Source organism: Paenibacillus donghaensis (genome assembly GCF_002192415.1).
Classification (GTDB): Bacteria; Bacillota; Bacilli; order Paenibacillales; family Paenibacillaceae; genus Paenibacillus_AQ; species Paenibacillus_AQ donghaensis.
Genome location: NZ_CP021780.1, coordinates 6,916,158 through 6,973,828, shown reverse-complemented (window position 1 = coordinate 6,973,828; position 57,671 = coordinate 6,916,158). Strand labels below are relative to the sequence as shown.

Sequence of the window (57,671 nt, the reverse complement as noted above, 5' to 3'; positions counted from 1 at the left end):
AGGTCCTACCTCTTCTACATGCTACCGATAATGACACATTGGAGGTTATTCCAGCTATCACTAATAGTGTATCTCCATCAACAATGGATTTATCAATTCCAAGTATAATGAAGAAGACAAAGGTTCTCCCCATTTCTGGAATTAAATCAGCGCTTGCTAAAAGGTCACAAATAAAGAGTTCGCCATCTTTTGACGCCGCACTCCTATTTGAAAGTGACGAATCAGACGAATCAGAAAGTAACGAGGAATAAAAATATGGCGATTTTACGTCTCAGTCGAAACGATGGTGGCTATATTCCCGAAGGTATTTATCAAGCAGTTATACTCTATGTTTACATTGACTCTGCGGTGAAGGTTGGAGATAACCTATGCGATCAAATAGTTATCGTTTACCAGGCTGCTGTTGGCCAGTTCCTTCGGACGGTTAGGGAGAGATACTTTCTCCCGTACCGTGAAAACTGCCGCTTAGCATCTGTATTACAATCATTTCTTGGCTATGTACCGGACCAATTTGATAGTGATAATTTAATTGATATGGATTGCTATATTAGGATTCAGCACAAGGAATTAGCTTCAGGTCAAACTTGGTGCTATGTCGATGAGGTCTTTCCTATGGTAGAAGAATCATAGGGGACAAGCAGCAGTGTGGTATTCGTTGATGACCTGATTATTGCGGAAAGGGGCAACGTTAGTGTGTAAGCACTCTGTATTGTCCCTTCTAATATATAAGATAATAGGTTAATAATGTAAATAAATAGATTTTAAGCAGATATTATTCCTATAGAATCCTGATTCTTTCAGGAAAACTTCTATAGGAGATGAGTTCAATGCAAACCATTACGAGTGAAGAACATATTGGTAAACTGCTTGAAAGCGACCAATATCCTGCTGCTGTGAAAGGATACCTAAGAACCGAATATGAATCATTGCAAACAGCACTCCATCATGATGAAGAACAGCCCTACTTAATGGAGGCTCACGGATACATTATGGCTGTGTTTGAATTCAAAGATGGTAACGAAAGTCTGTTAGCTAGCTCCAACGGTCTGGATTTGCTGAATTCGACTCCAGAGTACGTAGAACTGGTAGAACTGCCCGATGGAATTCGTATGTATCGAGCCTGCCTGATGCCCGACAACGAGTGTTTTCTGCTGATTTACGCACTCAGGGGCGCTTTAAGGCCAGAATTGGAACAGTGGTTTACAGAGCAATCTGGATGCCTGGCTAAGGAGGACTTCTAATGAAAACCTCCAAGCAAATACCAGCAAAACGAATAGAGGTTGTTTCTCTACGAATGGTACGAGAGAAAACATCGCTGCTCTACCCTAATCGCGTGATTCGCTCGCCTCAGGATGCGGTTGATTTGTTCCGCCAATTCATCGGTGATTGTGATCGGGAATCATTCTGTATCCTTTGCCTCAACACTAAAAATGAACCGACCGCTATGCATCAAGTATCCTACGGGTCGCTGAATGCCTCAATTGTTCATCCCAGGGAGACGTTCAAGCTTGCGATTCTTGCCAACTCTGCTTCCATTATTGCCTGCCATAATCATCCGTCAGGCCAGCCAGATCCCAGCCCTGAGGACATTGAGATAACAGAGCGACTGCGGGATAGCGGCTGCCTGCTTGGCATCGATCTACTCGACCATCTTATTCTTGGAGAAGGCATTCAATTTACAAGCATGAAGGAAAGGGGATTGATGTAGATGTGTTATACATTTGATTCCCAGAGATACGTAACGCGAGGCGTAAATAATGAGCTCAACCCTGAACTGCAACTGCTTCTATGGGCGTTACTGGATGAACAAATCCAAAGCAACGTACAGATGGACTACCTTCAAGTATTTGATTTGACTACTGAGAACGAGGGAAGTCATATGGTTCAAAAGATCATCCACTCTCAAGAGCAACCGAAGCGGATTAAATCCATTAGTTATTCGGGTGTTAATACGCCGCTGCATGGCATTACCGTGTGGATAATTGATAGCGATGAGTATGTGACGATGCTCTTGCCACATCAGAATATTGAGAGGGTGGGACAGAGGAATCCAAGGGTTATTAATCTCATTATCGTAGCGCTTCAAATAACAATCGAAATCATTAAAAGCAGTAGAAATCACTAAATAGAGTAAACAAGTTTGCTTCTAAGGGCGGTGCTCTTGTTTTGACGACATACTTCAAAGGGGGAGCTGCTATGAGAGAGGGCTTTAATGTACAGTACGAGTTTGAATCCGCTATTGATTTGCTCTCGGACATGGTTATCAACTACATTTCCATGCAAGAGAGAAGGGCGTCATATCGTGCAGAAGTTATGCTCTGGCTGGAGCCAGTCGAATTGCTGGAAATGGAAGAACTGGCCAATCATGAACTGACCTCACAACTTCTTGGGACAGCAGACTACCAAATGGTCGCCTGAGAATAGGAGGTCAGCCTAATGGAATCAACAGTAGCCCTCTACATTCGGGTCTCCACAGATGAGCAGGTGGATGGTTACAGCATAGATGGTCAGATGGATATGCTTAAGGCATACTGCCGACGGCACAATCTAACTATATACAAATCATATATAGATGCAGGAAAATCAGCGAAGTCGATTCAGGGCAGACCCCTTTTGCAGCAGTTACTTTTGGATGCGCAGCAGGGATGTTTTCAAAACGTCTTAGTCTGGAAGCTAAATCGGCTTTCACGCAACCATAGTGACTTGCTGCATATGGTGAAAATACTTAATAAGAGCAATGTCGGAATAAAGAGCGTGACTGAAGACATTAATACAGATACGACGATGGGCAGCTTTGTCGTACAGGTGCTGAGTGCTATTGCTGAGCTAGAACGAGAACAGATTTGTGATAATGTCCGTTTAGCAGTACAAGAGCGTAATCGGCAGGGATGCTGGAATAGCGGGAACATGGTGCTCGGTTACCGGTGGCATAAGAATCCTGACCCTGGACAGCAACAGCTTGAAGTTGTGGAACCTGAGGCTGAGATAGTCCAAACTATTTTTACCATGTATGCAGATGGATTAGGGTACAAGGCAATCACCAATCGACTAAATGCTGCAGGCTATCGGACCAAGAAAGGTCTGGCTTTTGGCATCGCAACGGTGAGAGGTATCCTGACTAATCCCAACTATATCGGCAAAATACGCATTGGTACAAGCCAGCGCCATACAGGCGCTGAGGTACAACTGGTGGAGGGTGAACAAGAAGCAATCATTGCTTTGGAATTGTGGGAACAAGTCCAAGCCAAGCTACGCAGTCGATCGAACCCGCCATCTAAGACGATCAAACGGCATTTTCCATTGTCAGGATTGCTCAAATGTCCTGAGTGCGGGTGCGGCATGGTTGCAGCACACACGAAGAGCTATAACAAAAATGGGACGATTCGGAAGAACTACTACTATGTATGCTCGATCTATAGGAGTAAGGGCTCCGCTGCGTGTAGCTTAAACGCGATTCGTGCAGATGATATGGAGCACTGGTTCTCTCAACAAATTCAGGAGCTTGTGACTAAACCTCCTTTGCTGAATCAAATCATCGCGGCAGTGAACGATAAGCGGGATCTAAGCCGTAAACCTCTTGAGGATGAAAAGAGAGGTCTGATTAAGGAACTGGCTACATTTGATCAGCGGCAGCAGAGATGCTTTGAGTTATTTGAAGAGGAGCATATTCCTCAGGAGGTCTTAGTCACGCGGCTTAAGGAACTCGAAGAGCAGAAGGCTGTTAAGCAAGAGGCCCTGCGAGGTGTTGAAGAAAAACTAGCTAATCAACAGATACAACTGGTAGATAGCAATAAGATTCTTACCGCACTGAATAATTTGTGGGCTATGGTCCAAACCTCCTCGCATGAACAGCAAAAAAAGCTGTTTAAGAGCTTATTTGATAAAATCACGCTCCCCCCTGACAAGGATATATCAAAAGCTGTCTTACATGGGAGCGCATCGTTAAATCATATACTACTCACAAATGACACGGAGGAATTATAATGCAAAACCAACAGCCAATCCGTTTAAATCAAGGCCAAGTCGTGCTGGAACTAGAGCGAACATTCTCATGCTAATGACATCGGATAAGTTACGTCGTGTTGCTATATACGTTCGTGTAAGCACGGAGGAGCAAGCTGAGCATGGTTATTCCATCGATGCACAACTCAAAACGCTGACAGACTACTCTAAGCTCTATAACTATGAAATCTACCGCGAGTACGTGGATAGAGGTATCAGTGGTAAGAGCATGGATAACCGCTTCGAGCTGCAGCAGATGCTTCAGGATGCAAAAAATAATTTATTCGATACTGTGCTGGTTTGGAAGTTTAATAGATTGGCGAGAAATGCAGAGCATCTTTCACAAATCGTTAATATTCTGAATAAAAATAACGTCGCGTTTATGTCCATGACAGAACAGTTCGACACCTCAACGTCACACGGCAAATTCATGTTGCATATCATGGGGGCTGTAGGACAGCTTGAACGTGATACCATAGTTGACAATGTTAAGATGGGTCACAAACAACGTGCTAGGACAGGGAAGCACAACGGTAAGCTACCGCTAGGATATCGAAGTGTAGAGGACATCGTGAATGGCGTTCGGAGTCGGGAATCAAAGGTAGAGATTGTTCCTGAGGAAGAAGTCATTATTCTCAAGATATTTGAACGATTCGCTACCGGACGAGGCTTTAAGTCGATTGCGAACGAACTCAACCATGAGGGGTATGTTACCCGATCTGGTGGAGCCTTCTCCATCAGCGGTGTGAAGGAGATTTTGGACAATCCATTCTTCGTTGGAAGGATACGTTATGGAAGGTATGAAAACTGGAGTGAGAAAAGGCGTAAGGGCCTTAACACCAAACTAGAGACTTTTGATGGGATTCATCCCGCTATTGTTTCGGAAGAACTATGGAACAAAGTGCAGTATTTACGTAAGAAAAAATCAGTGGTCTCCCTAAAGCGGTTCGATGGAGAGTTCCTGCTAACGTGGCTGATCCGCTGTCCAAAGTGTGGAGCACCGATGGTAGCTAATCGGACTCAGAATCGTAAGAAGGACGGCAGTAAGGTCACGCGTCTATACTACTCTTGCAGCAACTTCCGTAACAAGGGGAGCAAGGTATGCAGCGCCAACAGCATTCGGAAGCTGGAGGCAGAGAATTATGTAATCGAACGGCTTAAAGAAGTACTAGCAAAGCCCCAAATTCTCAAAGCCATCGTGAAAAACATTAATGAAAGGAAAACGAAGCGTGTCAAACCTCTCCAGCAGGAACTTGAGCATATTCTGGTTAAGATAACAGAGCTGGAGGGGAAGCGGCGAAAGTACTTTGACATGTACGAAATGAACGGCTTAGATAAGACAATGTTCTCCAAGCGGCTTGATGATATTGGTGAAGAACTGGAACGATTACATGTCAAAAAGACAGAGCAGGCTGCTGAAATGAAAGACGACCATGCGGAGCCCGTCTCCTACGAAGTTGTCCGCGCTCTTCTGAACAAGTTTGATAAGCTGCTGGACTCGTCATCCTTTGACCAACGAAAGACCTTAATGCATTTGGTCATCAGGCAAATTACAATCAAGGATTCAAAAACCATCGACCAAATCGATATGAACTTCGATGAGAATACGGTACACCATTTTTTAAACGCTGACCCTTCTGTGAACTATGCAGAAGGGTCTTTTGCTGTCCAGATGAAGCGAGAGACCCTGGGTCGAAGCATTTCTATTGCAATTTAATTATCAGCTAATGTAACGTATGAGCTTAGCGATCATTTGTGTTATCAAGAGATATTAAGTGCTAAGGAAAAATTTCCCTTGACATTGTTCCTTGTTGTTCCTAAAATAAGATTTACGAACAACCGGAACAGTCAGGAACATTGAAAAGGGAGTGGGAGTATGTATTCAGCACGTTTAACAAAGGGTGGAGTTAATAGCTGGGCTGTTGAATTTAGGCATCCGGTATTAAAAGATCGTGAAGGCAAACAGGGGAGAAAAATCAGACGAGGTCTCGGTACTGATCAAGAAGACGCCCAAAGAATTGTAGATGATTTAAAACGCATACTTGCTGATGAGAATTACTGGTCTTTAAATGAGCAACAACAAGCGAAAACGATTTTCCACGGTAAGGCTGTTGATATATTTTATGATCAAATGGAGGAGGATTTAATAAGAGACCCTTGGGACCTTCGCAATGAGAAGATTGAACTTCCATCCAAAGATGATGGATATGCACGGGTAATGTTCCTGGGTACAACTGGAGCAGGTAAAACAACAGTAATCCGACAAATGATTGGTACAGAGCCAGATGAAATCAGCTTTCCTGCTATCTCATCAAGTCGTACGACAACATGTAATACGGAATACGTTTTTCTTGAAGGTGACTGGAGTGGAGTTGTTACATTTATTTCCCAAGCTCAGGCCATAAAACTTATAGAGGAATGTGTTTGGGAAGCCTTTAGAAGGGCGGTGATTGGTGAGGATGAAAAGACTATTGCAAAGGCCTTATTGTCTCATCCTGAACAGCGCTTTCGTTTAAGCTATCTGCTTGGTCAGTATCGTTCCTCAGGTAAACAAACTAGCATTACTAAACAATTGGATCAAGAAATAGATACTCCGTATCCAGATCAACTATCCCTTCAAACAGATATTAATTACATCATAAATGAGGTTAAAGTCCTTGCAGCTGAAGCTCGTGATGAATTTACACCGGATGAAGATAATGTCGACGAAGCTATTGACCTGCTTTACGAAACGTGGATAAGAGAAGACACAGAACGATTTAACGAACTTGTCCATTATATATTAAAGATTATTAAGTCGCGATTTGAATTAATTCGAACAGGGCAAATGCATCGTGATACTCGTGGGTGGCCCGTATTTTGGTATCATGAGTCCGAAGATAAGACTGAAGTAGTAAATATGATGAGATGGTTTGCAGGAAATGAAGGAAGAAGGTTTGGTCAGTTACTGGCTCCAGTTGTGAATGGTGTCCGCCTTCAAGGGCCATTTAAACCAAGCTGGTGGGAAGCAGAAATTCCCCCTCGTTTAGTGTTAGTTGATGGGGAAGGTATAGGTCATGACTCTAATATTACAACAAGTATTCCTATGGATGTTACAAACAAATTCAAAGAAATTGATGCTGTAATTCTTGTTGACAATGCAACTCAGCCGATGCTTGATATTCCTAAGGTGATTTTAAGGGAAGCTTCTTCTCGCGGTCAGCAGGATAAGCTAATGGTTGTATATACTCGCTTTGATCAAGTACAAGGGTCGAATATGATTGATGACGATGATCGCCGTGACCACGTCTTAGGTATTCAAACAGGAGCTATAGAAGCGATGCAAGAGGCGTACAATCTAAATCCTAAGATGATCCGCCAACTGAGGGATCACTTGGAAAGAAACGCTTACTTTTTTCCAAATACTCAAGAGTTGAAAAACCCGTCAGATGAGCTAATTACCGAAATGGAGAGTTTTATAGAGTCAGTGGTATTGAAAGCGGATAAGGCGGCTTCGCTACTACCAAACGGACTTATTCCTATACCACAGTATGACTTTGGACGGTTGGTCATCGCAATAACTGAAACGGAAGATTTATTCATGCAAAAGTGGCTTGGTTTATTAGGATTAAGAAACTCACAATTTCCTAAACAGCACTGGACGCGAATAAAAGCTTTATCCAATCGTGTTGCTAATTGGTCTAAAACTACAGAGTATAGTGACCTGAAACCCGCAAGTGATTTAGCAGGGTATTTAATGCAACGACTAAACGAATTTCTAAGTGTTCCAAGAGGATGGTCTATTCCGGCTCCTGATGACAAAAAGCAAAGTGTACTTCAGCGGTTATCTGAAAATACGTCCGACAAGATAAATCAACTTGTTGAAAGACGTCTCAAAGTGGATTTGCACTCTCAGTGGATTGTCGCTCATTCTTATAAGGACACAGGTTCAGCTGCTAAAAGGGCAAGTGAGATCCGGAGTATTTTTGAAAGAACTATACCACAACCCAAAATAACTTATGATAATGTATCAGGGGACTTCCTGGATGAATTAAAAGTTATCGTTGAAGAGTCACTAGTACAAATTAAAGAAGAGGAAAGTAAACAAGAATAGTTAAAATATGAAGGATGGGGAGTGCATATGAATAAGAAAGACACTGAGGTAATGGTACGTCTTGCCAAGGAAGGGAAACGTATTTCTAAAATTTGGACGGAAGATTTTCCTGAGTATGATTATTGGGACATATATTTTGAGGTCTACGGAGCGGGAGAACGAAGTTCAGTTGGAGTTAAGAGAATGATAACGGCGAGATTGGACAAGCTTACTGAGGCTGACGATAAGCAGGATCGTATCAATATTATTGAAGAGCTTAATGAGCTTGTAGTCCATTTGTACAGCAGGTACAAGTCTAGCCAGCAAAAGCTAAATGAAATCAGAACAATTATTAATCAATAGAGTTAGTATGGCCCTTTCTGTGACCCATGCAGAAGGGTCTTTTGCTGTCCAGATAATGCAGAAGCATTTCTATTGCAATTTGACTGTTCGGGTGACAGTTATCAACTGCCTGCCTAAAAATGCGTCACTTGGTTCAAAAGCTCCTTTTAGGCTGTTGCGGTCACTTCTTACAGCACTGACACTAAATGTAGGTCAAAAGAGTGGACTGAAAGAAAATGGGATTCTACGGGTGGTAGTGCGTACTTAGAGCACACAACGGATGACATTCCAAATGGCTTGTGGGAAACTGATTCTAAGAGAAATTGGAGGAACGGTATATGTCCGAATTGACGAAGAAAGAAATCGAGTCGATAGCCAAGACCATTTCAGAACATTTTGGAGAATACACAACCAAGTATGAGGTATTGAAATATCCAGAAGAGCCATACCTGAAGTGGAAAGAAAGCTTTTCCGATCCTAAAAGTGTTGAACATGATGAAATTAGTAAAGCGTTCGAATGGAAGTATGGTCATTGGGGTAAAACCAATTTTGTACCTGCACATAAGGTCATCATTGCCAAGTTACAAAGGCATTGGCCGGAGTTTGCAGAGAAAGGTAAACTTGAACTTGATGATATCTTTGCTTTTTGGGAAGAGCGACTGGCAGGTCATCAGTCCTTCATTACAATAGCATTTTTGTCACATCTAATATGCTCTAAGAAAGTTGAAATCATAGATCAGCATAATTTTCGAGCAATGAACTATCTCATGTCGACAGTAAGGGCCGATTGGGTTTGGAAGAGAGTGCCTGTAAGCCAAGAGGACATCACGGATTTTTCTGCCTTCGTACGATCCGTGCTTCCAGCGGTCAAAGAGGCCAAGGGGAATAAGCGGGAGCTAGACAAGTTCCTGATGATGTTTGGGAAGCATAAGGTGAAGGGCATTCCGGTGTCACGTTCTAAAGTGGCCCCTGCAGTTTCTAAAAAGTATGACTGGAGCTTATTCTCATCAGAGACCTTCGACATAGGGAAAATCACTTTACGATCCAATGCCGATCTGCTCTTTGCTCTACTACTCCAGTCATTGGATGCGGATGGGGATGGGGCTGGTGATGGGATCACATATACAATAGAAGAAATCCAGAGAAGAATACCGATGCAAAAGACAGGAATTGCAGTCAGCTCCAGCTATAACTACGCACTGGTTGCTCTTTTCGGAAATCAGAAGGGAAGAGATTACTTCATGTTTGAAAATGAAGACTTGGGTGTGTACTTCACTGATCAGGCTAACGATCCATCTAGGGATAATAATTGCTGGAAGAAATACCTTGATGAGAAGGCCAGGATCAATGTGAAGTATGTGAGAGCAGGTGGTTAGGGGGTGAACGTAAGCGCTTAGTCGACTTCAACCTAAAATAGCGGCAGGAGCGACGGTTGTGTCTGTGTATGGTTTTATGTCCATACCAAAATAAAAAAAGGCTAGTTCGAAGCAATTGTAAACTTTCCCCAAAAAAACTTTAGGTGTATAATTGCTATGCTGGATTATTGCATGAAACATCTCAATTAATCGACAATTTTCATATCGCTATAGGAGGTTAACTGTGCAAAATAATTTTTGTATCAATTGCGGGGCAGAATTCATACATATTGCAAAGTTTTGCTTTAATTGTGGAGCTCCCGTTACAGGTAATAACACCAATAAGATTGAAAATTCTACCGAAATAACTATGGAGTCTTTAGTAGAAAACAAAAGTTCTACTCCGTCCGTCGAGTTTCGAATACAGGGTCGAACGCTCTCCTTCTCAGCTGACATGGTTGAATACAATAAATTAAGAACATTGTTCTCTAGTCATGCGAGCAAAAGCAAAACTGACTTTGATGTCTACTATCATTCAAGTGTAAAATCGTTTGACGATCTGTTTGACAAAGCCTTTCCTGCTTTCATAGAGTCGGTCACTGCATCGTTGAAATTCGGGGTTTCAGTATTGATGAAATATGGTGTCGATGATGTTGATTTTGATAAATTGGCGGAGTTGGCAGCCAACGATATCGACATACCCAAATACATATCTCCATTTATGGAAGCTGCCGAAAAAATCGAAGAATACGCCGAGAACTTAAGCAACTACAAAAACCTATCGAGAGCTGGGCGGAGCAGATGGCAAGGCGGTGGGTTCGGTCTTGGTGGGGCAATCAAAGGGGCCTTAACCGCCGGTGCATTAAATATGGGGACAGGAATGGTTAGGGGGATTGGTGATTCCCTGAGCAATGCCGGAGACAGAGCGAAAATTGCCGGTATGAAAAAAAAGATTTTTACCGATCATCGAACGTTGGGCTTACTAGTGGAAGGGATTCATGAATGCTGTTTCGGCATATTTTATAGTGTTTGGAGTATACTGGAGGATGAAAATCGAATACCTCTGATTGAGTTCGATACCGAAAAGTTGAACGCTAGGGCCAACAACCTAATTACCCAATATGCAAGCGATAAGTCGCTATATGATAAAGTGATCGATGTGCTATGCGAATGTATCCGAAACTGTCCGTATTCGGTTTCCTATTATTCGAATCTTTATTCCATCGTCAAGGATTCTAGGCAGGAGATTTTAAAAGCAGTTGATTATTTTGGACTGCAAGCTGAATATCGGGAAGCGATTATCAGCCTTGATCGTTCCCGTTTGATCAGCATTAAAGAAATGCCGGACGACACGATGGCAAACATTGATAAAAAGATCAAGGAACTAGATCGGCTGCGGCAGGACAACCCAGAACTGGATGTCAGTACACTGAACTCTTCTCTGACGGAGAAGAAAAATTCCTTATCCCGGCAAATGCAGCAACAAGCGTCCATCAATACGAGTCTTGAACAGGTGGACCGTGTCCGTAATCCGATCGATGAGGCGTTCAGGAATCGCAATTTGGAGTATATTTGGACCCAAATCGGCAATGGAAACAGTTATGCGGAATACGCTATGGAAAAGTATTACAAAGATAGCATTTGTCATAACTGTATTGAGAAGTACGACGTTACTGAAATGACGAACCTTCTCGGTGATGTTCAGAAGCGCGCCAATAACGGGAATATCTATGCCAAATATCTATTAGCGGATATAGATTATGCCATGTATGGAAGGGATCGTCGCAACTCTTCCAAAGAAAAAGAGGCGGCAAGAGTTGTAATCGAAATGGCAGCTAAAGGAAATACTTCCGCAATCGCTATGCAGGGATTTTGGGGTAGTCATGGGTACAATAATGCCACCACAAGCAAAAGTAGCGCAATTACCTTGCTTGAGGAAGCAGTAAACCGTCAGCATCCTACTGCTTTAGCGTGGCTCGGCTCCTATTATAGAACCGGAGAGCATGGACTTACCCGAAATAAAGAAAAAGCAGAAATGATGTTAAAGCTGGCGGCTGCTTATGATCATCCTTATGGAAAAAAGGAGCTCGAAAAATTGAACAGCGGGTCTACAAGCTCAAGTTCCTGTTTTATTACGACTGCTGTATGCGATTCCCTAGGACGTGAAGATGATGGGTACGAACTGAACACTTTTCGCGCATTCAGAGACAACTGGCATACCAATCTGGCGGATGGTGAGAGCTTGATCAAGGAATACTATAGCGTTGCACCGATCCTTGTAGACCGTATAAATGCAATGTTGGACAAGGATGCAATTTACAAAGGATTATGGGATGTTTATCTGAAAGAATGTCTGCTGGCTATCGAAAATGGCTGGTATCAGCGCTGCAAAGAAATCTATATCGGGATGGTAGAAGATTTGAAGCTTCAATACCTTTAGGACATCTATTTATAAAGAGATTATCTACGACCAAGAAAGGAGCTGCTGCGGCAAGCTCCTTTCACTTTTTTATCCGTTACAGTGTGTAAGGTGAACCGTATCATAAGTAGGGTGAAGTTTATGGTGTGGTATCCTTACAAATTTTTTCTTATTGTTTTATAAAAGGGCATATCGGAAATTTCGATTATGTAATTGGAAAGCAGATGAGCATGAGAGGAAGAAGAACAGAAAAGGTCTCTATAAAAACTATACCCATCTCGGGAAGATAAGAAAAGAAGGATATGGGGACTTTATAAATTACGTTTCGAGAGCGCAAAAACATTTGATGTTAATGCTGCGACGCACAATCTAATGGAAACTCAGGTTGAAAATCATTGGAGGAACATAACAAAGCGATTAAACGGTACCCCAAAGAAACAAAAAAGAAAACCCACGTTTCGAAAAAACGTGGGTTTCTCTACAATCTTAGAAGAAGGATATTATCCTCCCTCCATTTATATCGCGCCCACTTTAGGCTATCATTTTCAAGCCTACAGCTGCGGTCAATACCATCGTTATAAACAAAATACGGTTCCAGTCTTTGGACTCGCCATAGAAGAACATACCAACGAGCGCTCCCCCTACTGTACCTATTCCTGTCCAAACTGCGTAAGCAGTCCCCATTGGCAGAGTTAGCATAGCTTGACTTAAGAGTAGAAAACTCATTGAAAAACCTATGGCAAATACGATATACGCCTTTGCATTCTTATTCTTAATGATGAGGTTCATACCTGTAACCCCAACAACCTCCGACAAGCCTGCTGTTAAAAGGAATAACCAGCCCATTGTTATGCAACTCCTTTTTCATCAGACTCTTTAGTGACAAATTTAAGTCCTAGCACACCTGTTAATAATAAAAGAACTAGAACGATTTTCAGTGTTTGAAAGGGCTCTCCAAATACAAACATCTCTACCAAAACGGTTCCTGTTGTTCCGAGGCCTGTAAAGACTGCATAGACCGTTCCCACCGGTAATTTAAGGCATGCCAGAACCGCAAATAGAAAAGATAAACCGATACCTACGATAGTACCTATCCATAGAAGCAACGAATCAGAATGTTTTAATCCGATCACCCATAATACTTCAATTATTGCTCCAATGAACACTAAAGCCCAGCTGCGTCTCATCTCAAACTCCCCTTACTCTATTTTTATTCCATACCAATATACAAACCATGAAGCACTAATCCTTTTCTGTGAACGTTCAGAACCTCCATACAGCATCTCAAAGGAGAGAGCATCAAGGACTGCTGTAAAAACGGCTGCTGCACGTTCTCCTGCAAGTCAGAGGTTAGGTTAAATTACGTACTCTTACGTTCACAATAAACCTGTAATTATTCCAGGTAAGGATTAAGTCGTGCCTTATCTCTAATGAGAATCGCATGGAGAAATTTCTTCTCTACCACCTGGAGAACAGAGGATTTGGTCCAGTATGTGTAGGAAAGAGCGGTAGCACTTCCTCCCCCAACTCTTGAATCACTTCCGCAGGAGGCCTGTTTCCAAATTGGATCCCAAGCGCCGCATGATTGACGCCCGATGCTTGCCACTCCTCCAAAAGCTGAATCAGTCCTGCTCGTCCAGTACGCAAAACATACCCGCCGCGGAGCGGCGTTCTAGGGTAATTGACATCTTCCACAAGATCAATCCACTCGTTGGTCATATGTGGCTTGAACACCCCGCCGGGTATTTTTTCACGCCAAGCACTTATCTTTTGCGCTAGCTTTCGAGGACCGGAGCTGTCTGCAGTCGACTCAGGATAAGTGAGCCAACCGTCACTATGCTCCGCAATCCAGTCGAGGGTTTGTCGGCTTGATCCTGTCACAACGAGCGGAATATCTCCTGTTGCAGGCTTAGGTAACAACTCTAACCCTTCAAGCTGTCCAAGAGAGGATTGAATGGATGGTGAATGATGTCGAATGAGGTTACGAAAGAATTCAATTGTTTCTCGGAAGCGTACATCACGATGGTCTGCATCAATTCCATAAGCCGGGAATTCTGCGGGCCGATCACCTGAGGCGATGCCCATGACAAGGCGCCCGCCAGAAAGTACGTCAATCGATGACGCCGATTCCGCCAAATCAATGGGATGACGAAGCGTGAAGATTGCGCTACCCGTTGCTAGGGATACATTTTTGGTCCTTGCAGCAAGATAGGCCAAGTAGGTGAATGGGTCGAAGAGTTGTCCAGCATCCCCAAAGTCGCGGTCAAACAGTGGCACATCTCGCACCCAGACAGCAGAGAAGTTCAGTTGATCGATCATCTCCACGATGTCAGCCTGTCCATGTAGGTCATTCATATGACCTACATAGAATTTTAGCGGTAAGAATATACCGATCGTCAATTTATCGGGGGCAAACATACGACGAAAACCGGGATGTTCAATGAACTTTTCCTTTGTTGAAGTTGGTATCTCTTGTTTCTCAAACCGTTCATTGTGTCTTAGATTCATGTCCAATTTATTCAGCTCCTAAATAATATGTAATCCAGTCTTCTGACGTTGCGAATCGATATTTTGCTGTCTCCTTACCCCTACTCTAAGAGAGAAAATTCATATTCAAGCATTCCTATGGAAGTGATATAATTGTAATCGCCAATTGACCCCGACGGTAGAGACAACTCTTGATTATATTATGGGGTCAGATTAGATAATGAGGAGGGCTATCATGATTGACATGACACTGCTACTGGATAAAAATTCTGATAAATCATTATATTTTCAGCTATATCAACATATCAAAAAAGATATTATTCGAGGCAAGCTGGCTGCTAGGACACGTTTACCTTCCATTCGTACGCTTTCATCCCATCTCCATATCAGCCGCAATACGATAGAATTAGCCTATCAACAGTTGATCGCCGAAGGCTATGTTGAAAGCAAGCCGAGGAGCGGAATATTTGTCATTGAATTGAAACTGGAAAAACTGCCTGTTCCATATTCAGGGAGTAAAAAGCCCATTGAAATAGTCAAGCAGGATCGTACTGTGGTTCAATATGATTTTCGATATGGCGACGTGGATGTCGAACACTTTCCGCTTACTACCTGGCGCAAGTTATCCAATCAATGCTTACAACCGAAACAAGCGGCGTTGTTCACTTATGGCGATCCTCAGGGGGAGTATGAGCTACGTATTGAAATTGCTAAGTATTTGTACGATTCGAGAGGGGTAAACTGCTCGCCTGATCAAATTATGATTGGAGCAGGCATTCAACATCTGCTTGGTGTGCTATCCGGGTTAGTGGATGCAAGAGGCAATAGCATTGGAATGGAGGAACCAGGCTATGATGGTGCTAGGACCATTTTCCAACATCATGGATTCAGCGTAATTCCCATTCAACTGGATAAAGATGGGCTTAACATTCACAAGTTGTATGAGAGTAAATCCAGAATTGTCTATATTACCCCCTCTCACCAGTTCCCATACGGGATGGTCATGCCGTTCGCCAAGAGAATGCAATTGTTGAAATGGGCAGAAGAGCAAGACGGCATTATTATCGAGGATGATTATGACAGCGAGTTCCGGTATGTCGGCAAACCAATCCCTTCTTTACAGAGTTTGGATACCGATCATCGTACCGTCTATCTAGGAACTTTCTCCAAATGTCTCCTCCCCTCTCTACGCATTGCCTATATGGTGCTTCCTCCACCATTGCTGGAGCTTCATAAGAAGCATAACTATCGATTATATGATCAAACAGTGTCTTGGTTTCATCAAAAGACGCTGGAGCTGTTTATGAAAAATGGGCATTGGGAAGCCCATATTCGTAAGATGCGCAATGTATATCATAAAAAGCAATCCGTGCTGATTGGGACAATCCGGGAGTTGATGGGTGAACAGACTATCATGATCGGCCAGGATGCTGGACTTCATATTTTATTGCGTGTACTTAACGGGATGGATGAGGCTGAACTAATTCAGGCTGCAGTGCAAGAAGGAGTGAGGGTTTACGCCGTGTCCCCCTTTTGGGCGCAGTCATCCCAAGTCGAAACATCGATGGTTCAAATCGGCTTTGGCGGGTTGAGCATTGAGGATATCGTAAAGGGGGTCCATGTCCTGCACCGCGCTTGGTTTAATTAGTATTACGTTGAGATTAGATCTTTCGTGAAGCGTAGTAAATATTATTAAAGGAATTTATTTAAAAAAATATGATGAAACGCTTATCATCTACAGGCAAATTCACCTGCGAAAGGCACCAAAACGGAAAACAAAGGCTGTCCCAAGCAGCCATTTCATGGCTTATGGGACAGCCCCATCTTTTTGCTTGCATACAAATCTACTGGAAAATAAAGATTAAGATCGCTTCTGTATTCCGGATGGGTTCAAAACGGCGGTGCGATATTCCGACGGACTTACTCCAAAATATTGCTTGAAAATACGGCTAAAGTGGGCGGTGATGAATGCCAGGGCGCCCGCACGGTGGATATTGGCTGCGGAGCTGATCTCATCCAGCTTGACATTGGAGATTGTGCTTAACGAGGTTGCCAGCAAATCCAGCGTGCTTTCGACTACACGCATCCGGGTTATAGAGTCAAGATAGAGATAGGAGGCAGCTACTGTTCTCATTAATGTGGATACCATAGCGCTAACCGGATGCTGCATTCCAGGAATACGGACTGATGTCATCTGTTCTGCCTGACGGCAGCGTGAAAGCAGCAGGGAGCGGGGGAACTGGAAAACAATTTGTTGAAACGGTTGCTCAAAATGCAGAATGTACGGTCTGGTACTGTCATATAGGACAAAGTCACCAGGCTGAAGGCTAGCCTCACGCTGATCCTGCTCAGTATAGCCTTTACCTGCAATTTGTAAATTGACGAGAAAAAAGTCTTCCCCGGAGTTGTCAATATGGTGCTTCGAGCGAACAATGTGCTGGGGATCCGCTGACACTTCAGAAATTTGAATGTCCTCCAGAGAACCGATTTCCATCCGTCCTGTGAAGGTCTGACGGGAGAGTCTGGATGCATCAAGCTGTACAAATACGTCACAGGCCATTTCCCGCCAATATGCAAAACGTTCCTGTTCCTCTACCTGATCCGCTGTCAAGATAGTTTGCACTCTAACTCCCCCAATCTATAAGCTATGAAAATTATATGAAAGGAGAGGAGTTGAGTCAACACAATTAATTACACGTATAGTAATTAAATGTAACATATATGGGGTGTCGTTTGATAATTATCGTTTCTGGCCATACGGAAAACGGTTTTTTATTAAATGAATGTCAGGTTTCTTGTGTTTTTTTCATTCGTTGTGCACTAATAGGCAAGGCGGCCTTCGCTTATGGACAAGAATATGACATGTGTTAGAAATATAATGTAACCAGAAGAACCGATAAAGATAAAATTTGAGGAGGAAGAATAATGATGGATTACCCTAAATATAAGGCGGCAGCAGTACAGGCAGCTCCAGTATGGCTGGATCTGGAGGCTTCTACTGAGAAGGCATGTAGACTCATTGAGGAAGCAGCGGGTAATGGTGCGAAAATCATTGCATTTCCGGAAGCCTTCCTGCCAGGCTATCCATGGTGGATTTTACATGGTGACCCCATTATGTATGGTATGAAATATTGGGAACGTTTCTATAAAAACAGTGTGGAAATTCCAGGTTCGACTGTATCTAAGCTGAGTGCCGCCGCCAAAAACAATGATATCTATGTTTCTATCTCCGTGACCGAAAAAGATGGAGGTTCGCTCTACTTAACGCAACTATGGTTTGACAATAAGGGGAATTTGATGGGTAAGCATAGAAAAGTCAAGCCTACGATAGGTGAACGAACCATCTGGGGCGAGGGAGACAGCTCCATGATGCCTGTATTTGCTACTGCTGAACTCGGAAGAGTTGGAGGTCTGCAATGCTGGGAGGCGTACCACAGACTATCGGCGAAGGCCATGCCGGTATTATCAGTCCTAATGGTCTCATTGTCTCAGAGCCGATACCAAGAGAACTGGAAGGAATCGCTTATGCCGAAATTGATTTGAATAATATTATTACAAGTAAATACTATATAGATCCGACAGGCCACTATTCCAAGCCGAGCGTATGCAGGGTTATTTTTAACCAAAGTCCGCAAGATGCCGTTACAGCAACGGGAAGTCAGAAGGGATTCTATATTTCCAGCGAGGAATTACAAGAGCAACTGGAACAGATATAAAATACGTTTTTTACAGTAAATAAAAAACGTGGGGAAAGTATCATTCCTATTATGGAATATAGCTAAGCAATTCTCCCCTCGCTTGCCTAAGCCGGGTAAGTTGGCCCCTATTAAGACGGAGCATATTTATTGTGTACTTCCCCATTACGAGAGGAGGTTCATTTGAAAGAGGATTTTGTCTAAATTTGTAGAATTAATAAATTGAAGTAACTATAGCTGAATATCTAAGCAGAGTCCATTCTGCCAATCAAGGCTATAGCTATACCAACTCAGATTTATCAAAGGTGAAACGGAGGTTGACAAGTTTGCTAAGGAAATTTAAAAGTACCGCATCAGTAGTTCTCGTCTTAAGCCTATTATTAAGTTTGTTTCCACAGACTATTTTTGCGAGTACTGCAAGTTCATCAAAGGAATTCCTTTCTTTTTCAGTAGAAGGTAATCTCGGTATCGTTGATAACGAGAATCATACAATCCAGGTTGTCGTTCCTTATCGTTCGGCCGTTAATAACATGTTTGAAGTCTTTTCAGTTTCTGACGGTGCATCAGTTCTTAATCATACTAGTTCTGTTACGCGTACGAATTATTCTAGTCCTGTAGCGTTAACTGTTGTTGCTGAGGATAACAGTAGTCAGGTTTACACGGTAACGGTAACCATCGGACCAAGTAACTTAAAGTCCATACTTTCTTTTAATTTATCTAATCCTGCAGCTACGGGTTTTATCGACGACGAAGCCTTTGCGATCTTTCTTACCGTTCCGCAAGGTACAGATGTAACTAACTTAATGCCTACGTTTACTACAGATGAAGGTGCAGCTAAAGTAAAAGTAAATGACGTTGTTCAAACAAGTGGTGGCACCCCTCAGGATTTCACACAACCTTTGACGTATACAGTTGTAGCGTTGGATGGTAGCACACGCAACTATGTGGTTACTGTTAATATACAAAGAGTGCTTAGTACTGCCAAAGAAATTACTTATTTCGGGTTGGCTTCACATTCTTCAATCGGGGTTATTGATGAGATGAATCATACGATATCTCTTACGGTTCCCTACGGAACAGACCGGGCATCATTAGTGCCTGTTTTTATGTCCACTGGTAGTGGAGTCTATGTTAATGGAATACAGCAAATTAGTGGAGAGGAAGTCTCTAATTTCTCATCGCAAACTACCTATACCGTTTATGATGAAGCAGGTGGGTCTCAAACCTATACAGTTACTGTACAAGTTGCGCCTCAAGATGCAAGTATAACCAAAGAAATGCTGACTTTTAGCATTGCTGGTGTAGAGGGTACCGTGGATGAAGCTTCTCATACCATATCTGTTGTGTTACCTGCGGGAGTTGCACGCCATAATCAAATTGCATCGTTTACAACAAATGGTAATAAAGTAAGAATTGGAGAAGATATTCAAAGTTCGGGGTATACGGTAAACGATTTTACTAACCCGTTAACGTATACTGTTTCTGCAGAGAATGGGTTAACACAAAGTTATTTGGTGACAGTGGTCATGGCCAATCAACTGCTTTCATACGATCTAATTTACCCCATTCATGCGACTGGAGTGATCAATTCGGTTAATAAAACAATCTCATTTGATATTCCCTATGGAACTGATCTAGGTTTAACAAAGGCTGTACACGTTACAACGGGAGACCGCCTTGAAATCAATGGAATTGTCCAACAATCAGGTGTTACGGAATCTAATTTAAGTCTATCTCCAATTATCAATGCTATAGACTCCGAGAATTCAATTATCCCTTATACACTGATCATAAATAGGGCTTTGAATCCTGCGAAAGATATAACCTCATTCTCCATCAATGGGGTGGCTGGTACTTATGCCAATATCGATGGTGATACTTATAGTATTGAATTACCTTACGGGACAGATGTAACTACACTTGTGCCAACCTTCATCACAACTGGAACTACTGTTAAAGTTGGCGGTGTCACCCAAACATCAGGTGTATCGGCTCAGAACTTTACTAACAGTGTAATATATACTGTTACTGCGGCAGATGTCTCTACTAAAAATTACGCAGTTTTTGTAACCTTGGAGGCCGCACCAACACCAACACCAACAATAGCACCAACACCAACACCAACACCAACACCAACGCCAACAATAGCACCAACAACAACAGCACCAACAACAGCGCCAACAATAGCACCAACAACAACAGCACCAACAACAGCACCAACAACAGCGCCAACAATAGCACCAACAACAGCGCCAACAATAGCACCAACAACAACAGCACCAACAACAGCACCAACAACAACAGCACCAACAATAGCACCAACAACAGCGCCAACAATAGCACCAACAACAGCAGCACCAACAACAGCACCACCAACAACAACAGCACCATTCTACAACGAAAAGGTTGATCTTGATGTTGTTAAGGCTATTGCAGAAAAGGCAAAATCTGCACCTGTGCTAGAATTCAAGGATGTAACTAAGGGCGATCCAAACGCTAAAGCAGTCGAAGTAGCGACTAAGCTTGGAATTATTACGGGGTATGATGATGGTTCATTCCATGCGGATGCCGCGGTAACAAGAGCAGAATTTGCGACTATGCTATTAAAAGCGCTTGGTCTAGAAGTTACAGACAAGTCCAATTTCAAAGATGTTAAGGATCACTGGGCATCAGATGCAATATCTAGATTAAAAGCTAGTGGTATTACCATCGGTTACTTGGATGGAACATTCAAACCGAATAAGACTATTACTAGAGCAGAAATAGCGGCTATGCTTTCCGCAGTAATTAACCCCAATTTAGCAAAAGAAGCTAAGTTCAAGGATATTTCTGGTAATTGGGCAGAGGCGGAGATAAATATATTATCTGATATGGGTATCGTAAAGGGGACCGATGATGGTTTGTTTAAACCGAATGCTAATGCTACGAGATCTGAGTCGTTACTCATGATCTTGCGCATGCTAAACATCAGTCTTGATTTTTCGTTAGACATAGAGTAACGAGTCAACAAATACGATACCGGTATGGAAGTTAAAGTTGACGACAATCTAATTTATACCACAAGAAAAACTCACTGGAATAAACAAAAGGCACCCAAATGGGTGCCTTTTGATTTCGCTCTTTAGATGTTACGGCGTTCTCCGGGTGATCTCTGCAATCTGCTGCACACTCATCCCTTTGAGCCCATGCAGAACAATGGTTTGATAGCGTTCATACATTCGTCTATCTTGTTTCTGCTTCATCCGTTTTTCTAATTACTTCGATATGGAGAGCATGAAATCATTCCAATTCTGAAAAAACTCTAGTTTAATCTATTAGAATAAATGTTAACTTGTTTTTAAATACACATACCTTTTACTTATCTCCCCAAGTAGTCACAGTCTTCAACAAACTCAACGCCATTCTCTGATCCTCCACCGGCCGATCAACCAGCAACTCCACAATTTCGCTCAGAGCATCTTTCTTTTCCATTGGACCAACATATCGAAATAACTCCTCCAAAGAAATACCCAACCCTAAAACAACCTTCTCCAATGTTTCAAGAGTCACGTTCTTCTCTCCGCGCTCTACTTGTCCAACATAATTTGTATGTAACCCAGATAGCTCTGTGAGCTGTTCTTGGGATAACTGCTTTTCTTTACGCATACGCCGAATTCTTTCACCAATTCGTTTTACAAGATCTGATTTGGACTCTTCTGGCATCTTGACTCACCTCATGACAAGCTTAACTGAGTGAACACGCCATATTAACACACTATAGATGTTAATTAACTTTAAAATAACACTAATAGACGGGGGAGCAGGTGCGGGAGGTTCAGGAGATTTTGAGGGGATGTTTGGAGGAGGTTTCAGACTCTTATCAGCGTATGGTTGATGGCCAAGTATATGATTCTCATCCTATCCAAGTTTAGGAAACATTGATATAATCACAGAGCAATAGAATAGGCTTAAAGGGTCGGTCGGCTACCTCTCTATAGAAGGGAGGGATGCCTTGTGACAGTGTTCGAAGCAATGATGCTCATGCTAACCTTTGGTTTGCTAATCGTAGCGCTGCTGTCCAATAAACGCAAATAGACCGCCCTCATAGCAAAGGTGTGCGGTCTATTCGGTCGTTGTCCTCTTGTGAAGCCAACCGCCCTTAAAAGCGGCTATTGTGCACTGGGAGTCGTGTTAGAGCACGGCTCTCTTTGCATTGTACGTCATTTGTATCTTTACTATACCACAAAGTGTAATTTGAAGTAAAAGTGTATTGATGAGCAGGTTTACCACGCAGTGAAGATTACTCAGGGTGAGCCGTATCACAAATAGGGTGAATGCAAACGAAAGAGTAAACTGAATAATTGTATGGTGCTATCTCAAATGCATATCAGTGAACGTAAGAGATAGCTCATTTTATCAAAAATCATGTTAATACTGAAAAAATGGCGGTCTAGGAGCTTATTCCTTAACCGCATTTTTCGATTTGGGTCAATTACTGCTTTGTAATGCTGCGATAGGATGGACTTTGTGTGCTCTCTTAATCGTTTGAGAAGAAGCCTCTGAAAGTCCTATATATCTAATTCCCCCCTCTTCCACTAACTCTTTCAAAGCACCAATAGTTCTCCTCAATTGGAATAGAAGGATCAACACGATGCAGATAATAAAGGTCAATGTAGTCGGTACCTAAACGCTTTAAGCTTGATTCACATGCCATTTTTACATATTCACGACTTCCGTTAATACCTCGAACGATTGTTTCATCTTCTGGAGTACCGATTCATTATAAGTAAGGGATTTTGTTGTAAATACAACAAAAATGATGTATTATTTTCTTGCCATATATAAAAAATAAAATATTAGTGGAGTTGCAAATATGAAGGAAGTTCTACGTGAGGTTGGAATGATTGCTAGGTCATTGGATTCAATAAGTAATATAGAATTTAAAAAACATGACCTTACAAAAGGACAGTACTTGTACCTCGTGCGAATATGTGAAAATCCAGGAATTATTCAAGAAAAGTTAGCTGAAATGATAAAGGTAGACCGTACAACAGCTGCTCGTGCTATAAAGAAACTTGAGATGAATGGATTTATTGAAAAGAATAATGATCAATATAACAAAAAAATAAAAAAACTATTTCCTACAGAGAAAGGAAATACTGTCTACCCTTTTTTAAAAAGGGAAAACGATTATTCTAATAGGGCCGCATTATCTGGATTCTCCGAAACTGAAGTAGAAACCATGTTCAACCTGCTGCAAAGAGTCAGAAAAAATGTAGAAAAAGACTGGGAGTATGTAAAAAAGGGAAACAAGAGAAATTATTGATTTATTAAAAGGAGGATAAATAAAATGACTATAAATATAAACAAGTGCACGTTTGAAGATATAGGCTTACTTCAAGAAATTAGTATTGAAACATTTAATGAGACATTTAAGAATCAAAATTCACCTGAAAATATGAAAGCCTACTTGAACAGAGCATTTAACTTAAAACAATTAGAAAAAGAACTATCAAATATTTCCTCGGATTTCTATTTTATTTATTCTAATGAGGAAGTTGCCGGGTATTTAAAGGTAAACACCAATGATGCTCAATCTGAAATAATGGACAATGATTCGCTTGAAATCGAGAGGATTTATATAAGGAATAAATTTCATAAACAGGGGCTTGGTAAATATCTAATTAATAAAGCTATAGAAATAGCAATAGAACGGAATAAAGAGAAGATCTGGCTAGGGGTTTGGGAAAAAAATGAAAGCGCAATTACCTTTTATAAAAAAATGGAGTTTGTTCAAACAGAAGCCCACTCTTTCTATATGGGTGATGAAGAGCAAATAGATTTTATAATGACCAAAACACTATAAGAGCAAACGAGAGAAGAATTGAGGAGAAAACCATGTATATTCCTTCACACTTTCACATTGATGAAATAAAAGTCGCTTACGACATTATCAAAGAACATAGCTTTAGGGTGAACATTTTTGCAATGAAATCCGATAAAGGTAAGGGATGGAACCCATTCAATATGATTAACAAGGAGAGTCTATATGCCTACTAAACTAGTTAAAAATATCATCGTGATTTGTTTGGTTCTCGTATTCATACCGGCAACCGTCATTTGGGCCGCATCCGTCATTACGGACCCGGCTTTGGCGAAAGTCATTCGAGCGGAATTAAAGCTGCCGGCTACTAAAGAGCTGAAGGTGGTTGATTTGCAGAAGTTGAAATCTTTGTATGCCACGGAATCCAAGTCTAAAATCACCAGCTTACAAGGCCTTGAATATGCCGTTAACATGCAGAGCTTATTTCTGCCGAGTCAAAAGATAAGGAATATTACACCGCTAAACAAGTTGAAAAAGTTAACGTTTTTAGCTGTTGAGGGGAATCAAATTACTGATCTTTCACCGGTTTCCGGGTTAAGTTCTCTGCAGAATTTGGTTGTTGACGATAACAAGATAAGAAGTCTGGTGCCGTTAAAAAATCTAAATAAGCTGACCGATCTTCTTGCCAGCAACAATCAGGTGGAAGATCTAAGTCCCATTCAGAAATTGAAGTTAGAATGGCTCTTACTGAGCGGAAATAAAATTCAAGATCTGACGCCTTTAAAAAATCATCCAACATTGGAGTATCTCTATCTGGACAATAACCTCATCCGGGATATTGAAGTGTTAGAAACGATGCCGCAATTAAAAGAAGTATCTTTAGCAAACAACCCGCTGAATGAGCAAGCGGAGCAGGTTATTCAACAGCTGGAGAACAATGGCGTCATAGTAAATTTGGAAAAACAATGATACTCAGCTAGAGTAGATTCAATTTTCTCTCGGGTGGGAGGAAAGCATATCATAAGTAGGGGCAAGTTTGTTGGAATGGACCGCGCTTGCTGAAAAGTCGAAGCTAACATGCTTCATTACGAGCATTAAGCCGATTCAGGTTAATCCATTCGCTGAACTTTCACTGCTTTTGGTTGGTCAGAATACAGGTTATTGAACGTGATGGTGTATCTACCATGAACTGTCTTTCGTCGTTGTATTGAGTAAGGACTTCTCTGATTGGCTTGAACAAAGTCCAGAGGAATGCGTCCCTTATGACTTCACATGGCAACTGATCTTTTTCTTGAGGTCTATTGACGGATCCGACTGCAAGCACCTGGTTGGGAGTGAATACAGAGAGGACAGCGGCGAGAAGAACAGTCACTAATCTTTTTTGTAGCATGTTTTTTGCCTCCTTTGACGGAGTTATTTTACTCTCGTGGTCTTAAGACGCTTGGTGAGAAAGGCGGATTTTATTTTTCATACATAGGGCAGATTGAACGCGGTGAGAAGAACGTATCTTTGTTGAATTTACATAAGATTGCGGAATCCCTTGAAGTTAATTTAATTCAGCTGTTTGCATATCTGGATGAAGATTTTGTCGTTACATCAGTAGAGAGCGATATTCAAGACATTGTGGGTTTGCTTCGTGGTGCTAATGATGAGAAGATACGGCTGGCTAAAAACGTGCTGAGGGAATTATTATGAAGCAAATAACAAGGCCAAGGCATGGCTGTCACCTAACCATTCAGAGGCGTATATCCGGCACAGGGGATAACTGCCTCTTTCTTGCGTTGTATGAGTGTCGATGGGAGCAGTTTCATAACCCGAAGGATTTGGCCATTTCCTTAAGTATTGAGGCCTCTGAGCTGCTGGAGAATTTCGAGTGGAAATCATCGCCGGAAGCGGTTCAGCTCAAAAAAGATCAGATTGCTGATGAGCTGATATATGCGGTTTACTTAAGGTAGAAATGAGTTCAAGACCTTGAGGGTAAACCCTCAAGGTCTTATATTTCCAACATTGAAATAAATTAAAATCATTATTTTGGTGGGGGTGTGTCAAAGGATAAATCAGGATCGGCTGAGTTGTCCGATGCTTGCCTTGTCATCCATGGTCTGGGTAAAATGCCCAAGCAACTGACTATTAAACGCATCATAGTCAACCGTCAATATAAGGATGCCGATTGGTCCTTTGTAATTCCGCAGACCGGGACGAAAGGCGTTATTCCGGAATAAGAAAATGAAGATCCATAAGAATGGGGGCCCCAATGGTCCCTTTTTCATATTGTGTTAATCAACAAGGGAATTACAGAGATACCCGTATCACTCTTTATTTGAACGCCCCTCTAACCTCCTTGACAATCCGCTTTATTCTCTCAATCTCGTCTACATTAAGCCCGCTCATAGCAACAGTATACTCATCAACTGCTCCTCGCTTAGCTGCTTCGACCGCATTTTGTTTATCATAACTTTGCAGAAGCTCACTTGGATTAATTTTTAAGGCTATCACAATTTTCTCAAGAGAATCTATAGAAAAATTCCGCTCTCCTCGCTCTACTGATCCTATGTATGCATCATCCAGGTTGGATAACTCTGCTAGTTGCTGCTGGGTTAAACCTTTTGCTTTCCGAATATCCCTGATTCTGTCTCCGACCATATTACGTAATTTTGTCATTATTAATCACCTCTCCTAAAGGTTAGGAGAGTCTAGGTATAAATAGCAGGGTTATATAGGCGGTAAAATACATTGCATTAGCTACTTATAAGGAGTATATTTTATTTATTCTACTACCTCTTAGTGAATAGATAAAGAAGCTTTTTTCTGAAAATTACTCTTTATAAGGAGGTTTCACCCATCCACCTCTCCATCCTTAAAGCCTTCAACCCGGATATACTTGTCGAAATGCTGGAATCCGCACTTTTTTTTGAGCAATGGAACAAACTGATTTATACCGCCGATATTCTGCATAATTATGCTCAGCGTATTTATGAAGAAAGGCAGTATTACAAGGCAAAGGGACTAGCAATACCCCTAATTAAGATGGAACATCCGCTTGTTTATTATTTCGGGTTCAGTCAACAGATGCGGGGAATTGCATATCAGAAGCTCGAAAGATATGAGCAGGCCAAAGATAGCATTTACAGATACGCAGAACTTGGCTGGATAGAGGATTTGGGGGAGGAAGGTATAGAAATCGCCCGAAATTTTCGGTTTTTGGCAAAAGTGAATTTATATGCCGTGGAGATTCTATCAGGGAGGACGGAACTTCTGAATGACTATGTGCGCTTTCTTCAAACCTATCCTAAGGGGATGCTGGATGGTCTGGATGTAATTATACAAACTGCTCTGTGCTATAAATTGAATGTGGATGAGCAACTTTGCCTTTTAAGTGATCAAATAGCAGGAATCAAAACTGAAAAGGATGCAGAAGTGCAGTCGAAGTATAGCAAATTCACTAGTCTTGTAGATTTATATAACAAGCAGAAGGCTCAATACACCGGTTATTTAGTTTGACTATTCTCCCATCCCATTTCCACACGCCTTAGAAGGCTGTCTAGGCGTTATGATGATGGAATAGATGCAAATATTGTTACTACTTAGGACCCTGCGAGACTCCAAGCCCTTGAACTAGGTAACCTGCATTCTAGCGGACCGTATAGCCCCTATTTCCTCCTATCTGCGATCTTTTGACGTCTTACGGACCGTATAGCCCCTAAGTCGTCAAAACAGGCTCAAAAGCGAGGGTTTTCTGTGATATAGAGGCTCCTGAGTCCGCAACCGTCTGAAATCGAAGCGAGGGTTACGAGCGAAGAGGGTTAGGGGACCTAAGTAGTAACCAAAACTGCAACTAATTTCAGCTCAAACGTGACCAATCAGGCGATTAAGTGCATTTCTGCAACTAATCTCCAGTAAATCAGGATTATTACGCTCAAACGCCAAAATTATTTTTGGGCTCCTTTAACTGTCTCACTAATTCTCGAAATGAGGGGATCTCAGGACGGGTGAAGTACAAATAATGCATCCGAAAGCAGACTCTTTGATCCACGGGAGGACGACCGCCGTCCTTGTAGAGTGGAGCAATCTTCTCAAGCACAATGGCGTCATCCACATGATCGATATAATCGATGAGTTCAGGGTCAAAGCCGAGTGTGGTATAGTAGTGGTAGGGTAGCAGTTCTAACTGCAACTCCATGAAAATGCACCTCGCGTATTGGTTTGATGGTTGTAGTGGTACTTCCATTTTACTATTTTTCGCTTCGGTGCATTTTTGTTTTCATCTGAAATTGCGGGCTTTTTGAACAGGCTCTGATAACGTTCTACAAGAATTGAAATCTAATGATATTAGAAAGTTCTTGGGGGCTAATTGCGAACTCTTTTTAAAGAGCTCTTCTAAGTATGATTGAAAGTGAGTTTTTCTGATAAAGAACGAATTGAAATAGCGCCCTATGACAACAAACAATATAATGAAGTGAATTACGTTTTTTCTTCTCAACTTACAAGTTTGTTACATTAAGTGGATTCCTGATTTTTGGTGCTAATCAACAACATCGGCTAGAGATTGATGAGTTGAATATTGAGAAATAAAAGGGATGGAGATGGACGGGCTTGTTCCTTTTTGGGAAAATTTTCTGTATGTTTAATCATGCAAGGCCGGGAATAACTTACCAAAAAGGGCCCGACAAGTTGGTATGAGGAGGGGAACAGAATTGTCCGTCCTGGAGGAACCCTTTTGTTGTTTCATCCTGGCGATGGCAATGGTGAAGGTGGAGAAATGGGACTATGTTTTCCGGGTCTATTTCCTCCGCCTTCATTAGGTACCCCAATCTTAGATAAAATTCAGGAAAGGTTGGAGACAAGTGGTCTGACCGACATCCAATTGTCTATCTTAAAGGAAACAACATGGATCCCAACACCTGAAGATGTAATTGCTTTGGTGTTCAAGCTAAAGCATCAGAGTATATCAGTAAGTGAAACAACTTTTTTTATTGGCGCTATAAAATAGGACCAGATGTTGGAAGGAGGAGTTATGAGCATGAGAGTAAAATTAGAAGGAATCACTGTTTTGGCGCTTGATGTTTCTAGATTGACTAGCTTTTATCGTGATGTCCTAGGATTTAAGGCTATTATTGAAGATAATCATTACGCTGAATTTGAGAATAACGGCGTTCGTCTAGCCATCTTCTCGGCACCCTTAATGGCAGATAACACGAACGGTCATCATTCTTTTGTAGAAGAGCGTAAAGGGCAAGCCTTTGAGCTTAACTTCGAATGTGATTCTCCTGAGGATGTGCATGTTATGTATGATGATTTTGTTTCAAAAGGGGCTACGGGGATAACAGCGCCGAAGGCGATGTCCTGGGGGCACACCACGGGCTTCTTTGCAGATCCAGAAGGTAACATTCATTCCCTCTTTGCGGTTAACCCCGTAACGCCGGAGAATACTTAAGGATCAAACTCCAATGAATTGTGAGAGTTAAAAAGCAGCGGTTCACCGCTCTGTTCAAACTATGAAGGGCACCTGATGGGTGCCCTTTAATTTCGCAGTGTAGATGATACGCTGAACCGTATCATAAGTAAGGGCAAGTTTTTTTGGAGAATTCCTTGCGGTGCAAATTATGAAGTATAAAAGGATTTACCTGCAGTTCGTGGAATATTATTACTATGCTCCTGAAAGGAGGATTTAATATGTACTTTCACTGTTATAGAAAGCCGATAAGAATCCGCCAACTTCCTCAATATTAAAATTTGAGGAGGGTAAATATGAAAATAAATGATACTTATCTGAAAGAACAATTAAAGCATGTTTATTGGTTAAATGGTGGTTGTTGCGCGGGCAAGACCACAATGACAAAGAAATTTGTTGAGGAGTTAGGATTTCAAACACTAGAAGATGATGTCCTAAAATATAGACCATTCACTAGCCCTGTTGAATACCCTGCCCTTCAATATCCTCATCCCGATTTAGACTGGAATGAGTGGTTTAATAAACCCATAGATGAACATTGTCAATGGCTTTTTCAAATTGTCGAAGAGATGATGGAATTTTTTGTTATTGATTTGTTGAAAATGCCTACTGATACACCAATCATTATAGATTTAGGAATAATGCCCGAACAAATATTACCCTTTATTCCTAAAGAAAGAATGATATGTCTCTATACGTCTGATGAAGAAATTGAAAGGCTATATTTCTTTAGGGAAGACCATAAGATGATTTTGGATGTCATTAACCTTACATTAAATCCAGCGGAAACAATCAAACACGGCAACAAGAATATGGCTAAGTTTTCTCGTGAAATAAGAAATGCCTGTGTTGAAAATGGTATCGAGACGATTGAAAGAACACCTAGTTTGCGTGTTGAAGAACAATTTAGATTAGTTCGTGAACATTTTGGATTGTGATATAGTAAAATCCATAGGTTGATAATTTTTAAAGAAAGGGCCATCCGACAAAGGATGGCCCTAAAACTTGCCGTTACAGACAACACGGAGAACCGTATCATAAATAAAGGTAAGCTTTTTGAAGAGAAAACTGCAGAAGCTTGCAAAAGCAGGTTGATTGGCGTGGGTTTAGAATGGGCCGCGCTTGCTGAAAAGTCGCGGTAAACGTGCTATGAGAGAATCAAGCCGATTCGGGTTATTCCATTCGCTGAACTTTTACAGATTTTGGCGGGTCTAAACACAGGTTATTGAACGGGATGGTGTAGTAGTAGTAAGTTTGGCATTCCAAATGGCGCTCGATCCGCAATACCCTGGGGATGAGCACCATCAAGCTGGTGTTGGGCTTTCTGACAATGCTTTTTTTGTCTTGGTGAAGCTATAAGAATTTAGTCAGGCGCCTAGTGTTTGATTAATCTGTACATTTTGTTTTATCCTTGTTTTTAATCTCCATAGCAGCAATTACTTCATTATTAACCCTAGTGAGTACTGCTATTTCCTCTGTACTCCTACCACTAATCAACACCATATGTTCATCCATCGCCTTACGACGATTAGTATCTTCTTCAAAACGAAAAATCTCAACAGCTGGAACCTGAAATGCCGCAATGATTTTCTCCAGTGTCTCCAAAGAAATATTGCGATCCCCGCGCTCAACACCACCCACATAACTGTAATGAAGCGATGCAGCTTCCGCTAGTTGTTCTTGGGTCCATCCTTTTGCTTTTCTAAGCTCGCGTATCCGATTCCCTACACTTTCTGGTAAATTCATGAATATCACCTCTATTTAAGGTTAGAAGAGGTAGGGCTTGCATTACAGACTATTATGACCAAAACAAAAATTATAATAATTGTACTTAAAAGTACTATTTATATTGACCAACTTAATAAATATCTATACAATTATTTACAAATACATATAAAGGAGGCTCCACCCATGCGCCCATCCATTCTAAAATCACTCAAACCAGATGTTATTGTGGAGATGTTGGAGATGGCTTTTCGCCTGGAGAATTGGGACAAGATGATTAAGACGGCGGATATTTTGTACGATTGTGTTCAGTGTATTTATCAGGAACAGCAGTATAGGAAGGCAAAGGAATTGCTGCTGCTGCCCTTAGAGCTGGAGCATCCACTGGTTTACTATTACGGTTCCAGTCATCTGATGCGTGGGATTGCTCACCAGGAGCAGGGACAGTATGTGGAGTCCAGGGTGTGCATCGATAAGTATGCCGAGCTGGGTTGGTTGGAGGGTCTGGGTGAGGAAGGGCTGGAGGTTGTGGAGGAGTTTAGATTTGTGGCACAAGCGAATGGGCATGCGCTGGATCTGATCTCGGGCCGAGTGGAGGGGCTGGATGCCTATGCGGAGTTTCTGCGGGAGAATCCCGAAGAAGTACTGCCGGGGCTGGATACGATTGTACGGACGGCGCTGCGGCATGGGCTGAATGTAGATGATCTGATTGCTACCTTCGCAGAGCAAACAGCGGAATTCGGGACGTATGAGGATGAAGGGAATCTCGCGCATTACTACCACTATAGTTACCATATAGCGCTATATCATAAGCGGACGGAGAGACGAGGGGAGGCGCTGAAACAGGTGCTGCAAGCGTTGAGTCTGGCTCACCAGTCGGGAAACGATGGTCATTTTAAAAGAAGTCTGGCGCTCTTCGAATCGCTGCGCGAGGGGGCGACGGGGGAGCAGGTGCGGGAGGTTCAGGAGATTTTGAGGGGATGTTTGGGCGGGGAATCAATAGAATAGGCTGGAAAGGGTTGGTCGGCTACCTCTCGAAAGAGGGAGGGAGATAGAACTGATTGATAATGATCTGGAGGGGTTCTTTTGTTCCTCTGGGGACCAAGCGGTTCAGAAATAAAAAATTTGCATCATAATATATGGAGATTTTCTTTATTTTCATTAATTTCAGGCTTGTTCCTGTTCGTCGAACTTAATTTCTCTCAGTTCCCATGGTTTTTCCACCTGCAACGCCACTTTAAATAACTCCGCAATCACATGATCTTCTCGGCTATTGGATATCTTCATTTTTCTTCCCGCCCCTATTAGTCTTCTTAGGAACAGTCTGCTCTACTTCTCTATGGTTTAGACCTCACCCATCAAATATAGCGACGAAGCTTAATTTCTTTACCTGAGACGTTTAACTATACATATGTGGAAGGAGACACAGGATATTTTTATGAGAAGTCTTCTGTAAGTAGTAAAGAGTTTGTAGTAACCAGTAACCTACCCTGTAGATAGTGTAGAACAACCTCAGCTCGTATCTAATTCGGGTAATCTTTTGACTGCTGCCGCCGATGCTATCCCCGGTGGTATTGACGGACGAGCCACTGTTCAAAAGAATGGAAGTATTGGCACATTTGTTATTCATACTCCAACTTCAACAAACGGCCCTACATCACGGACTTATATTTATAGCGGTTTCTCTGGCACAGGGAAAAACAAGGCAGGTACGAGTGCCAGAGCTATCGAAGCCGATATGGGATTGGTGTACTCCAATGCCTATGGAGTTAACAAATGGCAACCAATTATTAACTACTACTGGGGAAGTGAAGCGGACGGACATACAACTCCAGGAGATCGTATAAGTCCATATAATATTTAGTTGCAATTGCCGATACAGTAGTCAATAAAGTGCCGCAAGGGGATGCAGGTGGGACAGTCACAGGCTCATTCGCAAACATTCTCATTGATAGTGCCGCCTCAACACCTGTTCTCAACTCAACCGATTTTGCTAATGTATCAATTAGCGGCAATAATACAACAATAACCGTTTCAAAATAATCCAACGTATGTGTATACTAAAGGTCAGGGTACGCGGATTGAAGACACCTTATATAATGAGCCGTTGAGTAATTTGCAGTGTTATCACTAAGGTGTCTTCGTTCACTATATTACCGAAAGGTGGCTTTCTTTGATTATGAAACGAATGCTGATGATCCTTGGTCTGACGCTCACCCTTTGTTTATCTGTACCTGTGGCAGATATGGCGGCGGCCAAAACCGCAACGGTAAACTCACCCGTCCTTTTACAAATCAACCAGTATTACGTGACCTACACCGCACCGCGATCTCCATACCTCGATCAGAACAATCGTCTGATGGTTCCGCTGCGGAGTCTATCTGATTTATTGGCTGCGGAAGTGACCTATGATGCCGTGAACAAAAGCGCGGTGATCTCTAGAAAGAACCTGTTCAATCAAAAAGAGAACAGATACAGCCTAAAAATGACCATTGGAGTAAAAGATATTGAACTTAATGGTGTAGCCTCGGAAATGGATACCATTCCTGTCTTGATTCAAGGAAGTATGTACATTCCGCTCAGTGTAGTTGCCAAAGCCCTTCATCTGGATACACAGTGGGATTCAAACCAAAGAATAACTCGTATATCCGAAGATCCCGCTTATCTTCCTTCTGGAATCGTAAGCGATGAGGAGCATGTTCTGGGTCAGCATTCCGATCCTTCTGTTAGACCCATCCAATCCATCATTCAAACCATAGCAAATAAGGATGGAGTCCCTCTTATTAAGATGCAGCTAACTTCACAAAACACAGGGAAATCGACATTTGGTGATAATCATTATTTGCGTTTTTATGTTCAGGATTCAAACTTTAGTCATTTTGACCTCTACAACCAAGCTCAAACGAAACCCGGCGCTACCTTCTCCGTGGAAACTACAAATACTATTCTGGCAAAATCGCTTCGGTATATTCTAGTTGAGCCATGTGTGGACTAGAGCCCATATGATTCAACGCTCAAGATGTCCTAACCCAGTATCGCAGCGCTGCTGCCCAATACAAGCAAATAGACCGCCCTCATAGCAAGGAATGCGGTCTATTCGTCGTAGCCTATTCGCTGAAGCCAAGCACCCTTAAAAGCGGCTTCACGGTTGAAACCGGTATCCTGCACCCCATACGGTTTGAATGAACTTCGGATCGCCGGGGTCCTGCTCAATCTTGTCGCGGAGTCTGTTGATATGAACAGCTACAGTGGCATTATCTCCTATGGCGTCAAAGCCCCAAATCCGCTCGTATAAGGAATCTTTGCTGAATACGATATCCGCGTTAACAACCAGAAAATGCAACAGATCGAATTCCTTTTTTTTCAGATCCAGCTCCCGGCCATGAAGGTAGGCTCTGTGCGATCGAGTATTGATTACGAAGGGACCGATCTCGATGCTGCTGCTCTAGACTATCGTTCCGTTTCCGCCTTTGAGGCGCGTATATTGTGCTAAATTTGACTTGACCGCTTGAATACAAAGCGGGTAAGAAAGCGGTTTGTTATAAAAATAGCAGCGATTATTCCCAAGGCTGCCAGTACGGCGAACATAATCATAACTGTAAAGAAGAGCAAAGTATTTGTAGATAGTATACATAAATGAACTGACTTCGGCCTTGCCGTGTGTTTAGTCAGATCGTACGTGACTTGGCGGCCTCATGTTGAGCCTTCGAAGCCTCCACCCGATTGATCTGGTTTGTAGCATAGCTTGGGGGGAAGAGTTTTATCAACCTGCGTTATCCGACAATACATGGCCATTCCTTCTTTGGTTAGATGAGGCAGTATAAGGCTCCATAGGATAGACAAGATATTTTTTTGCTTTGGAAGAAATTTTTGGAGAAGAATTATTTCCTGTGTGCCATACATATTTATCGATAGTACAGAAATAGACAAATCTTCATATTGCCCGGTATATAATTCTTCTTTCATAATTCCTTTATTAACAAACCCCTTAAATATGTTGGTAAAAAGCGTATAGAAATCATTAACAACCTTAATTTGCATTTCAGCTATCTCCGAATACAACTTAGGCAATTCTGTAAAACTGGAGAAATAAAAGAAATATTTTTCACGGAATGCATTAAGAATTAAAAACTGCTGATTCAGCCCTTCGATAGAAACCTCCGCTGAGAAATTTAAATTTTGGTATTCTTCATACTGCATTGCCATAACACCGATCATAAGATCATATTTTTTTTTGAAATAGTATGTCAAATTACCAGGACTTATATTTAACGCATCGGAAATATCCCTCAATGTTACATAGGCATATCCTTTTTTATTAAATAATTCAATTGAAGTCTCAAGGATCTTATCTCTTAAATTAATATCCATGTCTATCTCCTTTATAGCGTTTGTGCTATGCACTTGAAATCAAAAGCATTATATCATAAATTGTTTCTTCAAGCTGAAATAAGTAGTTTGATTAAGAATACGGAAGAATTCGAGAGATAATTTGCGAAAATCCTCAGCCAAGAATGCCATTCAATAAAGACCAGAGTTGAATTACTGCATTTGCAGGAATATACTACTTTTAGTACATGTGTACTAAAACTTTTCTGAATAATTATTGGAGGGAGTGAATCCACTTGCAAGAAATCAGAAAGAGATCTATTGAACAGCCTTTGATAGGGATGATCGGGCATGGTGTTAATTATGTCGATTATCATATGATGTTAATGGAATTAAACAGTTCTATGACGAGGTTTCCAGCAAGGATAAGAGCCTAGTAGTATATCCAGGGAAAGTTCACAATGCGATTGAACAGGATACAGAAGCACGCTGCTTATGGATTGACTGGTTTGAAGAAAAACTATCAAATAGAGGCAAGCTATGAATCCATTACCTATCGACATTAACGAAAGAAGTAATCACTTTTATGAACTTACTTGGAAAGAAGTACAGATTCCTATGAGAGACGGGAATTATCTCGCCGCAAATCTTTATCAGCCTAATGTAGATGGGAGTTTTCCAGTAATCTTGACGATGTGTCCGTATGGAAAGGATCTGCATTTCTCGCAATTTGCTCCTGCTAATCCAACGATCGCAATAGAATATACACACTCGCAGGATAAAGGGCCCTTAATTAGTTGGGAAACACCAAATCCTGAATTTTGGGTGCCACAAGGCTATACTGTCTTGCGAGTAGATGAACGTGGTATCGGTAATTCTCCAGGAAAGCTGGATATATTATCAAATGCTTTGAAGAAAGATTATTATGATGCAATCGAATGGGCTGGAACGCAACCATGGAGCAATGGAAAGATAGGGCTGCTGGGCATCTCCTATTTGGCTATGAGTCAATGGGCCGTGGCATCCGAACAACCTCCTCATTTAGCTTGTATCATACCTTGGGAAGGTACAGTAGATTATTATGCAGAATTCTGTTATCCGGGCGGAATCCAGGCGAACGGTTTTCTTTCATTCTGGTGGAAGAACGGAGTTTTGGCGCATCAATACAATCCAGATGGAAGATTCTCGGAAGAACAATTGCAAGCCAATCGCGCTGATTTCCCGGAGATGGTAAAAAACAATCCATTACGTGATCAATCGTGGACGAATCGATTCTCTGATTTGAGTAAAGTAGAGGTGCCTTTATTATCCGCAAGCAACTGGTTTAGCGCCGGAATGCATACCCGTGGAAATTTTCTGGGTTTTCAGAATGCGGTATCAGAGCACAAGTGGCTTGAAGTACATATCGGGAGCCATGTTGGCGCATTTTACAGCGCTCAGGGTCGGGAACTGCAGAAAAAATTTCTGGATTATTGGCTTAAAGGTCTCGATACTGGCATAATGAGGGAACCGAAAGTGAAGCTTGCCATTCCTCGCGGAGGCAATAACTACACATGGCGCTACGAGAACGAGTATCCGCTTAAGCGCACCCAATGGATCCGCTTTTACCTTGATGCAAGCTCGAATCTGCTTTCGCAAGAGCCTCCGCAAGCCAAGGCCCAGCTTTGCTATGAAGGCGATAAGGAGTGCGAGTCAAAGCACTGGGCAAAGCCTTTTATGGTGAAAGAATTCTCGAGAGAGGAAAACAATTCAAAGCGTGTTCTGTTTGAAACCGATCCGTTTGATAACGAAACAGAAATTCTCGGGCCTATCAAACTCCGTTTGTGGGCATCGTCAACTACAGATGATATGGACATTTTCGTATCTTTGCGAAATATTGACTCACTAGGCAATGAGGTCGTTAACTCAGGAGCACTAACAGAGAAATTCCCAATTAGCCAGGGTTGGCTGCGCGCTTCCTTACGTAAAACTGATGATGAATTATCCACGGAGTATAAGCCTTATTACACCTTCGATGAGGTTCAAAAGCTGGTTCCAGGAGAAGTCTATTGCTTGGATATTGAGATATGGGATAGCGCAATTATTGTAGCTAAAGGAAACCGGTTGCTCCTGGAAATTGGAAGCCAGAATCAGAGTGGCTGCGCACTGCTGACTCAGACGGGGGATGACAGGGTTTGGGATGCAGACATTACTCTATATACAGGGGATAAATTTGATTCTTATTTGTTGCTGCCGATCATACCCTAACTGAGTTCAAGTTGACATTTCATGTTTCTCATAGTTTGAACACAGGTCCTAAAACAATAAAAAATAAAAAAAGTCAAAGAGAGACTCTAATTTTATTTGAACAAATGCGTTTCCATGGTTTCGAGCAAAATTGTGTTTTTGCTGAAAAAAATACTGTATTGCTGCTAAAATCTATATTGGTAATGAATACACTTATGATAATTTAATTAAAAAAAGTTATGGATTCAATCGGCAAATTTATTTAGATAGAACAACCCTCCATTATGCGCTTTTCGCCTGGAGAATTGGAACAAGATGATAGAGGCGGCCGATATTTTGTACGATTATGTGCAGAGTATTCATCAGGAACGGCAGTATCGGAAGGCAAAGGAATTGCCGCTGCTGTCGGTAGAGCTAGAGGCTGAGATTTTGAGGGATGCCTTGTGACAGTATTCGAAGCAATGATGCTTATGCTAACCTTTGGGTTGCTAATCGTAGCGCTACTGTCTAATAAACGCAAATAGACCGCCCCCTGCAAAGGCATGCGGTCTATTCGTCGTAGCTCCCGCTGGTGGGAAAGTTGAATGTATTTCTTATATGGTATATATTTATATCAAATGATATGAATAACTATCAAATTATAATAAATTACCACGAAAGAAGGGCTAACGATGGCAAATGCCAGATCAACGACGAAAGAGGCCAAGCATAATGCGATTCTGGATGCGGCAACGGAGCTTTTGGTAGAGAAGCCTGCGGCTTCGCTGAATGAAATTGCCAATTATGCCGGCATTGGCATTGCTACCCTCCATCGATATGTGGAGAGCAGGGAGCAGTTAATGCTGCAGCTCGGGTTAAGGGCTGTGCAGGTCGTAGGAGAGGTAATGAGCCGAATCCCTGTGGATGAGGAAGGCAACGAAACCTATATTCCAGAATTAGTTGAAGCGCTGATCCCGCTAGGGGATAAAATCTATTATCTAGCTCACGATACTTCGCTGAATTACAGCCAAGAGATGCTGGCAGCCGAGGCCAAGCTTAAGGAACCGGTACAGCAGATGATCGAGTCGTTGCAGCGCAAAGGTTATTTTCGCCAGGATATGAGCAGCCAGTGGATTCTGAATGTGCTGTATTCCCTGCTCTTTGTCACCTGGCAGCAGATACAAGAAGGTCATATTGCCAAGAAATCCGCTGCGGGGCTTGTCTTGGAGACATTATACAACGGTTTTAAAGGAGGACATTCATGATAAAAGAAGCAGGGTATATCCCGCAGCCCAAAACGTTTGGCCCCCTTGGCAACCTTCCTTTAATAGACAAAGATCAACCGACTCTTTCGCTATGCAAGCTGGCTGAGGAGTACGGCCCTATTTACCGCCTAAAGCTCCCCGGCTATTCCGGCCTGGTCGTTTCCGGACATGAACTGGTGGCTGATGTTTGTGATATCTCCCGCTTCGATAAACAAATTTACAGTGAATTAGAGAATGTACGAGCTTTTGGCGGTGATGGTCTATTTACAAGCAGAACGAACGAGCCCAATTGGCAAAAAGCCCATAACATCCTACTCCCTACTTTTAGCAAGCAAGCCATGAAAGGGTACCATTCCATGATGGTAGACATTGCCTTGCAGTTGATTCAAAAATGGGCACGTCTTAACCCGAATGAGAGTATTGATGTGCCAGATGACATGACCCGGCTTACGCTGGACACGATTGGATTATGCGGATTCAATTACCGTTTTAACAGTTACTATAGAGAAACGCATAGCCCCTTTATCAATAGTATGGTTCGCGCTCTAAATGAAGCCATGCATAAAAGTGCACGGCTGGAGATTCAGAACAAACTTATGGTACGAACAAGACGCCAATTTAATCAGGATGTTCAGACGATGTTTTCATTAGTGGACACCATTATTGAAGAACGCAAGGCGAACGGGGACCGGGGGGAAACGGACTTGCTCGCCCGCATGCTTAACGGGAAGGACCCGGAGACTGGAGAGTCGCTGGATGACGAGAATATCCGGTATCAAATGATCACGTTCTTAATCGCGGGGCATGAGACGACAAGCGGTTTATTGTCTTTTGCGCTCTATTTTCTAATAAAAAATCCGGATTCCCTTAAGAAAGCCTATCTGGAAGTGGATCAGGTACTGACAAGTCCGTCTCCAGAGTATTCACAGGTTCTACAGCTCCATTACATTCGCATGATTCTAAACGAATCGTTGCGTCTATGGCCCACCGCCCCGGGCTTTGAACTATATGCCAAAGAAGATACGGTAATTGGAGGAAAGTATCCCGTTAAGAAAGGCGAGAATGTTGGAGTTCTCCTGCCACAGCTTCATCGGGACAAAGAGGCCTGGGGAGAAGACGCCGATGAATTCCGACCCGAGCGCTTCGAAGATCCCGATAAAGTTCCTAATCATGCCTACAAGCCATTCGGTAATGGTCAACGAGCTTGTATTGGGATGCAGTTTGCACTTCACGAAGCAACGCTAGTCCTTGGGATGATTCTTCAGCATTTCGAATTAATTGATCATACGAGCTATCAGCTTAACGTAAAGCAGACCTTAACGCTGAAGCCGGGAGACTTCACTATGCGGGTGCAGCCCCGAAATAAACTCCAGACAAGTGCTCTTGCTCAAGAATTGGAAGCGAAGGATTCAGATAACAATGGAGATAAGCGGAACCTCGGCCGGGTTCAGAGCTCCATCATAGGGGCAGAACATATACCTTTGCTCGTGCTGTATGGATCAGATTTAGGAACGGCAGAGCGGATTGCCCGGGAGCTCTCTGATATTGCACAAATATATGGTTTCAAGAGTGAGGTTGCGCCGCTAAATGATTGGAAAGGGAAGTTACCGAAGGAAGGGGCTGTACTGATCGTTACCGCTTCTTATAATGGACAGCCTCCGAGAAATGCGCGTGAGTTCGTGCAATGGCTGGAAGGGGTAGAACCGGGTGAGCTTGAAGGCGTTCATTATGCGGTATTCGGTTGTGGAGACCGCAGTTGGTCGAGTACGTATCAGAATGTGCCAAAATTAATTGATGAGCAGCTCGCTCTAAAAGGAGCCCGGAGGCTCTCCCCGCGTGGTGAAGCAGATGCCGGCGGAGACTTCGAGAAGCAGGTTGAAGAATGGCAGGAACGCATGTGGTCTGATGTTATGATGGCTTTCAATCTGAAATTAAATGAGGATGCGGAGAACAAAAGAAGTGCCCTTAACGTTCAGTTCGTCAGTGGAATGGAGGCGATGCCTCTGGCCCAAACCTACGAAGCTGTTTACGCTTCGGTGACGGAAAACCGTGAACTTCAGAAGACTGATAGCGGAAGGAGCACCCGGTATATTGAGATCGCACTGCCAGAAGGAGTCAGGTATCAGGAGGGCGATCACCTTGGGGTGCTGCCATGCAACAGCAGAGAGAATGTGGAGCGGATTGTACGGCGGTACGGATTGAATAGGAAGGATCAATTGATTCTGACGGCAAATGGACGAAACGCTGTACATCTTCCCTTGGACCGCCCCGTTAATCTCCAGGATCTGCTCAGTCACTGTGTAGAGGTGCAGGAAGCTGCTACCCGTGCGCAGCTGCGTGAGCTTGCGGCTTACACCGTTTGCCCTCCGCACAAGCGAGAACTTACGGCTTTGTTGGAGGAGGAAGCCTACAAGGATCAGATCTTGAAGAAACGGCTCACGATGCTGGACCTGCTTGAGAAGTACGAAGCCTGCGAAATGCCGTTTGAACGGTTTCTGGAGTTATTGCCGCCCCTTAAACCTAGATACTATTCGATCTCAAGCTCTCCGCGAGCCAACCCGGAACGTGCCAGTATTACTGTAGCTGTGGTGCAGGGTTCTGCCTGGAGCGGACGCGGCGACTATCACGGAGTTGCCTCTAATTACTTAGCCGAATGCAAGGCGGCCGAAGAGATTCTCATGTTCGTTCGTACACCCGATTCTGGATTCCAACTCCCGGAAGATCCAAGAACACCGGTTATCATGGTGGGGCCCGGGACAGGAGTAGCACCTTTTAGGGGATTTTTACAGGCGCGTGCTGCAATCAGGCAAGTAGGGGCGGATTTGGGTGAAGCCCGGCTTTATTTTGGATGCAGGAATGAATGGGATTATATATATCGGGAAGAGCTTGAACAATATGAAAGAGACGGTATCGTTACTCTTCGTACTGCTTTTTCTCGAATGGAAGGCAAATCCAAAACATATGTACAGCATTTGATGGAACAGGATGCAGCCGAGATAGTGAGCTTGCTTTCCACAGGAGGGCGGATTTATGTATGCGGGGATGGCAGTGAAATGGCCCCGGATGTCGAGTCAGCCTTACAGCAAGCCTACCTTGCGATACATGGAGTAGGACAACAAGAAGCAAGAGCTTGGCTTAACAACCTGGAAGCCGAGGGGCGTTACGCCAAAGATGTATGGGCAAAGACATAAAGAATGTGGTAAATGATTCGGTGCTGGGTGTGAAGGAATCTATGCTGACGAAGGACCCTGAAACGGTACAAAAGGCAGTAAACGCCTTGGTCACGGGTTGGTGGATATGCAAGCGTAATAAGAGCGGTCAGCCTACCAAAATAAAGAGGTGATGATGATGGAGCTATCTGCCGATTTGATTATGCCGGAGCGAACGGCGTTGATCATAGTGGATGTGCAGAATGATTACTGCCACCCGGAGGGTTCATAACCTTGGGCTGTTCACTTTTGCGGCAGGCGCATTGGGGTGTGCGCTGGCTCCGAATGCTGCGCTGCTGCTGGGATTCCGGGTCATTCAAGGGATTGGCGCCTCAATGTATCAAGCTACCAATATGGCGCTGATTGTCGAGGTCTTTCCGAAGGAGCAGCGGGGGCGGGCGCTCGGGCTGATGAGTACGTTTGTGGCCGCAGGTTCGATGGCCGGTCCGGCGCTGGGCGGGTTTCCTGGTGCAGTGGTTCTCCTGGGAGAGCAACTTCTGGCTGCTGGCCGGGGTGTCGGTCGCCGTAAGAGTAAATTGACTCTAAGTATTTAAGCAACAGTTTCTATATTGAAATCAATACGTCCCTTTCGGAGTGAACTGGCCGAGGTCCCTTAAGGTAGAGTCAAAAAATTTAAGAATAAGTTCATTCTCAGTTTCAATACAATAATACTCATTTATATCTGCTTTTCCGCTCTGCAATATATTCGCAAGTATAGGAGAGAACAGCGCTAAATCGGTCAGGCTTAAATGTTTGCCACAAAATCATCAATATCACGCTTCGATAACCGCCCAAAGTGTGAGTATTACAAATGCTATAAACACAGTAATCCTAATCCTGTTTCAGATGCTGGTACTTGAGTATATTCTACTGTGTCGGAGGGAGGGAGAGCTAATCGCGATGAGAAGAATGCCTGGGTCAAGGCCAAAGAAGGTTGACGCCCACTGGCCCAATCGTTCAGTATATAGGATGAACAAACGCAATCAAATCAGAGGACCCATTGAACTCGGTTGAGGTCCGATCCTGTACCCTTGCACCTTGGCGTGGGGAAGCGGGTTGTTGCAGACTGGAAGCGCGGTTAGAGCCGGAGGATGAGATGTGATGAACAACAGGCGGCGTCCATTTAAGAAAATATTCAAATTCAGCACCAAGCTGATTATCGCGTTATCGACGGCCAATATACTGATCTCCTGCATCACAGGTTTGATTACGTACCGCATTCATTTATCGCTGTTTAACGAAGAAATCAGCCGGCAATATTACATGACGACAGATCAGATTCTCGCCCAGCTGGATTCAAGAGTCAATGACATGTACCGAATCACAGACTACATCACCTTAAATCCGTCGGTCAGTCAGGCCGTCATGGAGCAGAATGAACAGTCCAATTCCTACGAACGGATGAAGCTCGAACAGCTGCTGGACAAGGAGATGTATCAGGTCCGTCTGGATGCGCCAGAGATCATGGGCATCCGTATTTATGATTTGAAAGAGAACATCTTTAATCTTGGTTCGTTTTCTGGTCGTTTCTATAATTTGGAAAGTGCATATCTCGACGATATGGTTCTTAGGCTGAAAGAAACCGGAGGCGAATATGTCTGGAGCAGGACGGCCGAAGGCGATTTCCAGCAGCGGGATGATGCCAATGTGGTGTTAGCCGGGCGTCTTATGCGCTCGATTAATCTGGACACCTATGGGAGGATGCTCATTCTATTCAACACCTCGCTGTTTGAATCTCATTTGAAGGACCTGCGCATTCATGAGGATACCGAAGCCTATTTGTTTGATGAGGAGGGCAGGCTGTTGTACTCCTTAAACGGCTTGGACGGCCAGGAAGTACCCGAGTTGGCGAATATGCCCGGTATGGGTAATCTGGTCCGCGAAGAGCAAGGGGTCTCCTACATGTACACGAGACAACAGTCTGAGAAGGTCGGCTTCACGCTGGTAAGCAAAGTTTCGCTCGCGCAAATACAAAGTAAAAGCACGGTCATTCTACAGGTAGCCGTTGCTTCGGCACTTGTCAGTCTCGTTAGTCTGGGCATCATTATCGCTCTCATTAGCCGTATGCTGCTGCGTCCGCTTGGAAACCTCGTTCGGGGGATGAAGCATGTGCGGGAAGGCAAGTTCGACACCCGGGTTCAAATTCGGAGTAAAGATGAGCTGGGTTATTTGGGAGAGAGCTTCAACAACATGACAGCCCATATCGAAACCTTGATCTATGAAATGTATGAACGTAAAATTAATGAAAAAGAAGCCGAGTTAAAGGCAATCCAGGCGCAGCTGAACCCTCATTTTCTATATAACACGCTGGGCATGTTCTTCTGGAAATTCTATATGCTTGGAGATGAGAAATCTGCCCGTCTGATTACCAGCCTGTCGGAAATGTTGCAATATACGCTGGAGCCCGTCCAGCAGATGACTACGCTGCGAGATGAAATCAGGCAGATTCATAATTATTTGGAGATTCAGAAGGCACGTTATCCAGATTCGCTTACCGCCGAAATTGACATTCCCGAAGAGATGCTGGATTGCCGCGTGTTCCGGCTGCTTATTCAGCCGATTGTGGAGAACGCCTTCATCCATGCCTTCCGCAATAAAAAAACAGACCGCCGCCTGCAAATTACCGGCTATGTTCAGTCTGCCGGAGAAGGCAGCGCTCCGTTTCTTGTGCTGGAGATCAGCGATAACGGCAGCGGTATGACGCAGGAAATGATTGACCGTATTCTGAACCCGCCATACGAACCGTTAAACGACAAACGCAAGTCCATCGGGACGATAAGCGTTATCCGCCGGATTGAACTGGTGTACGGCGCCACGTACGGGGTCGAATTCGAGTCGGAGCCCGGCGAAGGAACGCTGGTGCGGCTGAAGCTGCCTTGCCGGCTGCAGGAGAGTGAGGACATATGATTGGTAAATTGCTTGTAGTGGACGATGAAATCTGGTTTCGCGAAGGGCTTGTGCAATTAATCAGCAGCAACCAGTTGGGCTGGGAAGTGGTCGGCGAAGCGGCTGACGGAGAAGAGGCCGTGCAGGCGGTGGAGCTGTACAAGCCGGATTTAATCATAACGGATATTAATATGCCGGTGATGGACGGGCTTCAGTTAATGGAATGGTTGTCCCGCGCTCATCCAGAGATCAGAGTCATTATTCTGACCGGTTATCGTGATTTCGAATATGCCCAGCGCGCGCTGCGCTACGGGGCGGTGGAGTTTCTGCTTAAGCCCTTTTCGCTGGACGAGGCTTATCGCGTCTTGCGCAAGGCGTATGAAGAGCTTCGGTTGAAGCAGCTGAAACTACGGGTGACGAAGCAGGAAAGGCAGACAGAGGTGTTCCGCGCAGCGTTGTTCGGCTTGCCCTGCGAACGGGCGCTCCGGGAGAATTGGGAGCAGAAATGGCGGGCAGCGGATTTTTGTATACTTCAGGTTCACAGCTATGAGTTGCCGGGCAAGAATTACACTCAGAGCGATATCAACCTTCTTCATTATGCGGTAACGAATATTTTGCAGGAGCTGCTGCAGGGGCATCAGGCGGAAGGCCTGTATTTCCCATTGCGCAAGGAGGCGTTCGCTTTCTTGCTGGAGCCTGGCCCCGCGGGAGTGACGTACCGCAATGCCGTGAAGGAAGCTATGAGCCGCTTCATCGGATTAGAGACAAGCTGGCTGGAATTAGGCGCTGTACAGCGGTTCGAGGAGCTGGCGGAGCAATACAACGAGGTTCATTCCGGACATGGGGACGGCAGGGCGGGGGATTTGGCGGCTGTGGACGGCTTTCCGCTGCTCAAGGAGGAGCTGCTGTCCCTGCTTGTAACCAGTAACTTGCCGGCGGCGGAACAGCGGCTGGCAGAATATGTGGATCAGGCGGCGTCCCTTGGACTGCAGTCCTGCAAAACGAGGATTTACACGCTGGTCACTGTTTTTTCAAGTATTCTGCTGACAGACTTCAAGCATGTGAACGCGGCGGCTGCTGGGGAGGGGCTCAATCCTGCCCACATCCTCGAGATACAGTCTGTTCAGGAGCTGCTGTCTTGGGCCAAAGAAAAATGCGCGGAATTTCTGGATATCTTCGATCATTGGCTGAATCAGCAACAGGACAATGTAGTGGTTCAGGCCAAGCAATACATTGATGGTCACTATCAAACGGACTGTTCGCTGCAGATGGTTGCCGCACATGTACACGTAACGCCTAATTATCTCAGCAATTTGTTTAAGAAAGAGTCCGGCATCGGCCTTACAAATTACGTCAGCCAGTTGCGAATCGAGGAAGCGAAAGCGCTGCTGCAATTCACCCGGCTGAGGATGATGGAAATTGCGGAGCGGGTAGGCTTCGATAATTCCAGTTATTTTACGGTGGTCTTTAAGCAACTGACCGGGGAATCGCCGCGGGCGTTTCGCCGACGGTATGAGGAACGAACGGACTGATAGCAGAACAACCGAATCCAGTTCGGTTGTTTTTTTGTGTAGAATTTCAAAAAAACATCGTAGTATTTTAAATGTTCTGGGTGCCTTTGATCGGTAGAATAAGTGTATACCAATAAACAAAGAGCAGCATGACGGGGAGAGGAGTACGATATGGAGATTATGAATGCGGCTGCTACCGCAGAACCGGACGGTCCGCAAGTGAAGAGCAGAAGAAACGGACCGCAGTGGAAGCGCTTTAAAACAAACTTGCCTTTATTGCTTATGTTCGTGCCAGTCCTATTGTTTTATCTCATTTTCCGCTACGCCCCCATTGGCGGGCTGGTGATTGCGTTTAAGGATTACAACTTTTATGACGGCATACTAAACAGCCCCTGGGTTGGCTTTCATTACTTTGATGTTCTGTTTCAGGACGCCCGGACCTTGGAAATTATCCGCAACACACTGGTGCTCAGCTTGCTGAGCCTGTTGGTAGGGTTTCCTATTCCGATCATTTTGGCCATTATGCTTAATGAAGTACGCAACATGGCCTTTAAACGGACGGTCCAGACTATTGTTTATATGCCACATTTCTTATCTTGGGTAATCATCGCAATGCTGGTATCCACGGCGTTTGCTATGGAGAACGGTATGGTTAACCGGATTGTTGAAGGAATCACCGGCCAGGCTTATCCCTTTATGTATGAGAAAATGTCATGGGTCGCTATTTTTATCGGGTCAGGCGTTTGGAAGGATATGGGCTTCAATGCAATTATTTATTTAGCGGCTCTGGCTGGCATCAATCCCAGCTTGTATGAAGCGGCGGGGATGGATGGAGCCAGCAAGATGCGCCAAATTTGGCATATTACACTGCCGGGCATCCGCCCTACGATTATCCTGCTGATGATTTTGTCGATGGGCCGGGTGATGGAGGTTGGCTTTGATCAGGTATTTATGCTGCAGAATTCCAATGTAAACCAAATTGCTGATGTAATCAGCACCTACATTTACCGGATTGGTCTGCAAGGCGCACAGTTCAGTCTGACGACGGCAATGGGATTGTTTGAATCATTAGTGGCGTTTATCCTGGTATTCAGTGCCAACTATATCGCCCGCAAATTTGGAGAAGGACTATGGTAAGGAGGGACATCGATGCGGGATAGCAGAGGCGAGAAGCTGTTTTATATCTTTAATTACGTATTGTTGGCACTAATCTCCCTGAGTTGTATACTGCCGCTGCTTAACGTAGTCGCTTTATCGCTCAGCGGAGCGGATGCGGTAGTAAGCGGCCGGGTAACCTTATGGCCAGTGGACTTCAGTTTCTCATCATTTAAAAGTTTATTTACAGGTACGCCGATCATGCGTTCCTTCTGGAATAGCCTGCAGATCACTCTGATTGGGACAGGGCTAAGTATGCTGGTCACTATTATGGCTGCCTATCCCTTATCCAGAAGACAGTTTTACAGCCGCCGTTTTTTTACAATGGCGATGGTGTTTACGATGATTTTTAATGGCGGGCTTATCCCCACCTATCTGGTTGTGCAGAATCTGGGTCTGGTTAACAGCTACGGAGCGTTATGGTTGCCTGGTTTGGTCAGTACATACAACATGCTGCTGATGCGTTCTGCCTTCGAGCAACTGCCTGGCGAAGTGGATGAAGCGGCTAAAATTGATGGCTGCGGCGAAGTAGGTATCCTGATGCGGATTGTTCTGCCGCTGTCTAAGCCGATGCTTGCCACGTTAGCGCTGTTCTACGGAGTCGGCTATTGGAACTCCTTCATGAGTGTCATGATCTATATTAACGATACGGCCAAATACAATATGACGGTACTGGTGCAGAATATGATTAAATCCACCTCTGTGATTCAGGATTTCGCTGATCCTACGATGATGGCCAGTATGACACCTGAAGGTATACGTTCCGCTGCCGTCATCGTCATGATTGTTCCAATTCTGGCTGTCTATCCGCTATTGCAAAAGTATTTCGTGAAAGGTGTTATGCTCGGCTCTATTAAAGGTTAACCAGCCGAACATTCTCCATATCCTTATCTAAAAAAGAAAGAGGGGTTTTCATCATGAGTATGTTCAATAAGCTGCCCAAAGTGATGCTGATTGCAGGTTTGGGGGGGACTTTGCTTGCCGGATGTTCAGACGGCAAAGAGCCGGCCGCCGAAGGCGAAGGCGCCGAGGCGCGCGGCAGTATTTCATCCACCATTTATGATCGGGGATCGGTCCCCAATGGAATGGGAACGATCGAAGACAACATGTGGAGCAAGTGGATTAACGAGAATGGCCCGGCCGATGTGAAATTTGTGGCCATCCCGCGCTGGGAGTCGCAGTCCAAATTGAATGTGCTTCTGGCTTCGGGCAGTGCGCCTGATCTAATTTTTGAATTCGGGACGAACATCCGCAACCAGCTGTTCAACCAGAAGCAGCTGATGCCGCTCGACGACCTGATCGAACAGCATAGTGTAGAGTATAAGGCGCTCATGGAGAAATATCCGCAGTTGAAGCAGGCAGGCTTGAAATCGGACGGTAAGCTGTATGAAGTAGGCCGTATGAATGAGGTCTATCCGTTAACGAGCTTGTTCATCCGTGAGGACTGGCTGGAGAAGCTTGGTCTGGACGTGCCTACAACAGAGGAAGAAATGATCGCAGTCGCCAAAGCGTTTACCGAGCAAGATCCGGACGGCAACGGCGTTGATGATACGTACGGCTTGGGAGGAATGAAGTTTGGAGACACCTCCGGCGTGTACAAATATATGTTCAACGCCAACTGGGTTAACCTCGGAGACGATGGAGAAGTTCAGGTAGGTCCCAACAACATGAAGGAGGCGACAGAATTCAAACGTACGCTTTTCCAGGCGGGCGTTGTGGACAAGGATTTCCTGAGTGATAAAGACGGCTCCAAGTCGAGACAGGATTTCCTGAACGGTAAAATTGGGATGTACGCCTATATGACGGCTGATTATTTGAGCTTCTCGTCGCGGGAACTGGATACGCTGATGAACAATGTGCCGGAAGCCAGACTGAAGGTCATGCCGCTGCCGAAGACATCCGTAGGCCAATTCAACACGGTATGGAACAATCCGGTACAGATGACGGCCGTTGTGAACGCCCGGGCCAAGAATCCCGAAGCTATCATGAAGTACATCGACTACCTGGTCAAACCGGAAACCGGACGCACGTTCCGCAACGGGATTGAAGGCGTGCATTACAAGCTGGAAGAGAACGGCAAGCCGGTCATTATCGACCCGGATAAGTACAAGAATGAAGTGAACTGGGCGGCTGATTACTCCATGCTTTATAGTCGGCTGGAGGAGGGCAAGTATGGTTATTCCGAAACCCAATTTAATGAAGAGATTCCTGTACAGAAAGAGGCATTGCGTCTATTCCGCGAAGCCATGGAAGCTTATATGGTTGATCTGCCAGTGGGAGAGGGCTTGACCCACTCCGAACATATGCCGCAGCTGCCGAAGGAGCTGCAGGTGAAATTCACTAATGTGACTACCGCTGTAGATGATATCTATACAAGAGCGATTATCGGTGGCAGCAATTATACAGTTGAACAGGCGGTTGTCGACGCGGAGAAGCAATGGGAAACCGGCGGTGGCCCGGAAATTGTGAGCTGGTACGAGGAATGGTGGAGCAAAGAGAAGGACAACGTGTTAATCTGGAGCGATTTCTACGACATTTATGAGCAGCAGCAGGCGGCGTTTCAAGCCGAATAAATTGGAATGAAGGATAGCCGCCATGGGAACAGCCTTGGCGGCTATCCCGTTATAAAGCACATGGTGGTTGGATTCATCGGATCGATGTCAAGTGGTGTTGGAAGGAGGAAATGAAATGATAGATGGCCATGAATGGGATAACCTGACCGCTCCCGGAGTGGATTACTACTATCCAGACGGAGACGGGGCGGCCTTCTGGAAGTCGCTACGCCATCGTCCGGATGTGGCGTCCGAACTTGCGGTCATCCTTGCCGAAGGGAACAGGCTGCTGGTGTCCCCGGTAGAGGAATTGACTCATTCATTGTTTGCCATATTTGAGACGCAGGGGTTGAGGCTAGAGTACGAACGGGTATATTTCGAAAAAAGAAGGCGGCTCAACACCTTTGCAATTCTGTCGCTGCTGGAGCCGGAGTCGGAAGTGTATGAAGTGGCGCTGCTTGACGCTGTCTGGTCCATTTGCTCCGAGTTGACCTGGTGCCTGCCTGCTCATGTCAATGCGAAGCGGGCGCTTTCGGCAACGATAGATCTGTTCTCGGCAGAGACGGGTTTTGCGTTGGCTGAACTCCGTCTGCTGTTTGGAGAACGCCTTCCAGAGCCGCTGCGCACGCGAATTGCGGAGCTGGTTGACGAGCGGCTGTTTCGCCCATTCGTGGAGCAAGGACCCTATGAATGGGAGGAGGCGGAGCATAACTGGTCGGCGGTGTGCGCCGGTTCAATCGGCTCGGCTGCGCTGCTGTTGCTGGAAGCGAAGCAGGACCGCTCTCGTCTGGCCCGGATTCTGGAGAAGACCGAGCGCAGCATCTCCTTCTACCTGCGGGGCTTCGGAGACGACGGGGCTTGTCTTGAGGGTCTGGGCTACTGGAATTACGGGTTCGGTTATTTCGTGTATTACGCAGACCTGCTGCTCCGGCGTAGCGGCGGACGGCGGGATTGGTTCCAGAACGATCAAGTTCGGAGGATAGCAACTTTTCAGCAAAAATGCTTCCTGAACGGGCCTTTGGTCGTCAATTTCTCTGATGCGCTCTCCTCCGGCAGCGTTCATCCAGGGTTGTCGCATTATCTTGCGGACCGGTATACAGAGGTGGAAACTCCACCGGCATCGCTGAATGCAGACTATTGCGAAGATCATTGCAGCCGCTGGGCTCCCGCCCTTCGCAACCTGATCTGGCGGCACGGAGACACCGAAGCTCCGGCCCATTGGGGCGCGGGGGACTTCTATCTGCCAGACGCTGGTTGGCTGATTTCCAGAGTATCCAGGGATGGGAGTGCATTCGGGTTCGCAGCCAAGGGCGGGCATAATGACGAGCCGCACAACCACAACGATCTTGGCCATTTTCTGCTGGCGGGCGGCGGCGAGCTTTTTCTGTGCGATCTCGGCTGCGGTGAATATAAGCGGGACTATTTCGGGGATGGCCGGTATGCGTATGACTGCAACGGCTCGCAAGGCCACTCCGTCCCGGTCATCGACGGCTGCCTGCAGAGCGCGGGACAGGGCAGGTCGGCCGCGGTGCTGGATTTGTCGATGGGAGAGTACGCGTGCCGATTATCCATGGAACTGTCCGGCGCTTACGAATGTGGCCGTCTAGAATCCTTCCAGAGAACATGGATTTGGGATAAGACAGGGCTGCCCAGCCTTTCATTGCAGGATAAGTTCCTGTTTGCGGAGTTACCCGGAGGTTTGACGGAGAGATTCGTTACCCCAATTAGGCCGGAATACGCCGGGCCGGGCCGATTACGGCTTAGTGGCGGCCTCCTCGCGCTGGAAATACAATATGACAGCGAACGGCTGAGTGCAGAAGTCGTCGAACGGACGTATCGAAATCATTTCGGGAAGGATACCATCTGGTATACACTAGATTTCCAGGTTCGAAATCCCGAAATCTGCCTTAGCTTCGAATTCTTGTTTAGATACATCCCGCTTAAGGGAATGGGAGGATTGACAACGAATCATGAATGATCGGACATGGATAGATGAGGCTTGGCGACAATCGCTGGAGAAGACATGGCAGAATATGCACCGAATCGGAGCGCGGTTTCCTCATGCAAGCAAAGGCGGCGTGTATGAGTTGGCGGGGCCGGAGTGGTGGACCGCCGGTTTCTGGCCGGGCATGCTATGGCTGCTCTACGGGGAGAGCGGAAGGCAGGAGCTGAAAGCAGCAGCCGAGGAATGCGAGGCGGCAATGGATGCGGTTCTGGACGGCTATGTGAGGCTGGATCATGACCTGGGTTTCATGTGGACGCTGACAAGTGTGGCCAATTACAAGCTGACCGGCAGCGAAGCCTCGCGTATCCGGGCCATGAAGGCGGCGAATTACCTTGCAGCCCGCTTCAATCTGAAGGGCGGTTATATCCGGGCCTGGAACCCTTGGCGTGAAGGCGAGCGCAATGAAGGCATCGCCATTATCGATTGCTGCATGAATACGCCGCTGCTGTTCTGGGCCTCGCGAACAAGCGGCGATCCGAGGTATGCGCATATTGCGGAGGCGCATATGGACACCGTGCTCCGTTACTTTATACGGGAAGACGGATCCGTGTATCATATGATTAACTTTGCTCCGGAAACAGGTGAACGGCTGGAAGGTCTGGGCGGTCAGGGATACGCACCAGATTCGGCGTGGTCGCGCGGCTCGGCCTGGGCAATTTACGGATTGACATTGGCGTATCATCATACGGGCAAAGCGGCGTATTTAACCGCCGCCCAGCGGACGGCCAATTTCTTCTTGAGCCGGTTAGCGGAGGATCAGGTGCCGGCCTGGGATTTCCGCGCGCCGCAGCAACTGCAGAGCCTGCGCGACAGCTCCGCCGCTTCCTGCGCAGCCAGCGGGCTTATTCTGCTAGGGGAGACAACGGGAAATGTAGAAGGGGAGTTCTACCGGCAGCGCGGCGAGCGGATGCTGAAATCCCTCTATGAAACGTACGGAGCCTGGGACAACCCCCAAGAAGAGGGCTTGTTGTTGCACGGTACCAGCAATTATCCGCAAGGGACGAATATTGATGTTCCGCTGATCTATGGGGACTATTACTTTGTCGAAGGTCTTGCCCGGCTTAAAGGCTGCGGACCATTCTACTGGGATTAAGAGAAGGGAGGAACGACAGCCATGGTTATTCAGCAACCGGTTAGCGGAAATGCGTTAAGGACAAAAGAGGATCTGCAGGAAGCGTTCCTGCAACTGACGTCTCCATTAAAAGGATTGTACAGCGAAGGTGGAGCCTTACTGCAAATCAGGGGCGCAGGTGCCGGACATGCGGATAGCACCGCTGATTTGGAAGGCTTCTCACGCATACTATGGGGTCTGGTGCCTCATCTGGCGGGCGGCGGAGAAGCAGAGGAACTGTGGGACATTTGCCTGAAGGGCATCGTCAACGGCACGGACCCGGCTCACCAGGAATATTGGGGTGAGGTGGGCGACTATGACCAGCGTCTTGTAGAGATGGCGGCGATAGGTCTGGCTCTGTGTCTCATGCCGGAGAGAATCTGGCAGCCACTGGACGGGCAGCAGCGTCTCAATTTGTACAACTGGCTTAATCAGATTAACGTTCACCCCTGCCACGATTGCAACTGGCTTTTCTTTCAAGTGATGGTCAACCTCGGATTCCGCCAAATTGGCGAGCCTTACGATGCGAAGCAAGTGGAGCGCAATTTGCTCCGCATCGACGAATTCTACCTCGGAAACGGATGGTACAGTGACGGCCCTGGCGGGCACAGCGACTATTATGTTCCGTTCGCGATCCACTATTACGGACTGATTTACGCCAAGCTGATGGAAGAGGAGGACCCGGAACGTTGCGCGCTTTACAAGGAGCGGAGTCTTCTTTTTGCCGAAGGCTTTCTGGACTGGTTCGATTCGGACGGCTCCGCGCTGCCTTACGGGCGCAGCTTGGCTTACCGTTTTGCACAGTCAGCGTTCTGGAGCGCCTTCGCTTATGCGGGTCTTGAAACGGAAACGCTGACTCCGGGAGTGGTGAAGGGGCTCGTCTTGCGCAATCTCCGCTGGTGGTTCAAGCAGCCGATCTTTGATTACGCTGGTATTCTCACCGTGGGCTATGCTTATCCCAATCTGGTGATGGCGGAGAATTATAACGCGCCAGGCTCGCCGTATTGGGCGCTCAAGACATTTCTGGTGCTCGCGCTTGCAGAAGATTCGGCCTTCTGGTCGGAACCGGAGGAGGATATGCCGGACAGGTCCGACCTTTCGGTACAGTCCGAGCCGCATCTGGTGCTGTGCCGGGATAAGGAGACGGGCCATGTAGCCGCCTTCAACAGCGGGCATCCGGCCAGCAACGCCCATACCCATACTTCGGCCAAATACGAAAAGTTTGTCTACTCGACCCGGTTCGGATTCAGCGTGCCGAGGGCTGAATGGGGGCTTGGGCAAGCCGCGGCAGATTCCATGCTGGCGTTAAGCGAACAGGATCAGCTGTTCCGCGTCCGGCGCCGCAACGAAGAAACCTGGATTTCCGGCAATGTGCTGTATGCCAGATGGCGCCCCTGGTTCGATGTGGAGGTCCAGACGTGGATTGTCGCCGGGCTGCCATGGCATGCCCGCATTCACCGGATCGACACCAAGCGGGCGCTAACTGCTGCGGAAGGGGGCTTCGCCCTTGGATTGCGGCCAGATCAGCGCGTGGAGAAATTAGGCGGCATGGGGCTGTCGGTCGAGAACGCCCTGGGCCGAAGCTGCATCCATGGCTTGAAAGGATATGCCAAGGCGGAGCTGGTTTATCCGAACGCCAACACCAATGTACTGCATCCGCGCACCGTGCTGCCGTCACTGCTGGCCGACCTTGAGCCGGGAAGCCATCTGCTGGTTTCCGTTATTTGCGGGCAGGCGGCGGGCGGCAGGGTAGTTCCATCTCCTGAAGAAGCTTTGAGCGAGCTGGGCATTTCAGTGACAGAGCAGGGGCTTTCCGTATTCACTTGCGAGTAGACTAACCTATGAGCACTCAGACCGAACCTAAAAACGAACCGTTACTCCATTTCGATATGATATAGTTGGCAGCTTCCTGCGCCCTCGTGCATGGGAGGAACAGCAATGGCGTAAGCTTGCTTACATTAAAGAAATTGCCGAAGAGATCTGGAAGTAATTAATAGCAGAAGGTAGAAGGAAACTCCTACAGCCGAACGGATGATCATCCATTCGGCTGTAGGAGTTTCTTATAGGTTACTGGAATAACGGTAATCCGTTGATGGACAAAAAAGTGGGGTGAATTCGAATATAACTTTGGGAAATAGAAAAAAGCGGTTGTCGCAAACGCCTGACAACCGCTCATTTAAAGAGATTAACGTTCTACTCCGGAGTTCCTTGGGTTACCCCATGGATATACGTGAGGGGCGGAGTATCCAGTGCCCCTTGGCCCGGATTATAGGTGAAGAAGTATTCGATGGTATCCCCATGCTGCAGGTTATTGACAGGGTAGGTATAGTTGCCGTTCCCCGCTGGGGTCATGGCTACGTTCTGCTGCCCACCGTTATTCAGCTTATAATGCAAGTCAGCAAAGGTCGCGCCATTCACGTAGAACAGTAAGTCATTACCGGTTTTCTTCAGGCCCCGCACCTCATCGCCGACGATGATAACCGTGGGTGCTGCCGGCACAACAGTGATGGCGGAGACGGCTGTTAAATTACCATCGGCTGTTGTAGCCGTAACGGTTGTTGTGCCTGAAGCAAGCCCCGTCACGAGACCGTTCTGATTCACGGAAGCGGTGCTGGTGCCCGAAACGGACCAAGTGACCTGTTTATTCGTAGCATTAGACGGTGCCACACTGGCGTTTAGCTGTACACTGTGTCCGACTTCCAGCTGTGCAGTGGTCTGATTTACAGTTACACCGGTAACCGGCACATTCCCCGGGTTCCCGCCGCCGCTGCCTTCTTTATAGACACGCACATAATCCACCTGCATCGTTGCCGGGATATCCGACGGATTAGGAGTCAAACCGCCATCGAAATGCCCGCCAATCGCCAGATTCATAATGATGTAGAAATCCTGGTCAAAAGGGGCATTCGGATTGTTCGGTGCTGCTACAGAATACCATTGCTCTCTGGAGACTTTGAAGAAGAAATTGCCATCGACATACCATTTCATGTTATCCTCTTCCCAGATCATGGAATACACATGATAGTCATTTGCGAAGGTCTGGCCTTCAGGGAAGTGATATTCGCCGGCAATATATCGGTTAACAGGCCATTGTCCGCCGAAGTGTACAGCGCCGCTGGTTGTGCCAGGCAAGCGTCCTTTGGCTTCCATAATATCAATCTCGCCCGATGCGGCCCATGCACCATAAGCTGCATCTTCCGGAAGCATCCAGAGCGCTGGCCAGACGCCATTGCCTGTGGGCAGCTTGGCGCGAATGTCCACTCTTCCGTACTGGAAGGACAAATGCTCTTTGGTGTTAATCTTACCGGAGGAGTATTGGGCATACCGGCTTGGATCCTGCGGGAAGGATTTAGGATCGTTCACAGCTTTGATATTCAGCTGTCCATTCTGTACAAATACATTCTGTGCGCTGTTGGTATAGTGCTGCAGTTCCGCATTGCCCCAACCCCAGCTGTTGGGATCGTTGTTGATATAATAGCCTTGTTCGTAGCTCCATTTGCTCGTATCGAGAGCGGTTCCGTTAAATTCATCCTGCCAGATGAGATTCATGCCCCCGATAGCCGGGTCGCTTGGTGTTCCGATGGCAATGTCCTCCTGATCAGATACATCCGGCCGGGGAGCATCGGGATTGCCGATCAAGGTATAGTTGACGAAATTGTTGCCAACACTTCCGCCCGCCTGCCCATTTAGTGGATAGCCGATACGGATCTGCATATCCTCCTGGACGGGCTGGAACCACAGTCCATAGATATGGTCTGCCCAATAGCCCCACTGGTTGGCATCGGACATGTTATTGTAGCCGTTACCGGCGTATACAAATCCGCTCTGGCTGGAATTACTCATCTCTACCCATTGTCCGTTCATGTTAATCTGGTATACGAAATTTCCAAGCTCAGTGCCGATCGGCGCGCCTCCGTCAATCTTAGGCAGCGGGATGCCAATACTGGCTCATTAAAGGTGATGGTATAAACGACGTTAGCGGTAGAGGTTTTCGATTCTAATTTAACGTTGATAGATTCCGTTACAGTAAACCAGTAGCCCCCGCCTCCATCGGTGAATTGGCCGAAGTTGCTGTCATAGATCCAGCCGCT

55 protein-coding genes and 2 pseudogenes (2 of these 57 cut by a window edge) are annotated in these 57,671 nt (G+C 45.1%); 44 read left to right on the top strand and 13 right to left on the bottom strand.

Going from position 1 to position 57,671, the window contains the following annotated elements; all coding sequences use genetic code 11:
- From B9T62_RS31575 to B9T62_RS31520, 12 genes are all read left to right on the top strand, one after another.
- Nucleotides 1–251, top strand: partial view of a hypothetical protein gene (locus tag B9T62_RS31575; RefSeq protein ID WP_087918887.1) — the final stretch only. 337 nt of this gene lie to the left of the window's left edge; only the last 251 of its 588 coding nucleotides appear in the window; its start codon lies beyond the left edge, outside the window; its stop codon occupies nt 249–251.
- 4 nt (nt 252–255) lie between these two features.
- Complete coding sequence (locus B9T62_RS31570) at nt 256–630, top strand: hypothetical protein (protein WP_087918886.1); 375 nt, start codon at nt 256–258, stop codon at nt 628–630.
- Between the two features lie 197 nt (nt 631–827).
- Nucleotides 828–1,241, top strand: coding sequence for a hypothetical protein (locus B9T62_RS31565; protein ID WP_087918885.1), 414 nt, complete (start codon nt 828–830; stop codon nt 1,239–1,241).
- Entirely contained in the window at nt 1,241–1,708 is a 468-nt protein-coding gene (locus B9T62_RS31560; protein ID WP_087918884.1) for a JAB domain-containing protein, read from the top strand. The genes B9T62_RS31565 and B9T62_RS31560 overlap by 1 nt, the downstream gene beginning before the upstream one ends.
- Nucleotides 1,709–2,125, top strand: a complete 417-nt coding sequence (locus B9T62_RS31555; protein ID WP_087918883.1) for a DUF960 family protein — start codon at nt 1,709–1,711, stop codon at nt 2,123–2,125.
- A 71-nt stretch (nt 2,126–2,196) separates the two neighbouring features.
- The gene (locus tag B9T62_RS31550) at nt 2,197–2,418 is read left to right on the top strand and encodes a hypothetical protein (protein ID WP_087918882.1); all 222 of its coding nucleotides are present in this window, start codon (nt 2,197–2,199) and stop codon (nt 2,416–2,418) included.
- A gap of 18 nt (nt 2,419–2,436) precedes the next feature.
- Nucleotides 2,437–3,984, top strand: a complete 1,548-nt coding sequence (locus tag B9T62_RS31545) for a recombinase family protein (RefSeq protein WP_087918881.1) — start codon at nt 2,437–2,439, stop codon at nt 3,982–3,984.
- Between the two features lie 67 nt (nt 3,985–4,051).
- Complete coding sequence (locus B9T62_RS31540) at nt 4,052–5,719, top strand: recombinase family protein (protein WP_169834460.1); 1,668 nt, start codon at nt 4,052–4,054, stop codon at nt 5,717–5,719.
- Between the two features lie 159 nt (nt 5,720–5,878).
- On the top strand, nt 5,879–8,095 hold the full coding sequence (locus B9T62_RS31535) for a hypothetical protein (RefSeq protein ID WP_087918879.1): 2,217 nt from the start codon (nt 5,879–5,881) through the stop codon (nt 8,093–8,095).
- Nucleotides 8,096–8,122: 27 nt separating this feature from the next.
- Nucleotides 8,123–8,437 carry a hypothetical protein gene (locus B9T62_RS31530; RefSeq protein WP_087918878.1) on the top strand — a complete coding sequence of 105 codons (315 nt, stop codon included), beginning with the start codon at nt 8,123–8,125 and terminating at the stop codon, nt 8,435–8,437.
- 317 nt (nt 8,438–8,754) lie between these two features.
- The gene (locus tag B9T62_RS31525; protein ID WP_087918877.1) at nt 8,755–9,792 is read left to right on the top strand and encodes a hypothetical protein; all 1,038 of its coding nucleotides are present in this window, start codon (nt 8,755–8,757) and stop codon (nt 9,790–9,792) included.
- Nucleotides 9,793–10,015: 223 nt separating this feature from the next.
- Complete coding sequence (locus tag B9T62_RS31520; RefSeq protein WP_087918876.1) at nt 10,016–12,211, top strand: CFI-box-CTERM domain-containing protein; 2,196 nt, start codon at nt 10,016–10,018, stop codon at nt 12,209–12,211.
- 510 nt (nt 12,212–12,721) lie between these two features.
- On the opposite strand, the gene B9T62_RS31515 is transcribed toward B9T62_RS31520, so the two are convergent.
- From B9T62_RS31515 to B9T62_RS31505, 3 genes are all read right to left on the bottom strand, one after another.
- Nucleotides 12,722–13,036 (bottom strand): DMT family transporter, encoded by a 315-nt coding sequence (locus B9T62_RS31515; RefSeq protein WP_087918875.1) that lies wholly within the window; start codon nt 13,034–13,036, stop codon nt 12,722–12,724.
- Nucleotides 13,037–13,038: 2 nt separating this feature from the next.
- Complete coding sequence (locus B9T62_RS31510) at nt 13,039–13,377, bottom strand: DMT family transporter (protein WP_087918874.1); 339 nt, start codon at nt 13,375–13,377, stop codon at nt 13,039–13,041.
- Nucleotides 13,378–13,648: 271 nt separating this feature from the next.
- The gene (locus tag B9T62_RS31505; RefSeq protein ID WP_245864700.1) at nt 13,649–14,698 is read right to left on the bottom strand and encodes an LLM class oxidoreductase; all 1,050 of its coding nucleotides are present in this window, start codon (nt 14,696–14,698) and stop codon (nt 13,649–13,651) included.
- 214 nt (nt 14,699–14,912) lie between these two features.
- Between B9T62_RS31505 and pdxR the strand changes: the two genes are divergently transcribed.
- Nucleotides 14,913–16,325, top strand: a complete 1,413-nt coding sequence (gene pdxR, locus B9T62_RS31500; RefSeq protein WP_087918873.1) for a MocR-like pyridoxine biosynthesis transcription factor PdxR — start codon at nt 14,913–14,915, stop codon at nt 16,323–16,325.
- A gap of 213 nt (nt 16,326–16,538) precedes the next feature.
- Here pdxR and B9T62_RS31495 read toward each other — a convergent pair whose 3' ends face one another.
- Nucleotides 16,539–17,300 (bottom strand): AraC-like ligand-binding domain-containing protein, encoded by a 762-nt coding sequence (locus tag B9T62_RS31495; RefSeq protein ID WP_087918872.1) that lies wholly within the window; start codon nt 17,298–17,300, stop codon nt 16,539–16,541.
- A gap of 302 nt (nt 17,301–17,602) precedes the next feature.
- On the opposite strand from B9T62_RS31495, the gene B9T62_RS31490 reads away from it, so the two are divergent.
- Nucleotides 17,603–18,220, top strand: coding sequence for a nitrilase-related carbon-nitrogen hydrolase (locus tag B9T62_RS31490; protein WP_211296372.1), 618 nt, complete (start codon nt 17,603–17,605; stop codon nt 18,218–18,220).
- A gap of 469 nt (nt 18,221–18,689) precedes the next feature.
- Nucleotides 18,690–21,371: an S-layer homology domain-containing protein gene (locus tag B9T62_RS31485; protein WP_157794087.1), complete on the top strand. Its 2,682-nt coding sequence runs from the start codon at nt 18,690–18,692 to the stop codon at nt 21,369–21,371.
- Nucleotides 21,372–21,726: 355 nt separating this feature from the next.
- Here B9T62_RS31485 and B9T62_RS31480 read toward each other — a convergent pair whose 3' ends face one another.
- Nucleotides 21,727–22,074, bottom strand: a complete 348-nt coding sequence (locus tag B9T62_RS31480) for a helix-turn-helix domain-containing protein (RefSeq protein WP_087918870.1) — start codon at nt 22,072–22,074, stop codon at nt 21,727–21,729.
- A 291-nt stretch (nt 22,075–22,365) separates the two neighbouring features.
- Between B9T62_RS31480 and B9T62_RS41945 the strand changes: the two genes are divergently transcribed.
- On the top strand, nt 22,366–22,446 hold the full coding sequence (locus B9T62_RS41945) for a putative holin-like toxin (protein WP_425436712.1): 81 nt from the start codon (nt 22,366–22,368) through the stop codon (nt 22,444–22,446).
- Between the two features lie 402 nt (nt 22,447–22,848).
- On the opposite strand, the pseudogene B9T62_RS41375 reads toward B9T62_RS41945, so the two are convergent.
- Nucleotides 22,849–23,092 (bottom strand): annotated as a pseudogene (locus B9T62_RS41375) (aldo/keto reductase); the annotation flags it as partial.
- A 132-nt stretch (nt 23,093–23,224) separates the two neighbouring features.
- Here B9T62_RS41375 and B9T62_RS31470 point away from each other — a divergent pair.
- The 3 genes from B9T62_RS31470 (at nt 23,225) to B9T62_RS31460 (ending at nt 25,144) form a co-directional block, all read left to right on the top strand.
- Entirely contained in the window at nt 23,225–23,677 is a 453-nt protein-coding gene (locus B9T62_RS31470) for a MarR family winged helix-turn-helix transcriptional regulator (RefSeq protein ID WP_087918869.1), read from the top strand.
- A gap of 24 nt (nt 23,678–23,701) precedes the next feature.
- Nucleotides 23,702–24,217 carry a spermidine/spermine N(1)-acetyltransferase gene (gene paiA, locus B9T62_RS31465; RefSeq protein WP_087918868.1) on the top strand — a complete coding sequence of 172 codons (516 nt, stop codon included), beginning with the start codon at nt 23,702–23,704 and terminating at the stop codon, nt 24,215–24,217.
- A 183-nt stretch (nt 24,218–24,400) separates the two neighbouring features.
- Nucleotides 24,401–25,144 carry a leucine-rich repeat domain-containing protein gene (locus tag B9T62_RS31460; protein ID WP_087918867.1) on the top strand — a complete coding sequence of 248 codons (744 nt, stop codon included), beginning with the start codon at nt 24,401–24,403 and terminating at the stop codon, nt 25,142–25,144.
- Between the two features lie 160 nt (nt 25,145–25,304).
- Here the strand turns inward: B9T62_RS31460 and B9T62_RS31455 are convergent, their stop codons facing one another.
- Entirely contained in the window at nt 25,305–25,565 is a 261-nt protein-coding gene (locus tag B9T62_RS31455) for a hypothetical protein (protein ID WP_087918866.1), read from the bottom strand.
- Nucleotides 25,566–25,579: 14 nt separating this feature from the next.
- On the opposite strand from B9T62_RS31455, the gene B9T62_RS31450 reads away from it, so the two are divergent.
- From B9T62_RS31450 to B9T62_RS39635, 3 genes are all read left to right on the top strand, one after another.
- A complete protein-coding gene (locus B9T62_RS31450; RefSeq protein WP_245864181.1) occupies nt 25,580–25,870 on the top strand; it encodes a helix-turn-helix domain-containing protein in 291 nt (96 codons plus the stop codon).
- A gap of 50 nt (nt 25,871–25,920) precedes the next feature.
- Entirely contained in the window at nt 25,921–26,130 is a 210-nt protein-coding gene (locus tag B9T62_RS31445) for a nucleoside triphosphate pyrophosphohydrolase family protein (RefSeq protein ID WP_087920496.1), read from the top strand.
- Nucleotides 26,131–26,217: 87 nt separating this feature from the next.
- Complete coding sequence (locus B9T62_RS39635; RefSeq protein WP_157794086.1) at nt 26,218–26,397, top strand: hypothetical protein; 180 nt, start codon at nt 26,218–26,220, stop codon at nt 26,395–26,397.
- A gap of 94 nt (nt 26,398–26,491) precedes the next feature.
- On the opposite strand, the gene B9T62_RS31440 is transcribed toward B9T62_RS39635, so the two are convergent.
- On the bottom strand, nt 26,492–26,836 hold the full coding sequence (locus tag B9T62_RS31440; protein ID WP_087918864.1) for a helix-turn-helix domain-containing protein: 345 nt from the start codon (nt 26,834–26,836) through the stop codon (nt 26,492–26,494).
- Nucleotides 26,837–27,064: 228 nt separating this feature from the next.
- On the opposite strand from B9T62_RS31440, the gene B9T62_RS31435 reads away from it, so the two are divergent.
- Entirely contained in the window at nt 27,065–27,676 is a 612-nt protein-coding gene (locus B9T62_RS31435; protein WP_087918863.1) for a DNA-binding protein, read from the top strand.
- 415 nt (nt 27,677–28,091) lie between these two features.
- Here B9T62_RS31435 and B9T62_RS31430 read toward each other — a convergent pair whose 3' ends face one another.
- Entirely contained in the window at nt 28,092–28,355 is a 264-nt protein-coding gene (locus B9T62_RS31430) for a transposase (protein ID WP_087918862.1), read from the bottom strand.
- Between the two features lie 537 nt (nt 28,356–28,892).
- On the opposite strand from B9T62_RS31430, the gene B9T62_RS31425 reads away from it, so the two are divergent.
- The 3 genes from B9T62_RS31425 to B9T62_RS31415 all read left to right on the top strand — a co-directional run bounded on the left by B9T62_RS31425 (nt 28,893) and on the right by B9T62_RS31415 (nt 30,565).
- The gene (locus B9T62_RS31425; protein WP_087918861.1) at nt 28,893–29,165 is read left to right on the top strand and encodes a hypothetical protein; all 273 of its coding nucleotides are present in this window, start codon (nt 28,893–28,895) and stop codon (nt 29,163–29,165) included.
- 30 nt (nt 29,166–29,195) lie between these two features.
- Nucleotides 29,196–29,609, top strand: coding sequence for a VOC family protein (locus B9T62_RS31420; RefSeq protein ID WP_087918860.1), 414 nt, complete (start codon nt 29,196–29,198; stop codon nt 29,607–29,609).
- 314 nt (nt 29,610–29,923) lie between these two features.
- Complete coding sequence (locus B9T62_RS31415) at nt 29,924–30,565, top strand: DEAD/DEAH box helicase family protein (RefSeq protein ID WP_087918859.1); 642 nt, start codon at nt 29,924–29,926, stop codon at nt 30,563–30,565.
- A gap of 448 nt (nt 30,566–31,013) precedes the next feature.
- Here the strand turns inward: B9T62_RS31415 and B9T62_RS31410 are convergent, their stop codons facing one another.
- Nucleotides 31,014–31,373, bottom strand: a complete 360-nt coding sequence (locus B9T62_RS31410) for a helix-turn-helix domain-containing protein (protein WP_087918858.1) — start codon at nt 31,371–31,373, stop codon at nt 31,014–31,016.
- A gap of 165 nt (nt 31,374–31,538) precedes the next feature.
- Here B9T62_RS31410 and B9T62_RS31405 point away from each other — a divergent pair, with 165 nt between their 5' ends.
- The 4 genes from B9T62_RS31405 (at nt 31,539) to B9T62_RS31395 (ending at nt 34,347) form a co-directional block, all read left to right on the top strand.
- The gene (locus tag B9T62_RS31405; protein ID WP_087918857.1) at nt 31,539–32,360 is read left to right on the top strand and encodes a DNA-binding protein; all 822 of its coding nucleotides are present in this window, start codon (nt 31,539–31,541) and stop codon (nt 32,358–32,360) included.
- A gap of 532 nt (nt 32,361–32,892) precedes the next feature.
- Nucleotides 32,893–33,216, top strand: coding sequence for a YrpD family protein (locus tag B9T62_RS31400; protein WP_087918856.1), 324 nt, complete (start codon nt 32,893–32,895; stop codon nt 33,214–33,216).
- A gap of 29 nt (nt 33,217–33,245) precedes the next feature.
- Nucleotides 33,246–33,395, top strand: coding sequence for a YrpD family protein (locus B9T62_RS41940; RefSeq protein WP_157794085.1), 150 nt, complete (start codon nt 33,246–33,248; stop codon nt 33,393–33,395).
- A gap of 136 nt (nt 33,396–33,531) precedes the next feature.
- The gene (locus B9T62_RS31395) at nt 33,532–34,347 is read left to right on the top strand and encodes a copper amine oxidase N-terminal domain-containing protein (RefSeq protein WP_087918855.1); all 816 of its coding nucleotides are present in this window, start codon (nt 33,532–33,534) and stop codon (nt 34,345–34,347) included.
- A gap of 147 nt (nt 34,348–34,494) precedes the next feature.
- Here B9T62_RS31395 and B9T62_RS41030 read toward each other — a convergent pair whose 3' ends face one another.
- Complete coding sequence (locus B9T62_RS41030) at nt 34,495–34,725, bottom strand: winged helix-turn-helix domain-containing protein (protein ID WP_281257781.1); 231 nt, start codon at nt 34,723–34,725, stop codon at nt 34,495–34,497.
- Nucleotides 34,726–35,045: 320 nt separating this feature from the next.
- Nucleotides 35,046–35,723: a TetR/AcrR family transcriptional regulator gene (locus tag B9T62_RS31385; RefSeq protein WP_087918854.1), complete on the bottom strand. Its 678-nt coding sequence runs from the start codon at nt 35,721–35,723 to the stop codon at nt 35,046–35,048.
- Between the two features lie 498 nt (nt 35,724–36,221).
- Between B9T62_RS31385 and B9T62_RS31380 the strand changes: the two genes are divergently transcribed.
- From B9T62_RS31380 to B9T62_RS31320, 14 genes are all read left to right on the top strand, one after another.
- Nucleotides 36,222–37,928, top strand: a complete 1,707-nt coding sequence (locus B9T62_RS31380; protein ID WP_087918853.1) for a CocE/NonD family hydrolase — start codon at nt 36,222–36,224, stop codon at nt 37,926–37,928.
- A 294-nt stretch (nt 37,929–38,222) separates the two neighbouring features.
- Nucleotides 38,223–38,354: a hypothetical protein gene (locus B9T62_RS41370; RefSeq protein WP_281257655.1), complete on the top strand. Its 132-nt coding sequence runs from the start codon at nt 38,223–38,225 to the stop codon at nt 38,352–38,354.
- Complete coding sequence (locus B9T62_RS41935; protein ID WP_425436712.1) at nt 38,351–38,431, top strand: putative holin-like toxin; 81 nt, start codon at nt 38,351–38,353, stop codon at nt 38,429–38,431. Before B9T62_RS41370 ends, B9T62_RS41935 begins: the two co-directional genes overlap by 4 nt.
- A 147-nt stretch (nt 38,432–38,578) precedes the next feature.
- On the top strand, nt 38,579–39,151 hold the full coding sequence (locus B9T62_RS31375; protein WP_087918852.1) for a TetR/AcrR family transcriptional regulator: 573 nt from the start codon (nt 38,579–38,581) through the stop codon (nt 39,149–39,151).
- On the top strand, nt 39,151–42,342 hold the full coding sequence (locus B9T62_RS31370) for a bifunctional cytochrome P450/NADPH--P450 reductase (RefSeq protein WP_087920495.1): 3,192 nt from the start codon (nt 39,151–39,153) through the stop codon (nt 42,340–42,342). The genes B9T62_RS31375 and B9T62_RS31370 overlap by 1 nt, the downstream gene beginning before the upstream one ends.
- 221 nt (nt 42,343–42,563) lie before the next feature.
- On the top strand, nt 42,564–42,914 hold the full coding sequence (locus tag B9T62_RS31365) for an MFS transporter (protein WP_245864178.1): 351 nt from the start codon (nt 42,564–42,566) through the stop codon (nt 42,912–42,914).
- 547 nt (nt 42,915–43,461) lie between these two features.
- Entirely contained in the window at nt 43,462–45,267 is a 1,806-nt protein-coding gene (locus B9T62_RS31355) for a sensor histidine kinase (protein WP_087918849.1), read from the top strand.
- Entirely contained in the window at nt 45,264–46,778 is a 1,515-nt protein-coding gene (locus B9T62_RS31350; RefSeq protein WP_087918848.1) for a response regulator transcription factor, read from the top strand. The genes B9T62_RS31355 and B9T62_RS31350 overlap by 4 nt, the downstream gene beginning before the upstream one ends.
- Nucleotides 46,779–47,039: 261 nt before the next feature.
- Complete coding sequence (locus tag B9T62_RS31345) at nt 47,040–47,894, top strand: ABC transporter permease (protein ID WP_245864699.1); 855 nt, start codon at nt 47,040–47,042, stop codon at nt 47,892–47,894.
- A gap of 12 nt (nt 47,895–47,906) precedes the next feature.
- Entirely contained in the window at nt 47,907–48,776 is an 870-nt protein-coding gene (locus tag B9T62_RS31340; RefSeq protein ID WP_087918847.1) for a carbohydrate ABC transporter permease, read from the top strand.
- A gap of 53 nt (nt 48,777–48,829) precedes the next feature.
- A complete protein-coding gene (locus B9T62_RS31335; protein ID WP_087918846.1) occupies nt 48,830–50,485 on the top strand; it encodes an extracellular solute-binding protein in 1,656 nt (551 codons plus the stop codon).
- Nucleotides 50,486–50,600: 115 nt separating this feature from the next.
- The gene (locus B9T62_RS31330) at nt 50,601–52,442 is read left to right on the top strand and encodes a heparinase II/III family protein (protein ID WP_157794081.1); all 1,842 of its coding nucleotides are present in this window, start codon (nt 50,601–50,603) and stop codon (nt 52,440–52,442) included.
- Nucleotides 52,435–53,562 (top strand): glycoside hydrolase family 88 protein, encoded by a 1,128-nt coding sequence (locus B9T62_RS31325; RefSeq protein ID WP_087918845.1) that lies wholly within the window; start codon nt 52,435–52,437, stop codon nt 53,560–53,562. The genes B9T62_RS31330 and B9T62_RS31325 overlap by 8 nt, the downstream gene beginning before the upstream one ends.
- Before the next feature lie 21 nt (nt 53,563–53,583).
- Nucleotides 53,584–55,413, top strand: coding sequence for a DUF2264 domain-containing protein (locus B9T62_RS31320; RefSeq protein ID WP_087918844.1), 1,830 nt, complete (start codon nt 53,584–53,586; stop codon nt 55,411–55,413).
- Nucleotides 55,414–55,773: 360 nt separating this feature from the next.
- On the opposite strand, the pseudogene B9T62_RS31315 reads toward B9T62_RS31320, so the two are convergent.
- A pseudogene (locus B9T62_RS31315) lies at nt 55,774–57,671 on the bottom strand (family 16 glycosylhydrolase) (it continues 660 nt past the right edge of the window).

What these genes read in the sequence shown, in the direction of transcription:
- B9T62_RS31570 (WP_087918886.1), top strand. Translation starts at nt 256, where the DNA reads ATGGCGATTTTACGTCTCAGTCGAAACGATGGTGGCTATATTCCCGAA.
- B9T62_RS31565 (WP_087918885.1), top strand. Translation starts at nt 828, where the DNA reads ATGCAAACCATTACGAGTGAAGAACATATTGGTAAACTGCTTGAAAGC.
- B9T62_RS31560 (WP_087918884.1), top strand. Translation starts at nt 1,241, where the DNA reads ATGAAAACCTCCAAGCAAATACCAGCAAAACGAATAGAGGTTGTTTCT.
- B9T62_RS31555 (WP_087918883.1), top strand. Translation starts at nt 1,709, where the DNA reads ATGTGTTATACATTTGATTCCCAGAGATACGTAACGCGAGGCGTAAAT.
- B9T62_RS31550 (WP_087918882.1), top strand. Translation starts at nt 2,197, where the DNA reads ATGAGAGAGGGCTTTAATGTACAGTACGAGTTTGAATCCGCTATTGAT.
- B9T62_RS31545 (WP_087918881.1), top strand. Translation starts at nt 2,437, where the DNA reads ATGGAATCAACAGTAGCCCTCTACATTCGGGTCTCCACAGATGAGCAG.
- B9T62_RS31540 (WP_169834460.1), top strand. Translation starts at nt 4,052, where the DNA reads ATGCTAATGACATCGGATAAGTTACGTCGTGTTGCTATATACGTTCGT.
- B9T62_RS31535 (WP_087918879.1), top strand. Translation starts at nt 5,879, where the DNA reads ATGTATTCAGCACGTTTAACAAAGGGTGGAGTTAATAGCTGGGCTGTT.
- B9T62_RS31530 (WP_087918878.1), top strand. Translation starts at nt 8,123, where the DNA reads ATGAATAAGAAAGACACTGAGGTAATGGTACGTCTTGCCAAGGAAGGG.
- B9T62_RS31525 (WP_087918877.1), top strand. Translation starts at nt 8,755, where the DNA reads ATGTCCGAATTGACGAAGAAAGAAATCGAGTCGATAGCCAAGACCATT.
- B9T62_RS31515 (WP_087918875.1), bottom strand. Translation starts at nt 13,036, where the DNA reads ATGGGCTGGTTATTCCTTTTAACAGCAGGCTTGTCGGAGGTTGTTGGG.
- B9T62_RS31510 (WP_087918874.1), bottom strand. Translation starts at nt 13,377, where the DNA reads ATGAGACGCAGCTGGGCTTTAGTGTTCATTGGAGCAATAATTGAAGTA.
- B9T62_RS31505 (WP_245864700.1), bottom strand. Translation starts at nt 14,698, where the DNA reads ATGAATCTAAGACACAATGAACGGTTTGAGAAACAAGAGATACCAACT.
- pdxR (WP_087918873.1), top strand. Translation starts at nt 14,913, where the DNA reads ATGATTGACATGACACTGCTACTGGATAAAAATTCTGATAAATCATTA.
- B9T62_RS31490 (WP_211296372.1), top strand. Translation starts at nt 17,603, where the DNA reads ATGATGGATTACCCTAAATATAAGGCGGCAGCAGTACAGGCAGCTCCA.
- B9T62_RS31480 (WP_087918870.1), bottom strand. Translation starts at nt 22,074, where the DNA reads ATGCCAGAAGAGTCCAAATCAGATCTTGTAAAACGAATTGGTGAAAGA.
- B9T62_RS31470 (WP_087918869.1), top strand. Translation starts at nt 23,225, where the DNA reads ATGAAGGAAGTTCTACGTGAGGTTGGAATGATTGCTAGGTCATTGGAT.
- paiA (WP_087918868.1), top strand. Translation starts at nt 23,702, where the DNA reads ATGACTATAAATATAAACAAGTGCACGTTTGAAGATATAGGCTTACTT.
- B9T62_RS31460 (WP_087918867.1), top strand. Translation starts at nt 24,401, where the DNA reads ATGCCTACTAAACTAGTTAAAAATATCATCGTGATTTGTTTGGTTCTC.
- B9T62_RS31455 (WP_087918866.1), bottom strand. Translation starts at nt 25,565, where the DNA reads ATGCTACAAAAAAGATTAGTGACTGTTCTTCTCGCCGCTGTCCTCTCT.
- B9T62_RS31440 (WP_087918864.1), bottom strand. Translation starts at nt 26,836, where the DNA reads ATGACAAAATTACGTAATATGGTCGGAGACAGAATCAGGGATATTCGG.
- B9T62_RS31435 (WP_087918863.1), top strand. Translation starts at nt 27,065, where the DNA reads ATGCTGGAATCCGCACTTTTTTTTGAGCAATGGAACAAACTGATTTAT.
- B9T62_RS31430 (WP_087918862.1), bottom strand. Translation starts at nt 28,355, where the DNA reads ATGGAGTTGCAGTTAGAACTGCTACCCTACCACTACTATACCACACTC.
- B9T62_RS31420 (WP_087918860.1), top strand. Translation starts at nt 29,196, where the DNA reads ATGAGAGTAAAATTAGAAGGAATCACTGTTTTGGCGCTTGATGTTTCT.
- B9T62_RS31415 (WP_087918859.1), top strand. Translation starts at nt 29,924, where the DNA reads ATGAAAATAAATGATACTTATCTGAAAGAACAATTAAAGCATGTTTAT.
- B9T62_RS31410 (WP_087918858.1), bottom strand. Translation starts at nt 31,373, where the DNA reads ATGAATTTACCAGAAAGTGTAGGGAATCGGATACGCGAGCTTAGAAAA.
- B9T62_RS31405 (WP_087918857.1), top strand. Translation starts at nt 31,539, where the DNA reads ATGCGCCCATCCATTCTAAAATCACTCAAACCAGATGTTATTGTGGAG.
- B9T62_RS31395 (WP_087918855.1), top strand. Translation starts at nt 33,532, where the DNA reads ATGAAACGAATGCTGATGATCCTTGGTCTGACGCTCACCCTTTGTTTA.
- B9T62_RS31385 (WP_087918854.1), bottom strand. Translation starts at nt 35,723, where the DNA reads ATGGATATTAATTTAAGAGATAAGATCCTTGAGACTTCAATTGAATTA.
- B9T62_RS31380 (WP_087918853.1), top strand. Translation starts at nt 36,222, where the DNA reads ATGAATCCATTACCTATCGACATTAACGAAAGAAGTAATCACTTTTAT.
- B9T62_RS41370 (WP_281257655.1), top strand. Translation starts at nt 38,223, where the DNA reads ATGATAGAGGCGGCCGATATTTTGTACGATTATGTGCAGAGTATTCAT.
- B9T62_RS31375 (WP_087918852.1), top strand. Translation starts at nt 38,579, where the DNA reads ATGGCAAATGCCAGATCAACGACGAAAGAGGCCAAGCATAATGCGATT.
- B9T62_RS31365 (WP_245864178.1), top strand. Translation starts at nt 42,564, where the DNA reads ATGATTACTGCCACCCGGAGGGTTCATAACCTTGGGCTGTTCACTTTT.
- B9T62_RS31355 (WP_087918849.1), top strand. Translation starts at nt 43,462, where the DNA reads ATGAACAACAGGCGGCGTCCATTTAAGAAAATATTCAAATTCAGCACC.
- B9T62_RS31350 (WP_087918848.1), top strand. Translation starts at nt 45,264, where the DNA reads ATGATTGGTAAATTGCTTGTAGTGGACGATGAAATCTGGTTTCGCGAA.
- B9T62_RS31345 (WP_245864699.1), top strand. Translation starts at nt 47,040, where the DNA reads ATGTTCGTGCCAGTCCTATTGTTTTATCTCATTTTCCGCTACGCCCCC.
- B9T62_RS31340 (WP_087918847.1), top strand. Translation starts at nt 47,907, where the DNA reads ATGCGGGATAGCAGAGGCGAGAAGCTGTTTTATATCTTTAATTACGTA.
- B9T62_RS31335 (WP_087918846.1), top strand. Translation starts at nt 48,830, where the DNA reads ATGAGTATGTTCAATAAGCTGCCCAAAGTGATGCTGATTGCAGGTTTG.
- B9T62_RS31330 (WP_157794081.1), top strand. Translation starts at nt 50,601, where the DNA reads ATGATAGATGGCCATGAATGGGATAACCTGACCGCTCCCGGAGTGGAT.
- B9T62_RS31325 (WP_087918845.1), top strand. Translation starts at nt 52,435, where the DNA reads ATGAATGATCGGACATGGATAGATGAGGCTTGGCGACAATCGCTGGAG.
- B9T62_RS31320 (WP_087918844.1), top strand. Translation starts at nt 53,584, where the DNA reads ATGGTTATTCAGCAACCGGTTAGCGGAAATGCGTTAAGGACAAAAGAG.